This is a genomic window from Ruminococcus sp. RTP21484sp1_RTP21277st1_D2_RTP21277_210401 (assembly GCF_040924225.1).
GTDB lineage: Bacteria > Bacillota > Clostridia > Lachnospirales > Lachnospiraceae > Blautia_A > Blautia_A faecis.
On the sequence record NZ_JBCOMJ010000027.1, the window covers coordinates 1 to 57,671 of the forward strand.

At 40.0% G+C, this 57,671-nt stretch carries 50 protein-coding genes, 2 tRNA genes and 3 pseudogenes (1 of these 55 running past the window's edge); 6 read left to right on the forward strand and 49 right to left on the reverse strand.

Translation table 11 applies throughout. The annotated features are described in order from the left end of the window. Positions 1–244: 244 nt before the first annotated feature. The 5 genes from AB5706_RS16460 to AB5706_RS16480 all read right to left on the reverse strand — a co-directional run bounded on the left by AB5706_RS16460 (position 245) and on the right by AB5706_RS16480 (position 3,324). A tRNA-Ser gene (locus AB5706_RS16460) sits at positions 245–334 on the reverse strand. Positions 335–466: 132 nt separating this feature from the next. Next, positions 467–552 (reverse strand) — tRNA-Ser (locus AB5706_RS16465). 142 nt (positions 553–694) lie between these two features. After that, positions 695–1,390, reverse strand: coding sequence for a 2-C-methyl-D-erythritol 4-phosphate cytidylyltransferase (gene ispD, locus AB5706_RS16470; protein WP_148463465.1), 696 nt, complete (start codon positions 1,388–1,390; stop codon positions 695–697). After that, positions 1,390–2,409, reverse strand: coding sequence for a tRNA (adenosine(37)-N6)-threonylcarbamoyltransferase complex transferase subunit TsaD (gene tsaD, locus AB5706_RS16475; protein ID WP_148463466.1), 1,020 nt, complete (start codon positions 2,407–2,409; stop codon positions 1,390–1,392). Before tsaD ends, ispD begins: the two co-directional genes overlap by 1 nt. A 3-nt stretch (positions 2,410–2,412) precedes the next feature. Next, positions 2,413–3,324 (reverse strand): ribonuclease Z, encoded by a 912-nt coding sequence (locus AB5706_RS16480; RefSeq protein WP_148463467.1) that lies wholly within the window; start codon positions 3,322–3,324, stop codon positions 2,413–2,415. 267 nt (positions 3,325–3,591) lie between these two features. Here AB5706_RS16480 and AB5706_RS16485 point away from each other — a divergent pair, with 267 nt between their 5' ends. After that, positions 3,592–6,180 (forward strand): YfhO family protein, encoded by a 2,589-nt coding sequence (locus tag AB5706_RS16485; RefSeq protein WP_368366199.1) that lies wholly within the window; start codon positions 3,592–3,594, stop codon positions 6,178–6,180. Here AB5706_RS16485 and rimI read toward each other — a convergent pair. From rimI to tsaE, 3 genes are read right to left on the reverse strand one after another with little or no spacing between them, the layout of a single operon-like run. Next, positions 6,091–6,612: a ribosomal protein S18-alanine N-acetyltransferase gene (gene rimI, locus AB5706_RS16490; RefSeq protein ID WP_368361687.1), complete on the reverse strand. Its 522-nt coding sequence runs from the start codon at positions 6,610–6,612 to the stop codon at positions 6,091–6,093. The genes AB5706_RS16485 and rimI overlap by 90 nt on opposite strands. Positions 6,613–6,634: 22 nt before the next feature. Beyond that, on the reverse strand, positions 6,635–7,363 hold the full coding sequence (gene tsaB / locus AB5706_RS16495; protein ID WP_148463470.1) for a tRNA (adenosine(37)-N6)-threonylcarbamoyltransferase complex dimerization subunit type 1 TsaB: 729 nt from the start codon (positions 7,361–7,363) through the stop codon (positions 6,635–6,637). A 35-nt stretch (positions 7,364–7,398) separates the two neighbouring features. Then, entirely contained in the window at positions 7,399–7,851 is a 453-nt protein-coding gene (tsaE, locus tag AB5706_RS16500) for a tRNA (adenosine(37)-N6)-threonylcarbamoyltransferase complex ATPase subunit type 1 TsaE (protein WP_173769961.1), read from the reverse strand. A gap of 97 nt (positions 7,852–7,948) precedes the next feature. Between tsaE and AB5706_RS16505 the strand changes: the two genes are divergently transcribed. Next, positions 7,949–8,467 (forward strand): peptidylprolyl isomerase, encoded by a 519-nt coding sequence (locus AB5706_RS16505; protein WP_118583898.1) that lies wholly within the window; start codon positions 7,949–7,951, stop codon positions 8,465–8,467. 118 nt (positions 8,468–8,585) lie between these two features. Here the strand turns inward: AB5706_RS16505 and AB5706_RS16510 are convergent, their stop codons facing one another. After that, positions 8,586–9,242 carry a YigZ family protein gene (locus AB5706_RS16510; protein ID WP_173769960.1) on the reverse strand — a complete coding sequence of 219 codons (657 nt, stop codon included), beginning with the start codon at positions 9,240–9,242 and terminating at the stop codon, positions 8,586–8,588. A 243-nt stretch (positions 9,243–9,485) separates the two neighbouring features. On the opposite strand from AB5706_RS16510, the gene AB5706_RS16515 reads away from it, so the two are divergent. Beyond that, positions 9,486–12,083, forward strand: a complete 2,598-nt coding sequence (locus AB5706_RS16515) for a transglycosylase domain-containing protein (protein WP_173769959.1) — start codon at positions 9,486–9,488, stop codon at positions 12,081–12,083. A 220-nt stretch (positions 12,084–12,303) separates the two neighbouring features. On the opposite strand, the gene AB5706_RS16520 is transcribed toward AB5706_RS16515, so the two are convergent. The 4 genes from AB5706_RS16520 to ftsH form a co-directional block, all read right to left on the reverse strand. Continuing rightward, the gene (locus tag AB5706_RS16520) at positions 12,304–13,245 is read right to left on the reverse strand and encodes an ROK family glucokinase (protein WP_195589380.1); all 942 of its coding nucleotides are present in this window, start codon (positions 13,243–13,245) and stop codon (positions 12,304–12,306) included. 118 nt (positions 13,246–13,363) lie between these two features. Then, positions 13,364–14,296 (reverse strand): HPr(Ser) kinase/phosphatase, encoded by a 933-nt coding sequence (gene hprK, locus AB5706_RS16525; protein WP_118583906.1) that lies wholly within the window; start codon positions 14,294–14,296, stop codon positions 13,364–13,366. 259 nt (positions 14,297–14,555) lie between these two features. Further along, positions 14,556–16,421, reverse strand: a complete 1,866-nt coding sequence (gene uvrC / locus AB5706_RS16530; RefSeq protein WP_173736087.1) for an excinuclease ABC subunit UvrC — start codon at positions 16,419–16,421, stop codon at positions 14,556–14,558. 147 nt (positions 16,422–16,568) lie between these two features. Beyond that, positions 16,569–18,635: an ATP-dependent zinc metalloprotease FtsH gene (ftsH, locus tag AB5706_RS16535; RefSeq protein WP_173736086.1), complete on the reverse strand. Its 2,067-nt coding sequence runs from the start codon at positions 18,633–18,635 to the stop codon at positions 16,569–16,571. Between the two features lie 415 nt (positions 18,636–19,050). Here ftsH and AB5706_RS16540 point away from each other — a divergent pair, with 415 nt between their 5' ends. After that, positions 19,051–20,535 carry a DUF1846 domain-containing protein gene (locus tag AB5706_RS16540; RefSeq protein WP_173736085.1) on the forward strand — a complete coding sequence of 495 codons (1,485 nt, stop codon included), beginning with the start codon at positions 19,051–19,053 and terminating at the stop codon, positions 20,533–20,535. 214 nt (positions 20,536–20,749) lie between these two features. Here AB5706_RS16540 and AB5706_RS16545 read toward each other — a convergent pair whose 3' ends face one another. The 4 genes from AB5706_RS16545 to AB5706_RS16560 all read right to left on the reverse strand — a co-directional run bounded on the left by AB5706_RS16545 (position 20,750) and on the right by AB5706_RS16560 (position 25,426). After that, positions 20,750–22,327, reverse strand: coding sequence for a hypothetical protein (locus AB5706_RS16545; protein WP_173773450.1), 1,578 nt, complete (start codon positions 22,325–22,327; stop codon positions 20,750–20,752). A 70-nt stretch (positions 22,328–22,397) separates the two neighbouring features. Then, positions 22,398–23,246 carry a shikimate dehydrogenase gene (gene aroE / locus AB5706_RS16550; protein WP_173773451.1) on the reverse strand — a complete coding sequence of 283 codons (849 nt, stop codon included), beginning with the start codon at positions 23,244–23,246 and terminating at the stop codon, positions 22,398–22,400. A gap of 522 nt (positions 23,247–23,768) precedes the next feature. Further along, positions 23,769–25,106 carry an ATP-binding protein gene (locus tag AB5706_RS16555; protein WP_148463479.1) on the reverse strand — a complete coding sequence of 446 codons (1,338 nt, stop codon included), beginning with the start codon at positions 25,104–25,106 and terminating at the stop codon, positions 23,769–23,771. A 224-nt stretch (positions 25,107–25,330) separates the two neighbouring features. Then, positions 25,331–25,426 (reverse strand): DUF6783 domain-containing protein, encoded by a 96-nt coding sequence (locus AB5706_RS16560; protein ID WP_472515490.1) that lies wholly within the window; start codon positions 25,424–25,426, stop codon positions 25,331–25,333. Here AB5706_RS16560 and AB5706_RS23205 point away from each other — a divergent pair. Next, positions 25,391–25,513 (forward strand): annotated as a pseudogene (locus AB5706_RS23205) (hypothetical protein); the annotation flags it as partial. The gene AB5706_RS16560 and the pseudogene AB5706_RS23205 overlap by 36 nt on opposite strands. Positions 25,514–26,125: 612 nt before the next feature. On the opposite strand, the gene AB5706_RS16570 reads toward AB5706_RS23205, so the two are convergent. Then, complete coding sequence (locus AB5706_RS16570; protein WP_173773453.1) at positions 26,126–27,205, reverse strand: glycosyltransferase family 2 protein; 1,080 nt, start codon at positions 27,203–27,205, stop codon at positions 26,126–26,128. A 195-nt stretch (positions 27,206–27,400) separates the two neighbouring features. On the opposite strand from AB5706_RS16570, the gene AB5706_RS16575 reads away from it, so the two are divergent. Continuing rightward, positions 27,401–28,831 carry a hypothetical protein gene (locus tag AB5706_RS16575; RefSeq protein ID WP_173773454.1) on the forward strand — a complete coding sequence of 477 codons (1,431 nt, stop codon included), beginning with the start codon at positions 27,401–27,403 and terminating at the stop codon, positions 28,829–28,831. A gap of 87 nt (positions 28,832–28,918) precedes the next feature. Here AB5706_RS16575 and AB5706_RS16580 read toward each other — a convergent pair whose 3' ends face one another. The 31 genes and pseudogenes from AB5706_RS16580 to AB5706_RS16725 form a co-directional block, all read right to left on the reverse strand. Continuing rightward, entirely contained in the window at positions 28,919–30,508 is a 1,590-nt protein-coding gene (locus AB5706_RS16580) for an AAA family ATPase (protein ID WP_173773455.1), read from the reverse strand. A gap of 157 nt (positions 30,509–30,665) precedes the next feature. After that, positions 30,666–30,734, reverse strand: a pseudogene (locus AB5706_RS23210) (hypothetical protein); the annotation flags it as partial. A 210-nt stretch (positions 30,735–30,944) separates the two neighbouring features. Further along, entirely contained in the window at positions 30,945–32,354 is a 1,410-nt protein-coding gene (locus AB5706_RS16585) for an AbiH family protein (protein WP_173773456.1), read from the reverse strand. A 274-nt stretch (positions 32,355–32,628) separates the two neighbouring features. Further along, positions 32,629–32,799: a hypothetical protein gene (locus AB5706_RS16590; RefSeq protein ID WP_173773457.1), complete on the reverse strand. Its 171-nt coding sequence runs from the start codon at positions 32,797–32,799 to the stop codon at positions 32,629–32,631. Positions 32,800–32,812: 13 nt separating this feature from the next. Continuing rightward, complete coding sequence (gloA2, locus tag AB5706_RS16595) at positions 32,813–33,196, reverse strand: SMU1112c/YaeR family gloxylase I-like metalloprotein (protein ID WP_173773458.1); 384 nt, start codon at positions 33,194–33,196, stop codon at positions 32,813–32,815. 113 nt (positions 33,197–33,309) lie between these two features. Continuing rightward, a complete protein-coding gene (locus AB5706_RS16600; RefSeq protein WP_173773459.1) occupies positions 33,310–33,702 on the reverse strand; it encodes a pyridoxamine 5'-phosphate oxidase family protein in 393 nt (130 codons plus the stop codon). A gap of 36 nt (positions 33,703–33,738) precedes the next feature. Then, the gene (locus AB5706_RS16605; protein ID WP_173773493.1) at positions 33,739–34,068 is read right to left on the reverse strand and encodes a hypothetical protein; all 330 of its coding nucleotides are present in this window, start codon (positions 34,066–34,068) and stop codon (positions 33,739–33,741) included. Between the two features lie 159 nt (positions 34,069–34,227). Then, positions 34,228–35,124 carry a hypothetical protein gene (locus AB5706_RS16610; RefSeq protein WP_173773460.1) on the reverse strand — a complete coding sequence of 299 codons (897 nt, stop codon included), beginning with the start codon at positions 35,122–35,124 and terminating at the stop codon, positions 34,228–34,230. Between the two features lie 357 nt (positions 35,125–35,481). Next, a pseudogene (locus AB5706_RS16615) lies at positions 35,482–35,754 on the reverse strand (transposase domain-containing protein); the annotation flags it as partial. Between the two features lie 344 nt (positions 35,755–36,098). After that, positions 36,099–37,073 carry a hypothetical protein gene (locus AB5706_RS16620; protein ID WP_173773461.1) on the reverse strand — a complete coding sequence of 325 codons (975 nt, stop codon included), beginning with the start codon at positions 37,071–37,073 and terminating at the stop codon, positions 36,099–36,101. Between the two features lie 19 nt (positions 37,074–37,092). Next, positions 37,093–37,239 carry a hypothetical protein gene (locus AB5706_RS16625; protein WP_173773462.1) on the reverse strand — a complete coding sequence of 49 codons (147 nt, stop codon included), beginning with the start codon at positions 37,237–37,239 and terminating at the stop codon, positions 37,093–37,095. 183 nt (positions 37,240–37,422) lie between these two features. Next, entirely contained in the window at positions 37,423–38,262 is an 840-nt protein-coding gene (locus tag AB5706_RS16630) for a TIR domain-containing protein (protein ID WP_173773463.1), read from the reverse strand. Between the two features lie 98 nt (positions 38,263–38,360). After that, positions 38,361–39,176 carry a hypothetical protein gene (locus AB5706_RS16635; RefSeq protein WP_330602888.1) on the reverse strand — a complete coding sequence of 272 codons (816 nt, stop codon included), beginning with the start codon at positions 39,174–39,176 and terminating at the stop codon, positions 38,361–38,363. Between the two features lie 178 nt (positions 39,177–39,354). Then, positions 39,355–40,086: a hypothetical protein gene (locus tag AB5706_RS16640; RefSeq protein WP_173773464.1), complete on the reverse strand. Its 732-nt coding sequence runs from the start codon at positions 40,084–40,086 to the stop codon at positions 39,355–39,357. A 19-nt stretch (positions 40,087–40,105) separates the two neighbouring features. Next, entirely contained in the window at positions 40,106–40,588 is a 483-nt protein-coding gene (locus tag AB5706_RS16645) for a hypothetical protein (RefSeq protein ID WP_173773465.1), read from the reverse strand. 531 nt (positions 40,589–41,119) lie between these two features. Beyond that, complete coding sequence (locus AB5706_RS16650; RefSeq protein WP_302435598.1) at positions 41,120–42,280, reverse strand: transposase; 1,161 nt, start codon at positions 42,278–42,280, stop codon at positions 41,120–41,122. Between the two features lie 42 nt (positions 42,281–42,322). Then, complete coding sequence (locus AB5706_RS16655) at positions 42,323–42,760, reverse strand: transposase family protein (RefSeq protein WP_233456043.1); 438 nt, start codon at positions 42,758–42,760, stop codon at positions 42,323–42,325. A gap of 176 nt (positions 42,761–42,936) precedes the next feature. Then, on the reverse strand, positions 42,937–43,440 hold the full coding sequence (locus AB5706_RS16660; RefSeq protein ID WP_173773466.1) for a DUF4062 domain-containing protein: 504 nt from the start codon (positions 43,438–43,440) through the stop codon (positions 42,937–42,939). Continuing rightward, entirely contained in the window at positions 43,433–44,065 is a 633-nt protein-coding gene (locus AB5706_RS16665) for an HIT family protein (protein WP_173773467.1), read from the reverse strand. The genes AB5706_RS16660 and AB5706_RS16665 overlap by 8 nt, the downstream gene beginning before the upstream one ends. 83 nt (positions 44,066–44,148) lie before the next feature. Beyond that, complete coding sequence (locus tag AB5706_RS16670) at positions 44,149–44,916, reverse strand: hypothetical protein (RefSeq protein WP_173773468.1); 768 nt, start codon at positions 44,914–44,916, stop codon at positions 44,149–44,151. 3 nt (positions 44,917–44,919) lie between these two features. After that, positions 44,920–46,728: a peptidase U32 family protein gene (locus AB5706_RS16675; RefSeq protein WP_173773469.1), complete on the reverse strand. Its 1,809-nt coding sequence runs from the start codon at positions 46,726–46,728 to the stop codon at positions 44,920–44,922. 6 nt (positions 46,729–46,734) lie between these two features. Next, the gene (locus AB5706_RS16680; RefSeq protein ID WP_173773470.1) at positions 46,735–49,257 is read right to left on the reverse strand and encodes a hypothetical protein; all 2,523 of its coding nucleotides are present in this window, start codon (positions 49,255–49,257) and stop codon (positions 46,735–46,737) included. A gap of 433 nt (positions 49,258–49,690) precedes the next feature. Continuing rightward, a complete protein-coding gene (gene tnpB, locus AB5706_RS16685) occupies positions 49,691–49,870 on the reverse strand; it encodes an IS66 family insertion sequence element accessory protein TnpB (protein ID WP_233456044.1) in 180 nt (59 codons plus the stop codon). Further along, a complete protein-coding gene (gene tnpB / locus AB5706_RS16690) occupies positions 49,836–50,021 on the reverse strand; it encodes an IS66 family insertion sequence element accessory protein TnpB (protein ID WP_368366200.1) in 186 nt (61 codons plus the stop codon). The genes tnpB (AB5706_RS16685) and tnpB (AB5706_RS16690) overlap by 35 nt, the downstream gene beginning before the upstream one ends. 428 nt (positions 50,022–50,449) lie before the next feature. After that, positions 50,450–51,505: an acyltransferase family protein gene (locus AB5706_RS16695; protein WP_368366201.1), complete on the reverse strand. Its 1,056-nt coding sequence runs from the start codon at positions 51,503–51,505 to the stop codon at positions 50,450–50,452. Between the two features lie 19 nt (positions 51,506–51,524). Beyond that, positions 51,525–53,066 carry an MATE family efflux transporter gene (locus AB5706_RS16700; protein WP_173773473.1) on the reverse strand — a complete coding sequence of 514 codons (1,542 nt, stop codon included), beginning with the start codon at positions 53,064–53,066 and terminating at the stop codon, positions 51,525–51,527. Then, on the reverse strand, positions 53,056–53,919 hold the full coding sequence (locus AB5706_RS16705; protein WP_173773474.1) for a family 6 glucosyltransferase: 864 nt from the start codon (positions 53,917–53,919) through the stop codon (positions 53,056–53,058). The genes AB5706_RS16700 and AB5706_RS16705 overlap by 11 nt, the downstream gene beginning before the upstream one ends. A gap of 12 nt (positions 53,920–53,931) precedes the next feature. Next, positions 53,932–54,864: an alpha-1,2-fucosyltransferase gene (locus tag AB5706_RS16710; RefSeq protein ID WP_173773475.1), complete on the reverse strand. Its 933-nt coding sequence runs from the start codon at positions 54,862–54,864 to the stop codon at positions 53,932–53,934. Next, a complete protein-coding gene (locus AB5706_RS16715; RefSeq protein ID WP_173773476.1) occupies positions 54,842–55,471 on the reverse strand; it encodes an acyltransferase in 630 nt (209 codons plus the stop codon). The genes AB5706_RS16710 and AB5706_RS16715 overlap by 23 nt, the downstream gene beginning before the upstream one ends. Beyond that, a complete protein-coding gene (locus AB5706_RS16720; RefSeq protein ID WP_173773477.1) occupies positions 55,468–56,307 on the reverse strand; it encodes an NAD-dependent epimerase/dehydratase family protein in 840 nt (279 codons plus the stop codon). Before AB5706_RS16720 ends, AB5706_RS16715 begins: the two co-directional genes overlap by 4 nt. 28 nt (positions 56,308–56,335) lie before the next feature. Further along, positions 56,336–57,671: the 3' portion of a glycosyltransferase gene (locus AB5706_RS16725; RefSeq protein WP_233456045.1), read on the reverse strand. It continues 95 nt past the right edge of the window; 1,336 of the gene's 1,431 nt are visible here — the last part of the coding sequence; its start codon lies off the right edge, out of view; the stop codon is at positions 56,336–56,338.

Consider the following 57,671-nt stretch of genomic DNA (forward strand, 5'->3'; position numbering starts at 1 on the left):
GATAAAGTGTTTGATGTACTCAAGACAACCAACTAGCTTAGTTATCTCTCGTCATTACTGTTATAAAAAGTTCATTCTTTTGAATGATGATTCGTTAAGAATTTTCGAGAATCGTATGTGTTTCACTGTTTAGTTATCAAGGTTGTTTCGCTGTTGCTTTCAAAACAGCTTGTTTATATTATCACATGTTCAAGTGTTTGTCAACAACTTTTTTTTGAATTTCTTTTAATCAAGAAATTCAAAACGGAGAAGGAGGGATTTGAACCCTCGCGCCGCTATTAACGACCTACTCCCTTTCCAGGGGAGCCCCTTCGGCCAGCTTGGGTACTTCTCCAAATTGCCCTACTTACTAAGTAAGTTCTTCATTAAATTGTTTTTGCTCTCTTGCGACAGCTTGTTTAGTATAACTGATGTTCCTTTATTTGTCAAGCACTTTTTAAATTTATTTTTTAAAGTGTTTAACAAGCGGAGAGAGTGGGATTCGAACCCACGCGCCCTTGCGGACAAACGGTTTTCAAGACCGCCTCGTTATGACCACTTCGATATCTCTCCATATATAATAATCAAACCAAAAACGCTTTGCACATCAGGAGTTGTCCTTCACTCAAGAGGTTGTCTCTGTCAGTGCAAAACGTATTCTATCATTAAAACCTTTTTGTGTCAACAAGATTTTTTATTTTTTTCAAAAATTCATTCAATATCTCAAAAAAGCCTCTGCAATCGCCAGATCTTCTGGTGTAGTGATCTTGATATTCTGGTAAGATCCCTCCACAAGAAGGATCTTGGTTCCAGTCTCCTGCTCCACTACCATTGCATCATCTGTTACCCCTGTCATGTCCTTTTTGCGTATGCTTTCATAAGCTCCGCGAATCAGATCATAAGAAAATATCTGAGGAGTCTGAATATTCCATACAATTTTACGATCTGGAGTCTCTTTAACATAGCCTGACGAGTCTGCCAGTTTCACAGTGTCCTTGGAGGGCATGCCCATTACACAGGCATTGTTTCGCTTCACAGCCTCATATCCTCTTTGAACCATCTCTTCTGTAATAAACGGTCTTGCACCGTCGTGAATGTACACGTAATCTGTATCCTGACAGCATAATAATCCTGCATATACAGAATCATAACGCTCTTTTCCTCCTGCAGTCACCTTGCGCACCTTGGAAAAACCATATTTCTTTACAATTTCCTGCTCACAGTAAGAAATCATCTCTTCCCCCGTCACCAGAATAATATCCCGGATCAGCGGACTCTCCTGAAAACAATGCAGAGAATAATACAGAACCGGCTTCCCTCCTATTTCCAGAAACTGCTTCTGTATTTTGCTATGCATTCTTTTGCCCTGGCCCGCTGCCAGAACGATTGCCGTACATCTGCCCTGCTCCATTATCTCTCTCCCAGTTTCAGGTTAGGAACTGCATTTAAGTCCCATCCATGGCGTGTTCCTTTGATATATTCGTAATAAGCTGCCACACCGATCATCGCCGCATTGTCTGTACAAAAAATAGGTGACGGACGATAGAACTTATAGCCCCTCTTTTCACAAGCCTTAGTCATGGCTTCTCTCAAAGCTCCGTTGGACGCAACCCCGCCTGCAATAGCAATCTTATCCATGTGATAATCTTTGGCAGCAAGCATTGTGTGCTCCACAAGTACGTCTACCACGGACTTCTGGAAAGAAGCCGCAAGGTCAGCACGATTGATCTCTTCGCCCTTCATCTGGGCATTGTTAATATAGTTCAATACAGCAGATTTCACGCCACTGAAACTAAAATCATAAGGACAATCTCCTAATTTTCCTTTCGGGAAAACAATGGCGTCCGGATTTCCCTCTCTTGCCAATTTATCTACCTTTGGTCCACCTGGATAACCTAATCCGATTGCACGGGCAACTTTATCAAAAGCTTCTCCCGCTGCATCATCTCTGGTGCGTCCCAGGATTTCAAATTCTCCATAGTCTTTTACGATTACAAGATGTGTGTGTCCGCCGGACACGATCAGACAAAGAAACGGCGGTTCCAGGTCCGGGTGTTCAATATAGTTGGCAGAAACATGTCCTTCTATATGATGCACTCCAACAAGAGGGAGCTTCTTCGCATATGCAATGGCCTTTGCCTCAGCTACGCCCACAAGAAGAGCCCCTACCAGTCCAGGACCGTAAGTAACGCCAATTGCATCCAGATCATCCAGAGTCACATTTGCCTCGGAAAGTGCCTCTTCGATCACCTGATTAATCTTCTCAATATGTTTACGTGAAGCGATTTCCGGCACAACACCTCCATACAGAGTGTGAAGCGCAATCTGGGAAGAAATCACATTTGATAATATAGTCCTGCCGTTTTTTACTACAGAAGCCGCAGTTTCATCACAGGAACTTTCTATTGCAAGAATGAATGTATCTTTCATTTTTTAATCCTCTTCGAAATTCATTTCCATTGTTTTTCCGTCTTTGCCTGGATAAGCTTTTGGGAAAATATCCCGCACCATGTCCATATATTCATCTGGACGGATCAGAGACGGACTGTAATGAGTCAGCCACATTTCTCCTACATCAGCCTGCTTGGCCAGAGTAGCAGCTTCACGGAACGTCATGTGCTTATAGCCTTTTGCCTTCTCCAGCTTGTCATCCTCGCCGTACATCCCTTCGCAGATAAAAAGGTCTGAGCCAGACGCATTTTTCATAATTGACTCGGTGGGTCTGGTATCTGTAGTGTAAGTAACCTTCAGTCCCTTTCGAGCAGGTCCCAGAACCATATCCGGAGTATATGTCACATCATCGGCTTCAATAGTCTGGCCTTTCTGCAGAGGATTCCAGTATTTCAGCGGGATTCCCTGCTCACGGGCACGCTCCGGGGAAAATTTCCCCTGACGGAGTATCTCCAGTGAATATCCATAACAGAGTACATTGTGGTTTACCTTAAAAGCCGTGATCCGATAACCATTGATCTCAAATACCTGTTCAGGTCCGTTAATCTCGATAAATTTCAGTTCAAAGGGAAGCTCCGGTGCGATCACACGAAGTGCGTTTACTACCCGCTCAAGACCTTTCGGACCAATCAAGGTAAGCGGTTCGGTGCGCTCTGCATTCCCCATTGTAAGAAGAAGGCCAGGAAGTCCGCTGATGTGATCTCCGTGATAATGGGTAAAACAGATCACGTCAACAGGCTTAAAGCTCCATCCTTTTTCCTTAATTGCCACCTGAGTTCCTTCGCCGCAGTCAATAAGAAGACTGTGGCCGTTATACCGGGTCATCAGAGCAGTAAGCCATCTTCTTGGAAGTGGCATCATACCTCCGGTTCCCAGCAGACAAACATCTAACATATATTAAAATATCCTCTTTTCTTTATTCTCCAAAACGTGTTTTCCAAATGCCTTCCGAAGCAAACTTATAACAGCATTTTTCAAACATGTTCCAGGAAAGTTTAACACAAGCAGTTTCCTAAAACAAGAGTCAGGTCTTCCCAATATGGAAAATCATTCAGAAATTATTAAGATGAAGCTGCTTGACAAACCGCTTACAATGTGCTTTCATAATTTGAACTTAACATTTGTTGCTGTTTTTAAGCTCAGCAACAGAAAGGAATTATTATGATTTTCTGCAGCAAGCCTCAAAAATTCACCTGGCGAAACGCCATTACTCTGCTGCTTCTTCTGACAGCTGGCAGCATTCTCATCTTACTTCTGATACCTTCCGGTTCCTGGTTTGGCTCCGAGACAGACTGGTATTCCCAGCATGTAACCATTGCTGATTATATGAGAAAAAATTTTTATGCAACAGGAAGCCTGTTTCCGGACTTCACCGGACTTGGAGGCGGAACCAATTTCTTTTCCCTCTCCTACTACGGATTTATGCGCCCGGATGTACTGATTTCCTATCTTTTTCCCCATGTGGAAATGGAATGGTTTATTCAGGGATATGCAATATTTGAAATCCTGCTTGGAGGCGGACTTCTTTATTACTGGCTGCACAGGAAGGGTTTTTCGGATTTTACCAGCTTTGCATGCGGCTTTTTTTATCTTAGTGCAAACTGTTTTTTCCAGGCGCACAGGCAGATCATGTTTGTGAATTATCTGCCATTTCTTTTACTGGCTTTCCTCTGCCTGGACCGGATTTTTGAGCACCAGGAACAGGACGTGTACCACATTCGTCCTCATATCGGACTGATTCTTTCCCTGTTTTTCTGCATTTTGCATAGCTTTTACTTTTTCCCATCCAGCTTCCTGGCATGCATCCTTTATATCGGACATCTGCTGCCGGATCATCTGAAAACTGTACCTGCCAGGATGCAGAAGAAACGGAAATGCAAAATATGGTGGAACTATATTGTGGACGTGTCTTTTGCCGTATCCATGAATCTCTTTCTCCTGCTTCCCACTGGTCTTGCCATCCTTGGAAATAAAAAGGATACCGGTGATTCCACTTCCCTGTTAAAAATCCTGGGAGTGAACCCCACACTGGACAGCATCCTTTACAGCCCTTACGGCTGCGGACTCACTCTTTTTTGTCTGTATGCATTGTTTCTGTGCATACGGGAAAAGAAAACCCGCAAGCTGGCAATTGCTGTTTTTACACTGCTGTTTTTTGACATTTTTTACTGGATTTTAAACGCCACTTTATATGTAAGGCCCAAATGCCTGATCCCATTTCTGCCTTTGATTCTTTACCTGACTGCACAGGCTCTTGAAGGACTCAGACAGAAAAAAATACGGCACAGTCTGCCACTGGCTTTGCTTTGTGCAATTCCGGTTATCGTACAGCTTATTTTCTTTTTACATAATCAGCAGGTCCGGCACCTGGTCACAGCTGATCTTGTGCTGCTTCTTGTCTGTGCTTCCCTTGGCGCTTTTCTGGAAGAAAAAGAGATCATGATACCATTCAGCTGCTGGTGGATAAATCTTGGAGGACTTGTACTTTTGCTTGCGATTCCTTCTATGCTTTATCTGACAAAAGGGCAGGAAGAGCATTACGCCACCGTTGCCGACGAGTCCAGAGACTATTTTTCCAGAGAGGATCTGGAGGCGTGCTGCGAAAATCCGCAGGCACGGTTCGATGTGATCGAACACCCATCCAACAATTCAAACTACGTGACCACCGGGGATCAGAATAAAAGTACCTTGTATTCTTCTATTTCTAACAGCACTTACAATACATTGGTGTACGATATCCTGCAAATGCCCATCAGCATCCGCAACCGTGTTGCCATGACAGCTGATGTAAATCCTTTTCAGGAATATCTGATGGGCGTCCGATATATTCAGACAAAAGCAGATAAAGTTCCCGCGGGCTATAAGACCCTTCTGGAAAAAGACGGGCATATACTGGCAGAAAACAGCAATGTGCTGCCTATTGCTTATGGAAGTACGGCTCTGATGACAGAAAGTGAATATGATAAGCTTTCTTATCCGCAGACACTGGATACCATTACTAATCGCACAATAGTGCCGGATTCTCCTGACAATTCAGAGAATGCCAGTGATCTTTCTGCCGCTTTTTTGCCATACGCTTCTCAAATGAAGGAATATTCCTTGCCAGCCGATTTTCTTGATCACAAGACTTCAAAAAAAAGTGAAACCATCCGCCGGGAACTGCCGGAAACACTGCCGGCATCCACTATTCTGCTGCTCTCTTTTGACGTAAAATACAATGGGGAAAAGGATATGTCCATTACCATAAATGGCATACGAAACCGGCTTTCCGGCTCTGAGGCTCCTTATCCCAACAATAATGATACCTTTTATTATATGATTTCTTCTAATGAGGATATGGATGCTCTGGACATTATGTTTTCCAAAGGAGAATATAAGCTCACAAATATAAAAGCCTACACCCTTCCATTAAGCCTGCTTTTCCATCCGGGGCTGGTAGCTTTTCAGGAAAAAGAAGTTTCCGGGAAAGAGATTCTAAACGGTAGTATTGATATGCCGAAGGATGGATATTTCGTAACATCCTATACATTCTCCAAAGGATACATTGTTTGTGTGGATGGGAAAGAAGTTGCACCGGTACAGGTTAACAAGGCGTTTCTTGGTTTTCCGTTACAAAAAGGGGCGCATGAAATCCAGATTGAATTCCATGCGCCCGGTAAGTCACTTGGGGCTGCACTCAGCCTTGTGGCATTTGTGCTTTTGATTTTCTACAATACAGCGTATGGGCTCAGGCATAAAATCTTGCGATAGACCATGCCTGGTCATAAGCAGAGCATCTTCCACGGGATCCGTATAGTATTTCTTGCGGATCCCGTCTTTTGTAAATCCCATTCTTTCATAAAGACGGATGGCAGTCCCGTTGCCTGTACGAACCTCAAGATGGATCGTGGTAACTCCCTGCTGTTCGGCAAGCCGGATCAGACTGTCCATAAGGAAATGCCCAATCCCCTCTTTCTGCCTGTCCGGGCGCACTGCAACATTGGTAATGTCACCTTCATCCAAAACCATGATCAGGCCACAGTAAGCCAGGATTTCTCCTTTCTCTTCCACTACAAGGAACATGGCATCCTTGCGGGTCAGATAAGTAAAAAATCCCTCTTTCGTCCATGGCGGGGAAAATAATTCGTTTTCAATCTTCATGACCTGATCCAGGTCATCTACCAGCATTTCACGAAGAATCATACTCTGACTTCTCCTTTTCTTCTCAGCTGTTTTTTTCAGAAGCTTTCTCTTCCTGCAGCTTCTGGGCGCGCTCACGCTCTGCCTGGGAAACTCTCAGGTATTCCGGAACATGCTCCATAGCAGTCACTATTTTTCCCTCTTTCACATAAATCTCGCCAAGGGCTGCCACTGCAGCTGCTCTTTGCTTATTCACATGGGCAGGGGCAAAAGAATATGGAACCTTCAGGTTCTCCTGGATCATTTTTCCAAAGACAGGCACGCCATCGCCAAGGAATACTACCTCTTCCCCTCTCGCATTCAATTTCTCAATCATCTCAGCCATTGGAACTGCCATCTGAGCTTCTACCGTTACCAGCTTATGCTCCTGAAAGCGGTAAATTCCTGTATAAACCTGACTTCTTCTTGCATCCATAATCGGACAGATCAATGCTCTGGAATCATACAAATTATATGCCAGTGCATCCACAGTGGGAATTTCCACCAGAGGCTTTTTCAACGCAAGACCAAGTCCCTTGGCTGTAGCAGAACCGATACGAAGTCCTGTAAAAGAGCCTGGTCCGGCTGCCACTGCAATGGCATCAATGGTATCCAGATCCAGCTCTGTCATCTTCACCAGCTCGTCCAGCATAGGAAGAAGTGTCTGGGAATGTGTCTTTTTATAATTAACTGTATATTCTGCAATCAGGTTCTCGTCCTCCACTATTGCAACAGAAGCGACGATTCCTGAGCTGTCAAGACCTAAAATCTTCATTTTTTCTCCTTACTCTCCCCACTTTTGGAGATTTTCTAATTTTTCTGCCACTTAATCTGCTCTGGTAATCCGGTTACTGTGATCTTACGATAATCAAACCCTTTTTCCAGATTTTTCTCAATGGTAATCTCAATGATCTGCTCTGGCAGGATTTCTTCAATCAGATTGGCCCACTCGATGAGGCAAATTCCATTTCCGTAGAAATAGTCATCATAGCCGATCTCTTCCATCTCCTCAATGTCCCCGATCCGGTACACATCAAAGTGATAAAATGGCATACGACCGCTTTCATATTCCTGAATAATGGTAAAAGTCGGACTGTTTACAGGCTCTGTGATTCCCAGTCCTTCTGCCACTCCCTGGGTAAAAACGGTCTTACCTACCCCAAGATCTCCTACCAGTGTGTATACCTGCCCGGGAAGAGCATTTTCCCCGATCCATTTGCCGAAAGCGAAGGTCTCTTCTGGGCTGAATGTTTCTTTTATCATAACTTTACAACTCCTTTTTACTTGCAGAATTGCTCTTTGCATATTATAATAGAACGAATAACGAAATACAATACTTTTTGAAAAAGGAGATCAAACTATGGCAAATCCAGTTGTTACCATTACTATGGATAACGGAGATGTGATCAAAGCAGAGTTATATCCGGAGATTGCACCAAATACTGTAAATAACTTTATCAGCCTTGTTAAAAAGGGATTTTATGACGGACTTATTTTCCACCGTGTTATCAACGGCTTCATGATCCAGGGCGGCTGCCCGGACGGAACCGGAATGGGCGGTCCTGGATACAGCATCAAGGGTGAATTTGCTCAGAACGGTGTGAAGAACGAGTTAAGACATACCGAGGGCGTTCTTTCCATGGCAAGAGCCATGCATCCGGATTCAGCAGGAAGCCAGTTCTTCATCATGCACAAAAATGCTCCACACCTTGATGGTGCTTACGCTGCTTTTGGTAAAGTGACCGAGGGCATGGATGTGGTAAACCAGATTGCTGAGACTGACACTGACTACAGCGACAGACCACTTGATGAGCAGAAGATCAAATCCATGACAGTTGACACCTTCGGCGTAGATTATCCAGAGCCAGAGAAGTGCTGATCATTCATGCTCTGCAGGCAGACTGATCCAGAGCATGTTTAAAAAGCTTTCAAAAGAACTTTATCCCCTGCATCTGTGGAATATTTATTTTCACAGATGCAGGGGTTTCTGTTCCCTTTTAATGGTCAAACACCTTTATTTCGCCTTCCACATCTGCGAAATAAAGCTCCTTCTCTTTCTCCATCTTTATACGTCCGCTGGTTGCTTCTGTGATCACCTTCTGGATTCTTCCAACCTGGTCATTTGGCACAAGAAGATGCATGATCACCTTGTCTGTGTACTCCGTGTCAAGGACCGGAAGCTGATTCTCTGCTGCAATATACTGCAGCTTGCCGATAGCTGTGTAATCTGCAGTCAGTGCCAGTGAAATCCCATGGTGCTTCTCTATCACCGTACTCTCCCCCAGACCAGCCTGCACTGCTCCGGAATAGGCACGCACAAGTCCGCCGGTACCAAGGAGCACGCCGCCAAAATATCGGGTCACAACTACCGCCACATTATAAATATCTTCCCCCAGGATCACATCCAGCATAGGCCGTCCTGCAGTTCCTGACGGCTCCCCGTCATCGCTGCACCTTGTAAACTCCCGATGTTCTCCAATAGAATAAGCATAGCAATTATGTCTGGCATCCCAGTATTTCTTCTTCATTTCCTCTATGAAAGCAAGAGCGTCCTCCTCTTTTTCCACCAGGCGCACCGTCGCAATAAACCGGGATTTCTTCTCCGTAATCTCCCCCTCGCCTCCTGCATAGATGGTCTTATATTTTTCCAGCATACGGAAACCTCCAAAAACTCATAATAAAATAAAGATAACAGCTTGTTCTTCCTCATTTGCTATAGTGTAACATGAATTGGCTTTTCTTTCCAGTCTTGTAAAAGGATGCTGTTCACCTTACTATTCACTGGTACCGTTCTGCGATGTTTTTTTGTGAACAAAGTTCACAGAAATATTCGATTTTAGGGTTTATTTACGAACCTGGATTTGATATAATAGAACGGATTATAAAGGAGGTTTATCATGAACTACGGAAAAAAATCGGCCTCTAAGAAACGGAATTCTCTTATTTCCCGCTCGTCCATGATGGGAAAAAGGGCACATGTTTCGTTTATCAGAGTCCTTTTCATCGGCCTGATCGCCCTGTGCGTTGCAGTGTCCAGTCTTGGAATCGGTTCCATTCGTGGGATACTTGCAAATACGCCGGACGTAAATGAAGTGGATATCATGCCTCTTGGTTATGCCACTTTCCTCTATGACTGCAATGGCAATCAGATCCGTAAACTGGCAGCACCTAATGCCAACCGACTTCCGGTTTCCATTGACCAGATTCCGGAGGATCTGCAGCATGCAGTAGTGGCTATTGAGGATGAGCGTTTTTATGAGCATAATGGAATTGATGTAAGAGGTATTCTTCGTGCTGGTGTGAAAGCACTTACTACCGGAAGCTTTTCCGAGGGTGCAAGTACCATTACCCAGCAGCTTCTGAAGAACAACGTTTTCACCAACTGGACCAACGAGTCTACACAGGTGGAGCGATTTACACGTAAGCTTCAGGAGCAGTTCCTTGCCGTTGAGATTGAGAAAAAGATCGGCGACAAGAACGTGATCCTTGAGAATTACCTAAATACCATCAACCTTGGTGCAGGTGCATACGGTGTACAGGCTGCTGCCCGTCAGTACTTTAATAAAGATGTGTGGGATCTGAATCTTTCCGAGTGCGCAACTCTGGCAGGTATCACCCAGGCTCCTACCAAATACAACCCTATCGAGAATCCCAAGGAAAATGCAAAGAGACGTAAAGAGGTTCTTGACCATATGCTGGATCAGGGTTACATCACTCAGGAGCAGTATGACGATGCTATTAATGATGATGTTTACACCCGCATTCAGGAAGCACAGGTTTCTAATACACAGTCTTCAAGCAAGACATACTCTTACTTTGAGGACGAGCTTACCAAGCAGGTTATCAATGATCTGATGAATATCAAGGGATACACCAAGACACAGGCACAGAACCTTCTGTACAGTGGTGGTCTGAAGATCATGACTACCCAGGATCCGGGCATTCAGAACATTGTGGATGAGGAATATTCCGATCCATCCAACTATCCGGATTACGTACAGTACGCACTTGATTATGCCCTTACCGTGAAACAGCCGGATGGCCAGGAAGTAAACTACAGCAAGGAAATGATGAAGCTTTACTTCCAGAATGAGGATCCGTCTTTTGATCTTTTGTTTGATTCCCAGGACGAGGGACAGACTTATGTAGACCGTTATAAAGCGAATATTCTTGCAGACGGAAGCACGGTTGTTGCAGAGCGTGTAAGCTTTGCCCCCCAGCCTCAGTCAGCAATGACGATCATTGACCAGCATACCGGATATGTGAAGGCGATCATTGGCGGACGTGGAACCAAGACTGCCAGCCTTACCCTGAACCGCGCTACAGACAGTACCCGCCAGCCAGGTTCTACATTTAAGATCGTATCCACCTATGCTGCGGCCCTTAATGAGAAAGGCATGACACTGGCTACCACTTACGAAGACCAGCCAATCACCTATGACAACGGCGCACCGGTCAATAATGCAAGCGGCAGCTTTAATGGCACCACTACGATCCGTACAGCAATCCGTAATTCTGTCAATACCGTTGCCGTTCAGTGTTTTGAGGATGTAACCCCTGAGCTTGGCTTGAAATACCTGGACAACTTTGGATTTACCACACTGGCACATGGTACAGAAGCGGATACCGATGCCAATGGCAATGTTTATACAGATGCCAACCTGCCTACAGCGCTTGGCGGTCTGACCTACGGTGTTAAGAATGTAGAGCTTTGTGCCGCATACGCAGCCATTGCGAACGGCGGTAATTATATCAAACCGGTTTACTACACCAAGATTCTTGATCACAACGGAAACGTACTGATTGAGAACAACTCTGTAGGACGCTCCGTCATTAAGGAAACAACAGCTTATCTTCTTACAAGCGCCCTTGAGGATGTAGTTCAGAATGGTACCGGTACAGCCTGCCAGCTTGATAATATGGCAGTTGCAGGTAAGACAGGTACTACAGACGCATACAATGATCTCTGGTTCGTAGGATATACACCATATTACACATGTGCAGTATGGTCCGGTTACGACGGCAACCAGAAGATACCGGAAGGTGATGCACGTAATTTCCACAAGACATTATGGCGTAAGGTCATGAACCGGATCCATCAGGGAATGGAATACAAAGATTTCGAAGTTCCGGATGGTATTGAACAGATCAGTATCTGTGCTGATACAGGACTTCTTCCGAGAGTTGGCTGCCCGGTTACAGAGGAGTACTTTGATGTAGGAACCATGCCTACAGAGTACTGTGACCAGCATTTTTACGAATATGACGAGAGTCAGGATGAAGATATGGAAATCTACGATGCAAATGCCACTCCGACTCCAGATCCGGAAAATCCGGACGGCACAGACAATGCAGATGGCAGTGGCGGTGACGGCACTGGCGGCGATGGTACTGGCGGTGATGGTACTGGTGGTGACGGTACCGATGGCGGTGATATCCAGTATCCAGATGAAAGCGGCGGAGATTCTGGTAATGATGATATTTATTATTACTAAAAAGTTTTCAGCTGACAGTCAGTTATAAACAATTAAAACTGCGGTTTTCGTTTCCAGAAAGCTGCAGTTTTTTTCTGCCAAAATAATAGCTGTTCAGTGCGGAAGCGATGAACTATATATACAAAGAAACGCCTTGCACAGAGTCTGCTGGATTCAGCAATCTTCTGCACAGGGCGTTTCCTGTTTTTATGTATTATGAAATTCTCTGGATGATCTGAAATCAGTCTTTGATCACCATACGGGCTGCGCCATAGATACCGGCATCATTTCCAAGGCTTGCAAGAATGATCGGAGTACTCTTACAGGATGGGAATGCATATTTCTGATAATACTTCTGGATACAGTCTGTAAGAGGTTTGCCTGCTTTGGATACACCGCCGCCAATTACAATTGCCTCCGGGTCTGTTACACATGCAAACACGGCAAGTGTGCTTCCCAGAATATCGCCAACCTTCTCCATAGTCTTAACAGCCAGAGCATCGCCCTCCTTGTAGAAGTCAAGAACATTCTTGGCAGAAAGCTTCTCTACATGACGCATCTTGCTGTCCTCCTTGCTCTCCTCCAGAATGTCATTTGCCACACGTACAATTCCGGTTGCAGATGCATACTGCTCCAGACATCCGTGATTACCGCAGTTACATGGGCGAACTTCATTGTGATTGACACATGCATGTCCAATCTCTCCACCGGCACCGTGATAACCTGCGATGATCTTGCTGTCGATGATGATACCGCCGCCAACACCGGTTCCAAGTGTAACCAGGATCACGTTCTTGGAACCCTCTGCAGCACCCTTCCATGCCTCACCAAGAGCTGCGATATTGGCATCATTGGCTGCCTTTGCCGGAAGACCTGTAAGTGCGCTTAATTCGCTTGCTACGGCCTTAAAGCCCCAGTGCAGGTTAACTGCCATAGGAACTTCACCATTCTCATTAACAGGTCCTGGAATGCCGATTCCAACACCGTCTACATTATCCTTTGTGATTCCTCTCTCATCCAGCTTCGTCTTGATTGCATCTGCAACATCCGGCAGGATTGAAGAACCGTTATTCTCCAGTCTTGTTGGAATCTCCCACTGCTCAACCAGAGTTCCATTCGTAAGAAACAGACCGCATTTTACAGAAGTTCCTCCTACGTCAATACCAAAACAATACATACCCATTGTAATTTTCCATCCTTTCTGATCTATGAATTACTATTCTATGCATTACAGTTCTATGCATTACTGTGCCTTAAAGCCTGTTTAAAAAATTATTTCAGCAATCTGCACACTTTGATTTTTATTCTTCTCTTTTTTTGGCAATATTCGCCTGAACACGCTTGTACAGCTCCTCAGCTGCATTGTAGCCCATCTTCTTCTGTCTGTGGTTAACGGCTGCAGACTCAACGATAACAGCCAGATTACGTCCTGGACGAATCGGAAGGGAATGGCATACGATCTTGTTTCCAAGATACTCCGTATACTCCTCATGAAGTCCCAGACGGTCGTACTCCTTGTCACGGTCCCACTCTTCCAGCTTAATAACAAGATCGACAGACTGGGTATCCTTAACACTCTCAACACCAAACAGGGTCTTCACATCAATAATACCAATACCACGAAGCTCAATAAAGTGACGTGTGATATCCGGTGCGGAACCAACTAAAGTAACATCACTCACCTTGCGAAGCTCAACAACGTCATCACTGACAAGACGGTGACCACGCTTGATCAGCTCAAGGGCTGCCTCGCTCTTACCAATACCGCTCTCGCCTGTGATCAGGACACCCTCGCCATAAACATCCACAAGCACACCGTGAATGGAAATACAGGGAGCCAGCTGGACGCCAAGCCAACGGATGATCTCTGCCATCAGACTGGACGTAGTTCTCTCTGTCACAAATGTAGGTACATTATATTTATATGCAAGATCGATCATATCCTGTGACGGTCTTGTCATAGTGCTGAAGATGACACATGGGATCTTGCTGGAGATAAAACGCTCGTACTTGAATGTGCGCTCCTCATCGCTTAACTGCATCAGATAAGTATACTCTACATATCCGATGATCTGAACACGCTCGTTTGCAAAATGCTCCAGATATCCTGTAAGCTGCAAAGCCGGACGATTTATTTCTGCTGTCTTCACATAAATCTCTGTAAGGTCAATATCAGGCGTCAGGTTGGTCAGATTCAGTTCCTGCGCCAGCTTGGTAAGCTGTACACCCTTCATGCTTTTATCTCCTTTTTCTCTAATGAAGTCCTTCCCGCATAAGCAGTTCCCTGCAGTTACAAGATTCCTCATAATAGGTGAAAACTGTTATGCAGTCTGTGCCGGTTTCTTTGCACTGCACATAGAAATTATATACATTGCCAAAAATCCACACTTATCTGTATTATACACAATTTTTTCTGTAACTTCAATGTCGAATCTTGTTAAAACTGTTACTGTTCGCTCTATTCACAGTAACACGCTTCGCGATGCACAGAAATCATGCATTCGTCTGATTTGGCGCTCTATGAAAAAACTGATAAACAGCCTCCGCGCTCTGTACATTCATAGACTCTGTCTGACTTAATTCTTCCACAGAAGCATCCCTGATATTCTCAACAGACCGGAATCTTCTCATAAGAGCCTTTCGCCTGGTCTCGCCAATTCCCGGAATATCATCCAGAACGGAATGTACCTGTTCTTTGCTTCTAAGGGAGCGGTGATACTCAATGGCAAAACGGTGAGCCTCATCCTGGATCCTGGTTACCAGATGGAAACCCTCACCAGAAGTATCAATGGGAATTTCAACATTATTGAAATACACCCCTCTGGTTCGGTGGTTATCATCCTTTACCATACCACATACCGGAATATCAATTCCAAGCTCTCCAAGAACCTTCCGTGCAATGTTTACCTGGCCACGTCCGCCATCCATAAGGATCAGATCCGGAAGAATGGAAAAGCTGTCGTATTCACCCTTGGATTCATGGGTAAAGCGCCTTGTAAGCACCTCTTCCATGCTGGCATAATCATTTGGTCCCTGCACCCATTTGATCTTGAATTTGCGGTAATCGCTGCGCTTCGGCTTGCCCTTTTCGTAAACTACCATGGAGCCAACGGACTCAAATCCACTGATATTGGAAATATCGTAAGCCTCCATACGCACAATATCCTTAAGCCCCAGCCAGTCCTCAATCTCCTTCACAGCCCCGATCGTACGCCCTTCTTCGCGCTTGATCCGTTCTCTGTCTTTGGAAAGAACCATCCAGGCGTTTTCCTTGGCAAGCTCCACCAGTTTCTCCTTTGTTCCCTTTTTCGGTACACGGATGTGAACCCGCTGTTTACGCCTTGCAGACAACCAGTCTTCAATAATTTCCCCATCTTCTATCTCTGTCTGCATCATGATTTCCGCCGGAATAAAAGGCGTTCCTGCATAAAACTGCTTCAGAAAGCTTGACAAAACCTGTGCTTTGGTATCGCCTCTTGCCACACGGAGAAAAAAGTGATCTCTGCCGATCAGCCTGCCGCCACGCATAAAAAACACCTGCACAACTGCATCTTGCTCCCGGAGATCTTCACTTTCATCCATGGCAACTGCAATAATATCCCTGTCCTCTTCCCCATAGGTAGTAATCTTCTGTCGTTCTCCGATCCGTCTGATACTGTTAATTAAATCACGATATCCTGCAGCATCCTCAAAACGCATATCCTCTGAAGCTGCCATCATTTTCTCCGTCAGCTGATCGATGGTCTCCTGGAAATTTCCATTGAGAAAATGAAGTACCTGTCCAATGTTCTGCTTATACGCTTCCTCACTTACATTTCCCTGGCATGGAGCCGTGCACTGCTTCATATGATAATACAGACATGGACGGTCTTTGCCGCAGTCACGGGGCAGATTACGGTTGCAGGAGCGTACCATATAAATCTTGCGGACCAGCTCGATCACATCTTTTACAGCTGTGGAGCTGGTATAGGGTCCGAAATATTTCGCCTTGTCCTTTTTCATGGTGCGGGAAAAAAGGACTCTGGGATAGGGCTCGTTTACAGTTACTTTAATGAATGGATATGTCTTATCATCCTTCAACATGGTGTTGTATTTCGGGCGATGCTCCTTGATCAGGTTGCACTCCAGTACCAGCGCCTCCAATTCAGAATCGGTGACAATATACTCAAATCTGGTAATGTGAGTGACCATCTGCTCAATCTTTGCGCCTTTATTGCGGCTGCTCTGGAAATACTGGCGGACACGGTTCTTCAGACTGACAGCCTTTCCCACATAAATGATCTCATCGTTTTCCCCATGCATAATGTAAACGCCAGGCTTACCGGGCAGCTTTTTTAACTCTTCTTCAATCAGGAACATAAAAACTCTCCTTTGTTGAAAAGAACCGGGAAAACATGTCTCCCGGTTCTGATGTTTTATCCTATATTATCTGTATCGTCCAATTGCAGGAACGGCAATAGCAGATTCCTCTTAGATTAATTCCTCTTAGATTAATTTTCCTTAAATTCAGTGGTCTTCTGAGTCCCCGGAACTTTCAGCCGGCATTTCAGCTGGAGCCTGAACTGTGGATTCCGCTGTCTCTGTGTCCACATTTGCCTCATCCGTCTTATCCTCTGCTTTCACAGCCTCATCCAGCGCCTTCAGTCCTTCTGCATCCAACACATCTGAAACTTCCATTCCCTTCTCCACTGCGCGGAAAATGATCATAAATTCCTTACCGGTAATGGTCTCCTTGCGGATCAGATAAGCAGCGATCTTGTCCAAAGCCTTTCTGTGGCTGCTGATCAGGCGCTTCGCCTCCTCATAAGAAACACGAAGCAGCTCCATAACCTCATGGTCGACTTCTGTAGCTGTATTGTCACCGCAATTAAGCACTGCACGACCATTCAGATACTGATTTTCCTGAGTTGCAAGACCCATCAGACCAAACTTCTTGGACATACCATACTGGGTGATCATAGCACGGGCGACCTTGGTGGCCTGCTCAATATCATTGGAAGCACCAGTTGTCACGCTGTCAAAAACGATCTCTTCAGCAGCACGTCCGCCAAGATATCCGACCAGCATAGCTTCCAGTTCTTTCTGGGTATTCAGATATTTCTCTTCTTCCGGAACCTGCATAACGTAACCAAGTGCGCCCATAGTACGAGGCACAATGGTGATCTTCTGTACCGGCTCGGAGTCCTTCTGAAGGGCACTTACCAGTGCATGTCCTACCTCATGATAGGATACGATACGGCGCTCCTGGGCACTTAAAATACGGTCTTTCTTCTCTTTTCCAACAAGAACCACCTCAACAGACTCCAGAAGATCCTTCTGGGAAACTGCGTGACGGCCATTCTTAACAGCCAGGATGGCGGCCTCATTGACCATATTTGCAAGATCAGAACCAACGGCACCGGACGTGGCAAGGGCAATTGCCTCGAAATCAACGGTATCGTCAAGCCTTACATTCTTCGCATGAACCTTCAGGATATCAATACGTCCTTTCAGATCCGGACGGTCAACGATAACACGGCGGTCAAAACGTCCCGGACGAAGAAGTGCCGGATCCAGTACCTCCGGACGGTTGGTAGCTGCCAGGATCAGAAGTCCCTTGGAAGTATCAAAACCATCCATCTCAGCAAGCAGCTGGTTCAAAGTCTGCTCACGCTCGTCATTACCTCCGCCGTAATGGGAATCACGGCTCTTTCCAATGGCATCAATCTCATCAATAAATACGATACACGGCGCATTCTTCTTGGCTTCCTCAAAAAGATCACGGACACGGGAAGCACCTACACCAACGAACATCTCCACAAATTCTGATCCGGAAAGGGAAAAGAACGGTACATGTGCCTCCCCTGCAACAGCCTTGGCAAGAAGGGTTTTACCTGTACCCGGAGGTCCTACAAGCAGGGCGCCCTTCGGCAGTTTAGCACCAATTTCCACGTATTTGCCTGGATTGTGAAGAAATTCCACAACCTCCTGCAAGGATTCCTTGGCCTCATCCTGTCCGGCAACATCCTTAAATGTGATTCCGGTCTCTTTCTGTACATACGCCTTGGCGCGGCTTTTCCCAACGCCCATCATACCACCGCCGCCTTTGTTCATGCGGCGCATAAAGAACATAAGAAGCACAAACAGAAGCACAGACGGTAAAAGTACGCTAAGCATCATTGCCATAAATTCTCCGAAAGCATCCGGCGGCTCAGATTTAAAAATAATACCGGTTCCTTCCAGACGTTTGGTAAGGGCAGTCTCATCTTCTGTCAGATTGGTGTAATAACTGATTTCCTGATAAGGATTCACCTGCTTCTTCGGCACGATAGTCAGGTTATCAGACTGAAGTGTAACGGATTTCACTTCATCATTATTCACCATATCAATAAACTTATCATACGTAATCTCACTGGAATTATCCTGCAGCATATTGGTAAACAGGCTGAAACACACCAGAGTAACCAAAAGACATATCAGAAAAGCCAGAATGGACTGATGATTTTTCTTATTGCGGTTGGGATCCTGATCTCTTCTTGGATCCCCTTTATCAGGGCGGCGTCCGCCTTGATTGTTATCCAGATTATTATCCATTTCATTCCTCCTTACTATCTTTTCTATTATAAAGATAAAACGCAGATAAATCAACCTGGATATTGTGAAAACCCTCTGAATTTTTGAGAAAAAAAGGTCAAAAAAATTCACATCAGAAAAAAAATAGATACTTTTTTTACGGCGTAAACTGTAGTATACTAGAGCGTGTTTGAAAAAAGCTTTCTGCAGGATGTGCGTACAATTTGCAGGAATGATTTTTCTAATACAGTCCAGGAACATATTTTTTAAGGCAGGTGCAGAACGCATCTGCTGTATCCTTTTTACCTGTAACTTTACAGTAAGAAACAACATAATGGATGAGGAACTAAAAGATTACTATGTGCCGCAAATATTCCGCAAGGTGTTTTGTGAACATAGTAAAGAACAGCCCAGAGAAAGAGGGAGGAAAGACAGAATGAAAAAAATTGGGTTCGATAATGACAAATATCTGAAAATGCAGTCCGAGCACATTCGTGAACGAATCAGCAAATTTGACAACAAACTTTATCTGGAATTTGGAGGCAAGTTATTTGATGACTACCACGCTTCCCGTGTTCTTCCAGGATTTGAGCCGGACAGCAAGCTGCGCATGCTGATGCAGCTTTCCGACCAGGCAGAGATCGTAATCGTAATCGGTGCACCTGATATTGAAAAGAATAAGGTCCGCGGTGACCTTGGCATCACATATGATGAGGACGTGCTCCGTCTGATGAACGAATTTACAAGCAGAGGACTTTATGTAGGAAGCGTCTGCATCACACGTTACTCCGGACAGAACAGTGCTGATGCGTTCAAGAAGCGTCTGGAGAAGCTTGGAATCAAGGTTTATGTCCTTTATAATATCCCAGGTTATCCAAGCAATACTTCCCTGATCGTAAGTGACGAGGGATACGGCAAGAATGACTATATCGAAACCACCCGCCCGCTGGTTGTTATCACAGCGCCTGGACCTGGAAGCGGAAAAATGGCTACCTGTCTTTCCCAGCTTTATCATGAATACAAGAGAGGAATCAGCGCAGGCTATGCCAAGTTCGAGACTTTCCCAATCTGGAATATCCCGCTGAAGCACCCGGTAAACCTGGCTTATGAGGCAGCTACCGCTGATCTGAATGATGTCAACATGATCGACCCATTCCATCTGGAAGCTTATGGTAAGACCACTGTCAACTATAACCGTGACGTAGAGATTTTCCCTGTTGTACAGGCTATGTTTGAGAAAATCATGGGTGAGTGCCCATACAAATCTCCTACAGATATGGGCGTTAATATGGCAGGAAACTGTATTGTGGATGATGAGGTTTGCCAGGAGGCTTCCCGTCAGGAGATCATCCGCAGATATTATAAAAGTATGGATGCGCTTATGTCCGGTACTGGCACAGAGGAGGAGGTTTACAAGATCGAGCTTCTTCTGAAGCAGGCACATGCCACACTGGAGGACCGCAAGGTTGTTCCTGCTGCCCTGGAAAGAGAGAAAGAAACTGGTGCTCCGGCTGCTGCCATGGAGCTGGAGGACGGAAGGATCATCACAGGTAAGACCTCTGATCTGCTTGGTGCTTCCTCCGCCCTTCTTCTGAATGTGTTGAAGGAGCTTGCCGGAATTGATCACCAGAAGCATGTGATCTCCCCGGATGCTATTCACCCTATTCAGGAGCTGAAGACAGATTATCTTGGAAGTAAGAATCCTCGTCTTCATATGGATGAGACCATGATTGCCCTTTCCATCAGTGCTGCTACGAATCCAGAAGCACGTCTTGCCCTGGAGCAGTTTCCGAAGCTGAAAGGCTGCCAGGCACATACTTCTGTTATGCTGTCTTCTGTGGATGTCCTCTCCTTCCGTAAACTGGGCGTGGAGCTGACCTGTGAGCCGAAATTTGAGCAGGGGAAGAAACTGCAGGGATAAGCAGGCATAGATTTTGTTTTGTTGCTACGTAATTAAAAACTCTGGCAAATGATTGTTAGATAATTATCATTTGTCAGAGCTTTTTCTTTTGTATATGTGCCCAGATAACGGCTTAACCGCAAAATCTGCCATTAAGCCGCATGAGGTTTTGAATTTACGGAAAAAATTTCACACCGTCGCTACCTTGAAAAACAGCATTCTTTCATTCATGCATTTATAGCTCCGCTTCGGTGTCACATTCCCCGCTCATCTTCTTCGCAGTCTCTTTAGGCACTTCGATCAGTCCAAATTTCCAGAACAATGGGTAAATATAAGAAATCCCTCTAATATCCCCTAATGCCTTGGGGCGTTTCACGATGCCGGATATCTGCCGGCAATTTTGGAATGCCATTTTTATGCTGCTCCAGGACAGGGTTTTGCTGTTTTCCCGGCGGTCGATGAGAAGCTCTTTGTTGTAGGTTCCGTCTTTGCCGATTTTCAGCTTGTACTGATATGGGAGACCAGAGGCTGTGCGAAATGGGTAGTTTTGGAAGGCTGCAATTGCTGACCAAAGAGTCTCTTCCACACAGTTCTGTCTAAGAGCATCAAGAACTTTCTGCTGCTCATCTGTCAGTTCCAGCTTGTCATATGCTTTTATTTTTCTATCTGTAAATCCAGTTTCGGCTTTGTACTCATCATTTTGTTCCTTTACTTTATCCCAATTGCTGTTCTCCTTCTCCAAAATTACTTTCAACAGTCTTATAATTCCCTTAATTTCCTGCACACTCTGAACACTCAATACATGGAAATCTATTTTCTTTTCCCTGGAACTATATTTCTCTTCCAGAAGCTTTGCCTTTTCCTCATCATAATCCTTGTATCTGGCTTTCCCGGACATGTAAGCATAAGAATTGGCAGTTCCCGGATATTCAATATTTTCCTGCAGATAAAATGGAGATGGATTCTCTTCCAGATCATGCTTCAGGCAATTCAGTTTCTCTAAAAACTTCCCGGTAACTTCCGGGTAATGCTCTTTTATATACACAAGATTCTTATGCAGACATACTGCACTTTTTTCCATCATCTGCCGTTCTTTTGGATTCTTCAGACAGTCATATTCATAATCCTGAACTTCATGTCCTTCCATGGAACGGATCAACTCACTATACCAGTACATATGCTGCGCAGAATTGTCCGGAAACATAAAGTAAGTGGAAAATTCATGGTCGATCATCGGAGCCAGCCTCAGAATTTCTCCTTTTTTATTACAAACGAACGCAATATTCTCATAGTGATAATTCTGATCGCCTTTCAGCATGGAAACCAGGATCTGCATGGCAAGCTGCTCTGCCATGTCTTCGTGATTCTGGAAATAGGAAGCCTCCAGAATATCCGTATAATCATAAAACATCATACAGTAATTCTCATACTGGTCTATATCCACCTTTTCATCCGGATACTTCCGAAAGAATTCCAGAAGATTCAAAAGCTGTTCATCTTCATTATAAATCCTTGGAACCACAGTCCCATAATCATAGTATTTCTGTGTCTCTTCTTCATAACCATGGCAAAAAGCCAGCTGATATAAAGGCGCCGATACAAAATATTCATTTATCACATTCGACCAGAACACTTCCGCATAAGCAAACAGAGGCGTAGAAAATGGCTTGGATTTACTCAACGGCTTAAAAATCCGATTTCCACTGTAAACCGGAAAATGTTTCTCTCCCTTTACTACGCCGACTGCTTCCGCGGTCAGATTGCCTATTCTGTCTGCATAATTGAAGTGGACAGTTTCATAATTTATTTTCAAAAGTCTCACATCCTTTTTGTTTAAAAAGATTCAATCTGACAACTTTCTTTTCAGAAAAAGCCTGTCTTCCTTACTCAAACTCCTTCTTCAGCGCATCCTCCATCACATCTACCGGCGCTTCCACGCCTGTCCAGAGGGTGAAATTCAGTGCGGCCTGCTGTACCAGCATTCCAAGACCGGTGATAGTTTTTGCACCATTTTCTGCTGCGGACTTTAGGAAAATTGTTTCCGCAGGATTAAATATGACATCGCATACACACATTTCCGGTGTGATGGCAGTATAATCAATGTCTGGCTTGTCTGTCACATTTGGAGAAAAACCGATTGAAGTGGCATTGATTAAAATATCTGTATCAGATGGAATTGCCATATTGTTTTTCCAGTTAAGATACTTTGCACTGCTATCTGTTTTCATCTGAATAAGAGATGCCAGTTCCTCACCTTTTTCAATGCTTCGATTGATAATATTGATATGGGCAACCCCATTTAATGCACATTCAACAGCTATCGCCCTGGCTGCTCCGCCAGCGCCAAGAATAGTCACATTTTTCTTATCCAGAGTCTCACCAGAATTCTTCAACGCGGTTACAAACCCTTTTCCATCCGTATTCTCACCGAATAGTTTTCCCTCTTTCTGGATAACCGTATTCACTGCTCCGATAATTTCTGCTGCCGGACTCAGTTCATCCAGATAAGGGAGAACCTTGATCTTGTGAGGCATGGTAAGATTGATTCCCTTCATGCCAAAGATTTTCACACTGTCCATTGCCTTTCCAAGATCCTCTGGAAGCACTTTAATGGTCAGATAACGATAATTCAAATTTTTCGCTGCAAACGCAGCCTCCTCAACTACACCAGTAGGATTATCATCCACTGGATCACCAAAAACGCCGGTTAATTCTGCACGATAGTTTTTCATATTTGAATGCCCCTTTCTCTTTTTCAAAATCATCCTTAAAATCGAATCCAAACTCACTTTCACAATGCATCCGAATAAATACCGCTCACTCCCATAGCCCTGTATTTCTCCCATTGTCCCCGGTAATTCACAGTATGGGTATATACTTTGATCTTGTATTTCTTAAAATATTTCACTACATTGGAAGTTACCCGTCCTTTTGGAATTGTTACTACGTTGCCGGATAATGGGATCCTTGGTATACCAATGGCTCTGGGCGTGTGCCGGCTGGGCGGGAATTATGAGAACGGCTATTAATAAAACAATTGTGTATAAAAGTTTTTTCATGTATTTATTTTCCCTAAAAACACATTGTAACTGAAAAGTACGATTAACCAGATTCACAACTTTTCCCCCTTCGCACATGCTCCTATATAAAAATAGATTTCACAGTATTACTATTTCCTGTTTTTACAATGATACCATGAAAGCTTTAGAGTCTCAATAATTTTGTGGGCAGCAATATTGCCAGCGTCTCAAGGGTTATGGTTCACTCCCCAATGCCAATCCGATCAGTCTATCCGCCTGATCTGCCATGAATAACGGAATATTCAACACATCATTGTCCAGTTTCAGATTATCCAGTGAGAAACGGATGCGTAGCTTGACCTTATCAGGGAACAGTTCCTTGAACTTCTTCATACTCTTGCTGGTTGTGTTTGCTTCGGATTTGACCTCCACGGGAAAGATGTCGTTCTCCCGCTGAATGAGGAAATCCACTTCGTAAGGTGGGTTGTTCTGGCTCCAATAACGAGGCATGACTTCAAACTGAGTAATTAAAGTCTGCAACACAAAGTTTTCGGTTAATGCGCCTTTGAATTCAGTAAAAAGACGGTTGCCTTCGCCAAAAGCAGTGGGGGCCAACTGTGCCAGACGGCGAAGCAATCCCACATCCACCAGATAAATTTTGAAAGCCGACAAGTCATCGTAAGCTGCAATCGGCAGGCCAGGAGCTGAGCTGCGATAAATTTTATGCACTAAACGGGCATCCACCAGCCATTGTAAGGCATTCTCGTACTCACGGGCTCGTGCACCTTCCTTGACCACTTTATAGATAAACTTCTTGTTCTCTCTTGCCAGTTGAGACGGAATGGATTTCCAGATCATTGAGATTTTCGGGAACTCGCTGAGATTAGGATGTTTGGCAAAATCACGCTCATAGGCTCCGAGGATTCCGGATAATGCTTCCTGCATAGCAGAAACATCCCGTGCCTCCGTCCACATCAATACCGACTCCGGCATACCACCGGTGACATAGTACATTTTCAGCTTCTCATACAGCGGATTAAAGAAGGCGTCAGGGATGGGTTCAAGGGTGTCCACCTGTTCCAGATACTGTGCCAGGTTTTCATCACCATTGGCAAGCAGGAATTCATTAAAGGTCATCGGGTCAATCTGCATAAAGTTGACCTTACCGACCGGAAAAGAAGAGGGTTTCGCCAGAGCAATACCTAACAGAGAACCGGCGCAGGCAACGTGATACTGCGGTGCGTTCTCGCAAAAATACTTCATAGAGTTAATGACCTTAGGGCAGTCCTGCACCTCATCAAAGATGATAAGGGTTTTTTCAGGCACAATTTTTTGACCGCTTGCCAGCATAAGGTTTTGTAGAATCCGGTCCACATCCTTGGTTGTTTCAAAAAATTGCTTATATTCTTCATTTTCGTCGAAGTTAAAGTAAGCTGTATTTTCATAATAACGTCTGCCGAACTCTTTCAGAATCCAAGTCTTTCCTACCTGACGTACGCCCTTCAATATTAAAGGCTTGCGGTAGGGAGAATTCTTCCAAGCCAGCAACTTTTTTAAGATAAATCGTTCCATAGAATCACCTGTCACATTTTTATTGGAGTTTTATGCTTGATAATCACATTTTTATTAGAGTTTTGTGCTTAATAATCACACTTTTATTATATGCGAAATTCATGAAATTACAACCGAAAACACAAAATTATTTAATTTTAATGCTTAGCAATCACACTTTTATATGAGAAAGGACTGGAAATGGATTGCTCCATTTCCAGCCCTTGCCCTCATTGCGGTATATTTCACCCGAATTCGGTTGCCGTAGCCGCTACTGCGCCCTCATCTGGACGAAATCTCCCACAAATTGTGACGCACATCTTGCAGAAAGCCTTTTTCAAACATGCGCTAGAATTGCAGAATTCCGGCAGCGCGAAGATTTGCCAGAAGTGTATTTAGCTGTGTCACAGCATCCTCTGTACCAGTAGCATCTGCCACTGCCGCTGCCGGAGTTGGCGCTGGGCCAGTAGGACCAATCGGGCCGTCTGCTCCGACAGGACCGGTTGGGCCTGTCGCTCCGGCTGGACCGGTTGGGCCTGTTGCTCCGGCTGGACCGGTTGGGCCTGTTGCTCCGGCTGGACCGGTTGGACCTGCTTCTCCAGCGGGACCGGCTGGACCTGTCGCTCCGGCGGGACCGGTTGGGCCTGTCGCTCCAGCGGGGCCGGCTTCTCCGGCGGGACCCATAACTCCTGGCATGCCAGGCTCTCCTTGCGGACCCATAGGACCTGCAGGGCCTACTGCTCCCTGGCATCCTCTTGGTCCCATAGGACCAGTCACACCGGGACACCCTCTTGGGCCAACAGGTCCCATGGGACCTGTTGCACCACGAGGCCCTGTGGCTCCCTGTCCCGGACAACCGCAATCGCAGCCACAGCGATTATTGTTTCCAAAACAGGATGTACAGGTAATATCACCGGAAGCTTCCTTTTCAGAAGAATTTTTCTGATTATGACGATCAAAAAACATACACATTCTCCCATAACAGCTTAGATATTCACTATCAATATATGAAATACTAACAATACAGGTGAATTTCCCCTTCACTCCATCCCCCAAACATCCCTGAAATACTTCTCGTTCCCAATAACCGCCTGATGCAGCGGCTTCAATACTCTTGCCTTTTTATGAAATTCAAACGCCTCCCTGTGTCTTCCTGCTTTATCCAGACATACACACATCTGTATCGCCGGTATAAAATCATGACTGTCTGCAATATAAAAACCGCCGTTTTTCTTTTTCCGTGGCGCAAGAAGAGCCTGCTGGTACCAGTATGCTGCCGTCACGTACTCCCTTTTTTCCATAAACAATCTTCCTATCTCACAACAGATCTCCGCTCTCGGAACATCCATCGTAAAGCTGTAAAAAAGTATATCAAAAGCAGCCGCATTCTCTCCCATTGCCTGATAACAGCAGGAAAGAACCAGACAGCTGTTCAGTTTATTCTCTATCCAGCCATCTGGTTCTTCCAGAAATTTTTTTAAAATTAAAATTGCATACTCATATTGCTTATGATAAAAAAGCTCCCGCCCATAATAAAAGAAATGTCTCGGTTCCATTTTTTCACCGGAATCAATCATCTGCTCATATATATGCAGATTGCGAAAAGACTCTCCAGCCTTTATTTTCCGATGCTCAATCACCACATCCGAATATAAAATATTCCCCGCAGTAACAACCGTTTCGTGGACGCGCCCCTGCCATCTGAAATTCCGGGAAGTCTTCATAATACGCTCTCTGTAATAAGAAAACGTGACATGCTCCCATTCATCAAATCCCACTGCATAATCCATCATAACCACATCCGTATCTGAATCCATGCTCTCTTTCAGCCTGAGCAGCTTCTCCTGATTTTCCGGCGTAATGACGTCATCTGCATCCAGCCACATCCAATAATCCGTATCTGCTTTTTCCGTAATAAAATTGCGGGCAGCAGAGAAATCATCTTTCCACAAAAAATCATAAACCTCATCGGTAAACTCCCTGGCAATCTCCTTCGTTTTATCCACCGATCCGGTATCGCAAATATAGATTTTGTCCACAAGCTTGCTCATCGGCGTGAGGATTCTGCGAAGTACCGCCTCCTCATTTTTTACGATCATACACAGGCCAATTGATATCATGCCAAATATCCTTTTTTCAATAGCCTATGCAGGACAAATTACTTTTATTCCCATTTGCCGCTTCCGGATATCCGCATTTTTTCCAGCAATAACGCTTTCCTTACGGATTACCTGTCATTTGTGTCAGTGACAAAGTCTCCAAAATCTGGGAAAATAAAAATACAAAACATTCCACATAGAAAAGAGGTGCTGAATATGAGAAAAAAATTATGGAAAATACTACCTCTTGTGACCGGACTTGTGCTTCTGACTGCCAGTAGCGCTCTCATCGTTCATGGAGAAAGTGACAACACCATTGACGTAACCCTGTTCAAGCTTAACCTTCCGGATGACTGGAGCTATGATCCGAATGATATCAGCGATTACGAATACACCTGCTCTGTCAGCGTATTCGAAGGTGCAGACAAGGATAGCTCACAAAATGATTTCACCATTAAAGCAAATGAAGAATCAAGCTACTCTTTCCGCAAATATCTGCAGACCTCCGATATCGATCTTCATGACTATGCAGACGGCACTATTGAAAAAACAACCATTGGTGATGTGGATTATATACGAACCACAGACAATTTTGACAGAATTTACTACATTTATCGTCACGAGCCATCCGGTGTGACCTACAAAGTTATCATTTCCGGAGAAGAAAATGATTCTGTCAGAAATGTTTTTAACAATCTGGAACTGAAATTAGAGGACACTGGCAATGTGGAATCACCTTACCCCTGGGATGGAACTCCATTCACACCGGCTCCGCAGAGTATAGCTGTTGGAGATTATACCGTCACTCCGGAGTATATTCCATTTAGTGTTTCCCAGAACGGATTTGAGATCATGCGTCACCAGTTTGCAATATCCGGAGACCGGATGTATCATCAGCTGAATAATACTCTGGAAACTTATGAATATACTGGAAGCACCCTGAATCTTCTTTCTTCTGATACAATGGACGAGCAGGGAATGGATCTTTTTACAGACACGGACGGAAAACTTTATATTTCCCGTAACGGTGGAAAAGGAATCGTTATGAAAGACGGGCAGACCATATTGGAAACCGGCACAAGCGGTTACCTGTCTGTACACCCATCCGGTGCCTGGGGCATTACCAGCTACCTTGGCTATGACACGGAAAAAGTAACCTTCCAGGACGGAAGCGTGCTTACAGAGCCCTGGATCTTAACCTCTATGAATGATGACGAGGCACGAACCGGTATTTTTAAATTTGTCAGCCTGGTTGAGATCAGCAATGATCATATTATGGTATACGGACGTCTTGCAGGAGATGACACCCCATCGAAAATAGCAGTTTATGATCTGGATGGCAACCAGCAGCTGCTTCTTGGCGGTGACCAGCACGAGGATCCTGCTTATTTCGGAAGTCTCACGGGAATAGCTGAGACAGCAAATGGCTATATTGCAGCAGATGGAAATATGCGAGAATTCTACTTCTGGTCAAAGGACGGAACTCTCCTTGCCGAAGTAGACTGCTACGATATGTTTGGAACCAGATACCCCTGGATTGAAGATATGAAAGTTGCAGAGGATGGTTCTGTGATGGTTCTTATGACACAGGACCGTGACGACGACTCTGCAAGCGAATTAATGGTATTCCGACTTACAGGTTTCTGATACATTCCCCTCACGAAAGGGCAGGTTGTGGAGAACATCCACACCTGCCCTTTTAAATTTGTTTCATTCGGCACTGTTCTGGCAAAATCAATCTTTTTCGTACTTCTCAATCAAGCACTGGTGTTCCTTACTTTTCTTATCATAATTGATTCCAACAAGAAGAATATCGCCTGTGTAATTCAGTATCGAAGAAGGATACTTTTTTGTCTTAATTTGTGTTAATGCGGTCTGCGCATTCTGGTTCCACTTCAATTCCACAAGCAATGCCGGATAATCATTTTTGTACTCTGGCTTTGGAATAAATACAAAGTCAGCAAATCCCCGTCCTGTAGGAAATTCACGGATTGGCTTAAAATAGTATTGCATTGCGCTTAAGTAGGCAATTGTAAGCACACTACTCAAGGAATTTTCATTATTATACTGAATTACTGACACATGCTCGTTATGGATTTTTTCAATCTCTTCTGCAACCGCCACGCCATCCATATCCAATGTAGCATCCAGCAGATTTTCCGAATTCAGCTGCAATATCAGCATTTCATTCCACTTTTTACTCTCAACAGCAGTCGTCAGCTCCTGCCGTATCTCCTCATTTGGTACAAAAGCAGTCTTCCTGTTCTCATTATAACCAAGGTATCCTAAATGGATCATATAAGTCAATACATCATCTTTACTTTTAATATCTTCCGTATCATTTTGAAAAGCTGCCACATTCACCTTGACTTCGGCTCCGGAAAGCATCTCAATAACAGCTGTTTTCAGCCCATCATAGTTCATGTTAATCAAAGGCACAATCACATCATAGGATGCTGTTTCTGACCAGTAACTCCTGAATTCCCCCCTTAGCATTACGCTGACAACGGCTCTGGGATTATAAACCTGGTAATCCTTCAGAAGATAGCCATCGTACCATCGCTTCACTTCAGCAAAGTCCTGCTGATATTTTTCTGACAGCTTTTTCACTTCAGCTTCTGTAAAACCAATATACGGAGCCAGATTGCTTGCGCTCAGCATTGTAAACTCATCAAAATTATTTAATGCCGACTGAGTTTTTTCCTTTTTAATTGGAAGAATGCCAGTAAGATATGCAAGTTGAATATATTTTGTTGGTTCTGTTCCTTTGAACATCGCCCTGAGAAAATTAATATACTCTTCCTGTACCCTTTTATTAACGTCCTTGTCACGAATAAGGACATCCCATTCATCAATGATGACAATAAATTTTTTTCCAGTTGCACCATTAATACGAGACAACACTTCTGGCAAAGATTCCGTCTTCTCTTTCAATACACCTGGATAGTATTCCGCAAGCTCTGCAATCGTCTTTTCCGAAATATAAGAAACCACCCTTTCAGGTCCACCAGCTGGCTCTATACACCATTGGATATCAAGATGTATTACATCATACTGATTCAAGTGCTTCTTAAAATCTGCACTTTTACCAATTTCCAATCCGGCAAACATTTCTTCTGAATTACAGCCTCTGCTGTAATAAGCTGTAAGCATATTCGCTGTAATAGATTTCCCAAACCTTCTGGGACGGCTATTGCAAATATAGGCCTGCAATGTATTCAAAACTTTATTCGTATACTTAATAAGTCCGCTTTTATCAACATATATCTCGGAATTCAATGCTACCTGAAAAGCCAAATTATCTGGATTCACTAATATTCCCATCACACACACTCCCTATACAAAAAAGCTTCCACAGTATCACTATTTTCTACCAATAATGATATCATGAAAACTTTTTGGTCTCAATAATTTTATGTGTGTTTATGAATTCTTACATTGGTATTATTCGCACAAGCTGTGGTGCAAGCTTTACCTATATTTATCTCATCTTTTGAACCAGTTTTTCAAATTCCGTTTCATTCTCTATAAACGTATATGTAGCATACTCCCCATATCACATCACTGTACCCCCTTCAAGATTTTGCTAATTTATTCCGCACGGTATTTCACATGATTCCAATCCATGCCAAACCCTGGTCTATGGATGAGGGTCTCTTACAAGGGTCTAAAACTCTTGCTCTGCATCCGTCATCCACTGCTTTTCCAGTTGACATATCAGCGATTCGTAACTATGGTAAGCGTACCAGACCCCAATAAGTCACTTTTTGAATGTTTCAATACACTGTGCTATATCCGGATGCAGTGTATAATTCTCACATCCATAACTTTGCATTACCGTATCAATCCGTTTGCGATCTTCTTCACTATAATATGAAATATGCCATTCTGTGCCGGAATTATCATAGGGTATCTTAGGGTCATGTTCCAAAAATGCCTCCACTGGCGTGAGCATTCCCAAATGCATCCTTTTATTCAACATACGCAAATATTCCCGCCGTATCTTTTGATTGCGTTCCTCCTGTTCTTCCCGAAAACGCCGCCTTACACCAGCTGCTTCCAACCGTAGCTGTACATCTCTTTCCACATGCTGATAAGGATCCTCCACATACGGTTTTATCATCTCATCCAAACGTTCATACTCTGGAAAACTGATCGGCTTCTTTTGCATCACACGTTCCCTGTGGCTGACAGCATACTGCATATTGATATGCATAATACCATCATAGTCCAGACTATCCAGATATGCCTTTTCCTCTTGTTCCAAATACGTTTCCGGGTCCTCTGAAATCCCCTGTGTTTCGTATATCAAATGCTTTATATAACCCAGGTCAGCATCTCCAAAGCCCAACCCCAGTACAAAAATTTTTTTGATATTCTCAATTCGAACACCATGCAACCCGCAAAATATTTGCAGTTTCATATAGTTATCCTCTATATGTTTATCTGTATTATACAGAAATTCTTCTATATAATACAGCCCTTCCATTCGCGGTTTGTTTTTGAACATTCTCAACGATTCGTATGGATACTCCGGATGTGTCGCATGCCCTACAATAATAGACTCTTTCTCATTTGCCATGCCATGAATATGAAATTCATTCACCGCCTTCACACCAAACCGTTTTAACAATGTATCTGTATAATTGAAATTAACAAACAATACATTATCACCAAATGCATACTTCGAAATTTCTTCACTAATGTGAATCGTTCCTACCCAGTCCCGGAACATTTCCTTCAATATTTTCTGTGCATTTTCTGCACATCTTTTAATATTTTTTACTCCGTCTCTTCCAAAAAAATAATTGATCTGCTGATCGTCTATTTTATCCATAGACGTCTCAAAATTCCACCAGAATGTATGATCCAATTTCTGTGGTTTAAACGGATCTCCGTAAAACAGTTCTACATCTGAATAAGTAATTGTATTGCCTTCTGAATCAATTGCAATGGTTCCATCATCATTGTATTTTGTATATTTTTTTAAATGAAAACGCTCCAACACCTCCTCCAAATGCGCCTCATAATATCTTTCAAATGATCTGTAGCTTGTATCTAAATTCTGCCAAATATCAAATCCATTTCCAATCAATATCAAAGTATCAACTGGTGTTCTTTGTTCTGCCGGCACATATTTTGATTCAAATAAATTTTTATCAAATAACATTCTACTATTTTTCCTCAGCCCAAAAATTTGTTTAAGAGAACTTTTTTCGAAAGTTCACAATGTGGTTATTCTCTAAACTCTTTAATCCCGTTAAACAGATCAGGATTTTTTTCTAATAAAAATTGTTTCAACGGATATATATTAACCATTTAACCATACTCTCCATCAACTTCCATATCTACCACATAAAACCATTCCATTATCCTTTTGTTCTTCGCTCGTAAATTTCATCCACTCATGGATAACATTTTTTATAACCGCTCCATTTACATCCTTACGGATACAGTTGTCCTGTATCAATGCTGTTCTGTATCATCTCACCAGATGGGTGGATTCCCTTCTTCCAATGTGGAAATGACAGATCATTCTGCTCCTGGTCAATCAAGTTCCAGTACAGGGATCTGATTTTGTAAAAATCCTCTTTTTCTGCCTTACGGAATATCATTTTGTCCACCTCTTTACTCATGGAGTTCCAGCGGCAGTCCATCCGGGTCGTGGAAGAATGTCATCTTCTTACCGGTATAATCATCCACACGGATTGACTCACATTCAATCCCAACTTCTGCCAGCTCCCTCACCGTCTGCTCTACGCTGTCTACGCAGAACGCAAGATGACGCAGCCCACAGGCTTCTGGACGGTTCACACGCTTCGGTGGATTTTCTTCAGCGAAAATCTCCAGCTCTGTGTGTTCATTGACACAAAGATCCAGCTTCCAGTCCTTACGCTCTGGGCGATAGTTTTCTCTTATAACAGAGAACCCCAGTTTGTTTACATAAAAATCCTTAGCGGCTTCATAGTCAGATACGATGATTGCAATATGATGTATTTTTGATAAATTCACTGTTGTCACGCTCCATTTCTTTTATTTTCGTTATAAACTATATGTCGGTATTCAAAATATGCCGTGTGTGTTTCGGACTCAGCTCGGAGCCCGAAACACACACGGCAACATTATCAAAACTTGATTACTTTCGGCTCATGGGTAAACGAACTGATGGTAGCCACACCATTCTTGAAGTAGAACACCTCAGTATTGCCATCATCTGCAGCATACATTTTCTTCAAACTCGGATAGGCATCCAGCATAGATTCTCTCGCTTCTACACGATCATCTTCTACCAACTCGCCCGCAACGCGAATCCACTCGCCGCCTTTGAATGCACACAACTCTGCTTTCGGGTTTGCGTGCAGCTGCTTGGAAACATCCTTCTTCTTACCAGTCTGGATGTACAGCTTGCCTTCAAAAATATGCGCTGTGCCAAACGGGCGCACTCTCGGCTGGTCGCCCTCGACCGTTGCCAGGTAATATGTTTCAGCTTCTTTTAAGAATTTCTCTACTTCTTCCATTTTTGTCGTTCTCCTTTTCTTAGTTTTTGATATGTTTTATTTCAGTTTTTTCAAAATTTCTTCTGCGCTCATCCCACTGGCCAGCAGCTTCTTAACCACACTCTCTGCTTCCGCTTTCTTCGCCTCTTCGGCGGCTTTCTGCTCAGCAGCAGATTTCTTCGCCTCCAGCTTAACAACTTCCTTTTCTGCTTTCTTCAGAGCCACCTTTTTCTCCTTCAGATCAGCTTTCAAGGTGTCAATATTGGCAATAATTGCTGCAATTTCGGTGGTTAAAGAGGTGATAGTATACTGCTTTTCTGCAATCTGAGATGCGTAATCGTTAGAAATTTTCGTTTTATTCTTGCTTCCTTTTGTCCTAGGTGTCATGCAAGCAGAACCCGCAGAAAATCGGGATTTTTTCAATTTTTTATTCTCTTAATTTTGTTTAGGTGGAACTTTTTCTGGAAGTTCACATCAATATTTTTTTATTCCTCATCAGCCCTAAAATTTGTTTAGGGGAGATTTTTTCAGAAGTTCACAATATAATTATTGATATTGAACATTTATGTACCAATAAACCTTTTCTCCCTTTCCAATTTCCGGCTCGTCATATTCTTCAATGACCTCATCAATGGTAAGCAACCCGTAATGCATTGCTGTTTCAACCTGTGCCCATAGTTCATTGAATTTTCCTTCCCATTTTCCGGGACTACAACATTCAATAATTTCTTTTGCAACAGAAAAGGCAGAATCATCTCCACTTGATAATTGAACATCATCTGAAATATCAGCAATATTTCTCAATACATTTGACGACAATAATGCATCTTTGTAAGAGAACGATGTTAACGTGGGTTTTGTAAATTCAAAATCTTTATATTCTTCTAACGGTTCGCCCCAGAATGGTAGCAAACTATACTCTTGCAGTATTCTATAAAACACAATCATAAAATTGTATAACTGTGTAAACTCGGTTTCCGTCAAGAATGTCCACTTATCTATAAAGAAATGCGTCTCATTGTTGCGTAAGTCCCTTAATACCCTCAATGCATCACTTACAACGGCTTGATCTTGTGGATGTTCTGCATAGTATGTATTGAACAAAGTTTTTGTCTTTCTTATGATAAAATTATAATCTTCAGAATGACATATTTCCAAATCCACCGATGACAAACTCGAAAAGAACAAATTTAAATCTGTCGCAGCTTTATACTTAGTCCATAACGCGCTATCTGGATCTTTTCGTGCTGAAATTTTTTTACACACACTATGATCTCCAATATCAAGCATAAGTTGTTTTATAAATAACTCTGTTGCATTGTGGAGTGACGCCACAAAGTTCTTTCTGTACTTTAAAGTAGCCATTCCCTTCATGATGTCGTTTGCGTATAAAATTGCAGAATTCCATGATTCAAGTGCATTGTCAATCAAAATCTGCTTCATTTCACGTTTCTCCTCTCATTTTGATAAACATTTATTTAGGTTATAGTTTATCACTTCTTATCTGACCATAAAATTGTTACCTACCGCTCACTCCGAAAAGGGATGTGATTATTCGAGCAGCGTAGGGAACTCCTGTTCCTAGTATATCATAAATCTGCAAATATGTGAACTTTCAGAAATTTTCCGCCTAAAACTCGCACCACAATCACGGCTGTGGTGCATTCCCTGTCTATTCCTTTGTTTCTTCCACATTCAGGAATTTCAGTATCTCCTCATAAGACCGTCCACTCTTTACAATTGCTGACAGGATTTCATCCGTAAGCGCTTAATTTTTAGGTATGATAGAAAAATCCCCGACTACTTTTCAGTAGCCGGAGCACCTTGACAATTTACATATGATTGATTTGATTCGTTTGCACGACGTTCGATCTCAGCTTTGACTGTTTCGTTCCATGGCGCCAGAAGTTCTAATTCATCATCACTCATCCTATCATCAGACAGTTTTTCCAGCAGATAGGTAAGATAGTGATAGACGTTTACTCCATTAGCTTTTGCCATTTCTACCATTGTGTACACAATAGCGCTGGCCTAGGCTCCGTTTGGTGTGTCACAGAACAGCCAGTTTTTACGATTATGTGCTTAAAAGCATAACCGTAATTATGTGCCGAACTTAGTTATGTGCTCTTAACATATTTCAAGAAAAATGTCATAGTTACCTTACACGGGTCTGCCCCCAATGCTCATTTTGAGGCGCTTACCGACGTTGTAACGTCGCCCCATTATAAAAAAGGTAATCAAGCTTTGAAATGTCTCTCGGATCCTAGACAAATCTTTAAAGAAAATCCCAGAAACAGAACAAATCCTCAATAACTTTGATTGTAGGCATTATAGCAGAGATACTGCTATTTTGCACTACGCCATGTTATGAGGCACTTACACTCTTTCTTCGCTTTATCCCATTTACCAAATAGTTTTTACTTAAATACTTCACATGTAGCAATATCCCATAATAGCTGAAACATAATAGCGACAAGACCAATATTTAAATAATCAAATGATTCCCCAAGACCATGCATAATACAATTTCGGATATTAAGGCTTCCAAAAATATTCTCCATAATTTCCATGTACTCTGGTAAAATTTCCTCTTTTGCAAAATCAGTTTTAATCAATGATCCCAATGTTCTGGTCAGTTTTCTTTTATTTTTTCGTCCTACACCAGTCAGGATCATCTCATTTTCTGCTGATTTTTCTAATGCTTCAGTTCTTACGAAAAGGTCATACATTTTTCCCATTACATAACTTTCCTTTGCATTAAACTGGAAGCTGGATTTATAATTAAGAAACGCTTCAATATACTCTTTTTCACAAGCATCAAAAACTATTTTAGTATCACTTTTTTCTTGTATTCTACATAAACCTTTGTCTAACAGCTTATTTTGCAAACTTATCACTAGTCCTCTCTCAATCAAAGACGGTAGAACAAAGCTTGCTGTCACTGCATGAGGCTTTTTATTAACAATAGCATCTATATAGTCTTCCATTGCTCTTCGGTAAATTTCATTATAATCTATCGCTAAGTTTTCCAATTGAATTTCAGGAAGTGTTCCATTTCTCTCATAAATTAATGTATGATACTTCTTATAAACGCTTCCCAAATATTTAGCTGTATCTTGCAATAAAATTTTTCTTTTTATAAAATTGCTTTTCTCTTCTTCATTATCAAAATGTCCAACGGGTTCCGGGAATTCAGCATTACTCACATCAAAGGCATAAATATCACAAAAATCTTTTAGAACAGATAACTTTGCTTTATGAAGTTCATCCACACTTTTAGCATGAGTCAAACGATTCAGCATTTCTTCCGCATACGCTACAAGCTGATCCGGATTATCAAGATAAATTGACAAATCTGAACGTCTTTTAAAAATTTTATGATATAACTTCATAAGAACATCTTCCTCTCATTTATCCCCGCCCCCAATGCTGCATTCCCTGAAAATAGATCATCAGCCGGTTGTCTGGCGTATTTGTTCTGTTCTGTGAATAAGAAATGTTCGCAGAATGAAGAACTTCGCCAAATGTTGTAACAGTCTCCTGATTTGCTCTTGCCATAGCAGTTTCTCCTAATATATGATGATTTACAATATATCAGGAATATCGAGGCAAGTCACTACGCCATGTTTTGAGGCGCTTACACTTTATTTTTAATGCCGAATTATTTATAGGATTCAAAGTACTCTTTCTCACAATCTCTATAAATAATTCGGCCTCTTGTCATTACAAATAATTCAAAAACTACATAAATAGATTAAAATTGATTTTATATCCAGCACTTTTCATTTCTTTCGCCAACGCTATTTTCCAACCATCATTTTTATCCAATGGAACATAAACAATACCCGAAATATCATTTGGTACTTCAATATTATCTCTCACTAATGCGCATACATTCTTTCTGCCCAATTTAGCAATTAAATATCCATGCTCAAAAACAACGTTTTGGCGTGCCCTGTCCATTTTTTCCTTTTCTCTTTCCTTCGCATAACCAATATCACAAGGTGTATATAAAACAATACCAAATCCTACGTCAGAATATTTTTCAATTTTTTCTATAATAGTCAATCCATCATTAGCCTGCTCATGTAAAATTATTGGTTCAAGATTTAATTTTTCTATAAATCGAGCAACTTCAAGCTTGGCCTCTACATCATGTCCATGAACAATAAAAACTTTCCGCTTATCAAAATGATCTCTCTGTTTTATTTCTTTTATTTCTGAATTTGTACATAAGCTCTTTGCTTCTGTAAATAATTTTACAGTTACATCAGTTGTATATTTATCATACTCTAATATATCTTCGGGACTCACATACATCAAAAGCCCCTCAGGCATTTGAGAATTTTCTAAATCAGCTAATTCTCTTACAGACCTTTCTGTAGTAACAATTTTTAAACGAATAACCTTTTCTTTTTTTATGCTATACCCATCAATAATAAATTCTTCTTCACTCATATATGGAACTAAAATGTCTTTTATAATTTCATCTTTATTGGTTTTGTCAATTTCATAAATTTTTTTCTCTCGTTTGGATTTTCCTAATCCATCAACTGTTTCAACTAAAATTTGATAATACATGTAGTTCCCCCTTATCTCTTTTCTGCAGCATTTTGCAAAAGAAGTTCTTTTAATCATTAAATAACTCGGCAAATATTTCTTATATCAACTAAGGGAATCTATTTTTTTACCTGCAAATCCTCAAAAAGATCTTTTAGATATACTTTCTTTTCCAGCATTTCTCTAAAACTTCCTTTCACAGCCTCAACATCTTCCTTATAAGTCATCCCATACCAACTATCATTGGTTCTCAGAACTTTCACACTGATCTTCCCCTGCCCCAGCAGTTCCCCAATAAAAGACGGGATCAGATACTCTGCCTTCATTGGATTCTCTGGTACCTCCTTCTCAAAGAATTCCTCAAATCCCTTTTCCAGAGTCTCCACAAAATCAGGTGTCAATCCCCACATATTCATGGAAACCAAAGATTCTATATCTAACTTCACGCCATCTGTTTCTGCCCCATCCGCAGTTTTCATAATGTTATGAGTTTCCACAACCTCAGTAAGATTGTTTTCCTCATCCATTTTACAAATTCCACGAGTCACACCGCCATTGTCGGAAAGAGTGTTCTTCAGAACAAAACCAGCCATACAGGAAGTTCCACCATTCACCAGATATTCGTGAACTTTTTTGAAACCTTCTTTGCCGTAATAGTCATCTGCATTAATGACGACAAATGGTGTATCCAAAAGTTCCTTCGCAGCTAATACCGCCTGTCCAGTTCCCCAGGGCTTGGTACGACCTTCCGGAAAATCTCCCGGAATATTATGTATGTCCTGGAAAGCATAGGAAACGCTCACACTATGTTCTGCACAGATTGAGGCAATTCTGTCACCTATGATTTTCTTAAATTCCCCTTCGATATCCTTGCGGATAATAAATACTACTTTGTTAAAACCAGCTTCGATTGCATCATGGATAGAATAGTCCATAATGATCTGTCCCTGTGAATCAACTGGTTCTAATTATTTGATTCCTCCGCCGAAACGGGAACCGATGCCGGCGACCATAATTAAAAGTGTTGTTTGCATGATATGTTCCTTTTCCCTTTAGATTCACTTTTTAGTATTCTGGATCTAATTGACAATATCTTTACCTTAATTGTTTTTATTACTCAATTTTTACCATATCATCAATTTCCGGGATTAATTTTACAGTTAATTTCTTAAAAGCTCTATATGCTTTTAAGTTTTTATTCCACAAGTTGTAATAATTATCATTGACATCAATATCTCTTATTAATTCAAAGTTGTCCGCAATGATAGCATTACAATTGTCCAAAATTGAAAAAACGTTTATTAATCTCGTTACCGATATATTTCTTTCCTCATATAGTTTATTTTTATTGCCTGAAAATACTTTTTCAATCACATTAGAAATCCTAGACAAATTATAAATAGCTTTATTTATATAAAAACAAGTTTCTAAAAAATAAAACTTTTCAACCTCCGATACATCGTTATGTAAAATTCCTCTAATTTTTTGAGTATATGATTCTGCCATAAGAACATAGTAGCAAATATCATTGTCAAATAAATTAATCATATCATCAGTGTTTGGAATATCTTTTCCAGTTCTATGATTTGCTTTATACCTTTTGATGTATTTATAAGCCAGCCAGACCAACGGAATAACAGCAATTATACATGTAAACGTATTTATCCAGACTATATAACACTGAGGAATAAGAGTATTATCTGCACCAATAGATATTACGCTTAATGCAATTTCAATAGTAGCCGTTAATCGAAGTTGATGATCATCACGCGTATTTTTTACAATTTCCTCAATATTTTTCTTCTGTGAAAACGCCTGCCAATCTATTGCATCATATTGTTTCATTCCAATCACCTTTACTTTTCTAGCTCAATACAACCCTATCCCATTTTTCATACTCATACAAAAATCTTTTTATGTAAAATCTATCACGCTCATATTTATCATCATTTATGGAAAAATATAACGCAGCGATTTGATCAGGACACAAAATTTCTGATAACAATTCACCGTTATCCTCTTTCATTAATTCTAAAATTAACAACTCGGCTTGGCAACAAAACTCACTTTTAAGCAAAAGCTTCATTATTTGACGATAGCTTCTATCGAATGACCGCTTTTTAAAGTTCCATTCTTTACTTTTACTGTTTCTTATATTTTTCGGATAAACCATTTTGTTGATAGAAGTTCTTGAAGCCCCCCTCACTTTTTTTGCAATAATTCTTTTTCCCTCTTTATAGGGATTTCTACCACTTCTTCCAAAATGCTCTCCGATAAATTTTATGCATTCACGCATTGCATAATTGTACTTTTCTGATGGATATGATATTTTCACATATGCAGACATGTGACTTCCTCCCCTTTGTAAATTTCTATCAATGCAATATATTCTTTTCGCCACTCAAACTACGTTTCTATTGAATGGTGCATCTGTTTGTGCCTAACGCCCAGTTTCTTTTCTCCAGAAAGTCTTCCACCAAACTCAAAAGTTTATTCTAGGAAAGAATGAATTTCTTCTCCTTTACAATCTCGTAGAATCCAGTCATTTCACATGGTCCCGTTTCTTCGCGGAGCTCAGCATCTTATCTGCGGAACAATTTCACTGGTTGATGCAAGGGGTTGCCATTGATTTTGTCATCCACATATTCCAGCTGGCACTTCTGTCTAATACTGATATTTTTGTGCTGAAAACAAACAGGAAACTTTTTCCTGCTCGCCTCCATGAACTGATTCATGACAGTAAGGTCATACATGTCGATGAGTCACTAGTAAAAGTTATGCTTTTTGTTTTATTTATATTTTATCACCCCATCTAATACAACTATCATTGCATTCGTGATTATTCCGGTGCTCTCTGGTTCTTCCGCAATTATCCGTATCATTCAACTTTTGCATACATTAACTTTGCTGCTAAAAGTGCTTTGTTGCATCTCCCATACATAGTGCGTTTTACCATTCGCATTTTTAATTTACTATTTGTCCCCTCGACAAAACCATTTGAAAGTTCACTGGCAACAGAATTTTCCACAGCTTCTATATCCTTTTCTAATCCATTTGCAAACCGAGATATCTCTTTTAAATCAGAGTTTTTGTACCGTTCTATAAACAAATACAATAAAGGCATACTTTTCTTTTCATATACTTCACGGAATTCTCGAACACAACGCATCAATTCTCTGAGTTTAGGATATTTCTGTAAAATATATGCCTTATGATTTGCACTAAGTTCCACTCCCATCCAAAAATAACGGAATATGCCGTTTCGTGAAAGGTGGTCATATTTTTGTAATGCCTTTTTGTTTTGAATTGCTTCAGGTGAAGAACTTTTGTAAATTGCAACATCAATTTGGAATCGTTCTATGATCTTATTCATATAGTCATATGCTGCAGATTGGCCGCCTTTATATCCTTTTTCAATAACATTGCGATATACATCTTTTCGACTGATGCCAGAAGTTAAAGTTTTGATTACATAATCATAAAACTCATCCATTCTGCTACGAAAATCTTTTTTACAAAGTGCTTCATATTCTCCATTGAGATATTTTGTCACGGTGTTTTTGCTGCAATGTAACACTTTAGAAATTTGGCGTTTACTGTATCCGGCAGAATTATATTCCCTTATCTCAGTGTACAGTTGTACCCTTTTTTGATTATATTCGCTAAGGTTATCCACACTGCATGGCATTTTTTTACTATCGCTTTCAACTAATGATTCTGCAATGCTGTTAGAATCAGATGGGATTCTGATATCAACGGGCAATACAGAATTTGTAGTATTTTTTATGGTCTCTAATAAATTTTGATGAAGATGAAATCTGTCAGCAATCTGCATAGCATCAGGCAATATTTCCTTTATGGCTGCTGAATAAGCACTTGCCCGGTCTCGAGTTACCGTTTTTACATGTTTATTTTTACTTAACCATTCTTTTAATGTTTTACCATCACGTCCATCGAAAATTGTCACTGGTTTATGCGTTGTCTCATCTACAATAATTGTCCCATAAGTATGCCGTTTCTTAAATGCAAAATCATCCACTCCAATGATGCTTCCACATGGAACCTCCGGTTGTTCTACATATCATTTGGTTAACAATCGGATAATGCTGTCACCACTGATTTTCATATTTATAGAACGACAGATACGAGCACTACCTTCACAGCTTGTTTCCAATGCCAAAGTGCATATAAAATCTTCACAACGCTCTGTCATACAGCTGTAATAATTCAAAAATCCATTCACATTCTCAGCAAAAGTTGTAACATTACAGGAAGAATTGTCGCACTGATATTCGTAAGCATTTGCAATTAAATACGTTGTTCTACCCAAAATCGGAAGATCTTGAAGTTTTCTTTTATAAGTACCATATTTATGTTCTGAAACCATTCCACACTTAGGGCATATACAATTTTTCGAATGCAAAGAAACATGGATATAAATTTCTTTTTCGTTTTGAGTTACTTCTTTGATGCCTATTTCTTCCGGGTAAAATTTTTGTAAATCAAGGGTATCTTTCATTTGTTTCAATTCCTTCCATAATAACAAAATTCCTAAAACAATTCTATCATTTTAGCACTTTTGTTTCAATTACATTTACGGATAATTGAGGAAGAACCCTCTTGAAACGGAATATGCAACTATCTTTATGAACAACAAATGAATGGAAAATCTTTCTTGCAAAATAAACAACCATTTTATTTTGCAAAATAATGTGTCAATCCATCCAGAATATCTGATTCTAATTTAATTTCATCCTTGACAGTAACGTAAATTCCCTGACCGCAATATTTTTTCTTGAAATTAATTATTTTTTTGTATTCCTTGCTGTTCAGTGTTGATGGAGAAATCGGCTTATCCAAAAAATACACAAAAACCTGCTTTCCATTGGATATCATAGTTTCAATCTCCTCTTCGGTACCCGAAGCATAGTGCTCTGTTGGCTCACCAAATTTCGTCCAAAAGACAGCAACGGCCAGGTCTGACGTTTCAACAATCTGTTTATTCAAAAGCTCCTGAGCTTTTCCACCAGATTGTGCAAAAGAATCATCCTTCCAATATCTCGTACGTAATACAATATCTTTGTATTCTCCAATAGTACTATTAAAGCGAGAAATTGCACTCTTTATACTATCCACGTACTCTCCCACATCAGATGGGCAAGAAATCAAAACATCATATCTATTTATTGTTTTAGGCATTATTTTCACACTCCCTTCTACTATTTTTACTTAACAGTGCTGCCATTTCCATTGTTTCTCTAAATAATTTTTTCGAATGCTCTGATTTACATGCAAGCTTCCAATTATATTCTCCTGGATAATAATCGGAAATTAACAACCTGAAAAATTGTGTTGGTAGCCAGTCTGCATTACGTATCCACATGTCGTCTTTATTGTATCCATACGCTATATATGGTTTTTTTTCTTTTGCAAATTCATGAACCACTTCATAATTCATTTTAAATTTCGGAGTATCCAGAAGTTTGTGCTTGTCTATATATGCATCGACGTCAATATCTTTATCTAATGGAATTGCATGCAAATGTGCATGATCAATACAGCCACCTGCAGTATGGCTTATCACTGCACCATGCTCAAAAAACAAAATCTTTTCCTGACAATAAACCTTTTCTACTAAAATTTCTTTCGCCTTTTGGAGCGACAGAAATATTTCCTCACTTCCATTGCCAAAACTATTTATATGCATCTTGGAAACTATGAGAAAATGTCCTTTTAAAACTGGCGAAACATCTGGAGTTATAAATACATTTTCATCTTCATAAACTCCCCAGTCAGTTCCACTCAAACCAATTTTTTTATTCATAAGAAATTTTCCGTCACCACAAAAAAAACAATCACAACACATGTTTTCTGCCCTCCAAAATGTACTTCATTTTAATTTTTTCTTTACACCAGTACTTGCTCATGAGAAATTTTATTTATAACATTCATATCATTATCGCTGTCCCAATCGATAATTGTAAATTTCCCTTCCTTTGTATATGAAAATTCAATACATAATGACAAGCAGCCACATTCATTTACAAACTCTCCCAAATTAATAATCCTACTCTGATAATTGCTTAATATATTTAATAACATATCTATCATTTCCTTGATCTCCGTTTTGGACTTATCTGCCTGAATCATATCAATAACTCTAAAGTTCTTTCCCCATCCAGCAATTTCCACTGCTGCAAACGCACAATCCAAATTCGGATATCGTTCTATCATTCTGGCAGAATCTCCCCACACAATTTCCATTCTTCTTACTACTATTCTCGGAAATAATTCATCCAAAGAAAACTGCATTCTTCCATATACTTTTTCTCTATCCAATACATTTTTGCAATACCAGATTTCTATAACTTGCTTTTCTTTTATATTTTTCAATTTATCTCTGCATAAGGCAATATCTTCACGACTCCTAATCATAAAATTAGGAAGTTTATAAACAGATTTTCTGTATACAAGTTTAATAATATATACAACCATCTCAGCAGAAGTACTTAATTCTTTCTCTATTTTTTTTAGGCATTCCTCATAGTCAGATATATGATATCGATGTATTGTTGCATTTAGCTCCTCATCATCACGTAAATTCCAAATAGTGAGTATCTTATGTTTTATCCATTTTGGCGGTATAAAATTGTCCCTCTGGCTTAATGTGCCCATTTATTATTCCCCTTTTAAAATTTCATTTACATACTCTCTTCCTGTATAAAACCAACCTGATTTAATATCCTCTATAATTGAATTCATCTGTAAAACCGATTCATTCATAAAGTCAAATCGCAAAGAATCTCCTACCACACGAGTCGTATCCGCAGAAAACGTCTTTTTACTGTACAATACAGTTTCGGTTTGAAATTTATTAATTTTAACATAAAATTCGGCTTCTCCATTTAATTCCAGATTTCCATATTTCTCATCCTTACATCTTCCACAATTATCACATTCATTGCTATGTGAAAGCAGGCAATATTTCATATGCATTAACTCTGAATGCCCAAAGACAATCTGCTGCATAGGGAGACTTGTATGTTCTTTTAGCTCAGCACATCCATCAAACGGCAATTCTAATGAATAAGTTCCCATTCTAACTCCCATTTTCATTAAGCTGTCAGCAGTAAAATGATTATATATATGCAGATCATTCCCAGATATATACTCCAAACATTTTCCCACATATCTTCCTATCAGCATAAGATCGCTTACATTTGACAGAACAATGCCTTTTATGGCATAATTCTTCACAATAGCATCCACTTTATCATATACCGTTTCGCAATTTCTTTCGTAAATCATTGGTGGCATATAAATACAGACACGATACTTCCTGCACAATTCATGAAGCATGCTTTTTAATTCATCCAACAAAAAGCTTTCATATTTTATGTATACCCAGTCAATATCCTTCCGCAGCAAAGAATACTCTTTATCAGGCGAAATGTTTTGCAAGAAAACAGCTATTTTTTTATTTTGTGGTGATCCAATAACTTTTTTACTGTCACTTTTTTCAGCTTTTTCTGGCAAAACATCAACATTTGTATCCATGATTAGATTCCTATCTGCTTCTGGCAACAAATTTCCACTTGTCAATCCCCTTGGACTTACAGCCCATAAGCGGCTATTGTAAATTTTTTTCTTATTTTCACTTTCTCTTTTTTCAAAAATATCATCGATGGCATGTCGGTAAACATTTACTATTTCACCAATATAATTACTATTTCGGAGTCTTCCTTGAATCTTAAGACAATCAATTTCTCCTTCCATGAGATGCTTCAATCCATATAGCCCTTCTAAATCACGTGGTCTTAACAGGCTTCCTCTTTCTAAGACTTTCTTCCCTGCTTTAAGTTCATATCCTTTCCAACAGGTCATCAAACACCGTCCTCTGTTTGCAGATGAGCCAAAGCAATAAGACGAGGAAAAACATTGTCCCGAATAGGCAATACATAGTCCGCCATGAATAAACACTTCAATTTCCATTTGGCTCATGTCATTACTTTCAAGACATATTTGCTTAATTGCATTAGCCTCCTGGTAGTTTAATTCGCGCGCCAGAACCACTCTTTGAAATCCCATATCATGTAATACCTTAACACCATAATGATTTGATACAGACATTTGTGTACTGGCATGCAGACCAGCATAGGAAATATTTTTTCGAATCTCCGACGCTAATCCAATATCCTGAACCAAGATTCCATCAACATGATCTTTTACCGCCTGTGTTGCCATTTGCAGCGCTAAATGCATTTCATCTTCTCTAATCAACGTATTTAATGTAAGATATACTTTCACATTATTTTCGTGTGCATATTTAATATTCTCACGAAATTCTGATTCATTAAAATTTTTACCAAACATGCGGGCATTAAACTGTTGATAGCCCATATAAACACTATCCGCTCCATTTTCAATAACCGCCTGCTGACACTCTCTATCCTTAACTGGTGCTAAAAGTTCCACTTTCTTTATCATCTTAATTCACTCCCTGTCCTGTAGCCAGTTTCTGCCTTTTTTGATACTACCAGCCAGATCGTTTTTAATCATCTGATATGGAATCTTATCCATTATTTTTTCACTACGTACTATATTTTTCTCTAATTTATCCTTTTCTCCTAGTTCGATATATGCATTGCATATACGCGATAAAGTATCTCCTTGTCCTTGAATGTAATGTGCACATTCATAAAATTCCAGTGCTTCTTCATACTTTTTTACAGCCTTACAAATATTGCCTGATTTCTCCATAATAACACCTTGTCTTTTCAAAGTGTGGGCGATTCCCCGATAGTCACCTAATTCACTGTACATAGAATTAGCATCTTCCAAATATTTTTTAGCTTTCTCATATGATTTATATTCTTCGGTTAATATAATTGCCTGATCTTTTTTCGCTTCGGCAATTCCCCGAGTATACTGCTCATCCTTTGATAATTTTTCAGACTTTTCGAGCCAGCCTAAAGCTTTCTCTGCATCATGAAAACTCCAAAATTTATTTTTACCTATCACATTCATAACCTGCGCGAGCCATACATTTTCCCTACACTTTTCAAAACAAACAAGTGCCTCTTTATAATAGCCTTCTGCTATGTTTGGCTCTTCTTTTCTACCAAGTCTGCAAATATCACCTTTGCATTTAATTATCATTCCTTTTGTGACTAATGAAAATTTATCAAGAGGCAGGTTTTTAAGAAATTCAAATGCGCTGTCTGAAAGTGATTCGTAATAATCTTGCATAGCATTAATGCATTTCTCTGCGGCTTCGATCTGCCCATCCTGAATAAGAAACTCCGTGATCATCATAAAGCTACGCATGCATTCAAACACAACACCTCTGATGGAGTTGCTTAATCTAGCATCGTGTGTATGTTCACAAGAATCGGCTTGCATTGCAACGTATCCGATTAATTTAGCCCACAATGCATAACATTCCCTTTTTTCCTTTTTTCCAGCCAGACGCTCCCATTGTGCCTTCACCGGCATCAACATATGTAAACTCTTTCCATTTACAGAAAATTGAACAAGGCTTCTGCTAGAAAGCGCTCTTAGAGCGTCATCCCATGAAATTTCCGGAGATATATGTTTTAAAGCATTAATAAAGTAAGTGGAAAAATTCGCACTTAATCCTGCAATCAATCCCCATAGCGTTACTGCACCTGGCGTCATTACAATTGCATCATATGACATTTTTAATGCAATTTTCATTGATTGATGTCTCTTGGATTCCGTTTGATCACAGACTTCACTCCATTTATTTTTAATCCGTTCTAATGTATCATTTGGATCCTCTATTAAAGAAGCCGTCAATACCATTGTCAACGGATGATTTTCCATTTTCTTAAGAAGAGTTTCAAATGCAGATATTTCGACTTTAGACATCTGATTTATATACTTTCCCCTTCTTTCTAATAATTCTGTAAACAAATATTTTCCATCTTCTGGATTCAAAATATCCACAGAAAAATCATACCAGCCTGTTGGGGCTTTCATCTGACTTGAAACCAAAACCTTATACCCATTACACACAAGTGTATTAACAAATTCACAAACACATCGAAACTCTTCACTGCCTATAGTTTTAACTTGAAAATCTTCCCAGTTGTCGAAAAAGAATGCATCATAATGTTTCTTTGTGCTATGTATCTGCTCCAGAAGATTATCCAAACCCATAAATGCTTCTTTGATTCGTAATGCAGCACACATAGCATGTATGAAATCAGCTTTCGACATACAGTTTTCTAAATTTACAAATGGCATTGAAAATTTGTAAGCACCTTTATTATGCAATTGATAATAATAGCTGCAAAGCGTAGTCTTTCCCACACCAGCTACGCCTCTTATAACAACAGGCCGATTATTCTCCAAAAGCTTTTCAAGCTTTTTTATCTTATTTTCGCGTCCAACACAACCATATGGAAGAAAATACAATCCTTTCTGTGAAAATAAAAGCTCATCATTTATACTATCACAAGTAGGAATACTCTTCTGATTCTTATCAAAGTTTGAAAAAAACAACTGCAGGTCAGTTAAAACCCGATCTTCCAAGTCATGTTCGTCCCTTACTTTAAAAGAAATCCCGATATTTTCACGATAGCGATTCTGAAGTGACTTTATGCTTTCCAAATCCCTAAAATTTACCTCTGACATAGATACTTCTCTCTCAAGAAAATATGTAAAAATCTGCTTATCTAATTTCAAGGCCAGTTCAATTACCTCAGTCGTACTCAAATATGGTACCGCTGCTAAAGAATCATCTGACTTCCAGAAAATAGCTGTAACCAAATCAATTTTCTCTGAGATCTGATTTCGAATCAACGTATCGCTTTTCCCACCTGACTCAGCATAAATTAATCCTTTAAGTTCCTGTCCTATAATAATAATTCTTTTTTCTTTTCCCACTCCCGTATTAAAACGTTCAATTGCACGCTTTATACATACAAAATATTTTTCTGTGTCAGCAGGGCCTACGATTAGTAAATCATACGTTTTGGCATCTTGGGGCATAGTTCATCTCCTAGCTTTTTGTGTATTGTGCTTTATTAAATGTAAGTGCCTCATAACATAGTGTAATGCAAAATAGCAACATCTCTGCTATAATGCCTACATCATTGTTTGAGACACTTTTTCTTTTTCGCTTCATTCTGCACTGTTCTGGCAGCTTCTTTGACCAGGGAAGAGGCTGATCAATGACGGATGAATCTTCCAGATGATGATTATTGGGCATTTCTGCGAGCAGGTGTTTCAGATACTCATAGACATCCAGATCATCTCAGCATCAGTAATTCTTCATGCTCTGTCTTACCATTTTTCTCATGTTTTGATGAGAACATTATACCATTTTTTATGGCTTTTTTCTATCATTTCAAGGCACTTTTTTCGCTGAAAAAGTGCCGATTTATAGGCTTTTCCGGCACTTTTCAAGGCATTATCACGGCTGTCAGAAGCAGCTGTTTTCATAATTGATTTTTACCTGGTGATAGGCTTTTTTCTGTTCAATTTCCAGTCCCTGAAGGAGCCACTCAACCTGCTGAAAAGAGATTTCTTTCACTTCATCCGGTGTCCTTGACCACTGAAATTTCATATCATCCAGTAACTTTTGGTTGCAGGATAAAGCCATTCTGATCATACCTCAGAACTTTTATGGAATCTCTTTTTCTGTTGCAAAAAATAAACACATAGTCACCATTGTACGGATCCAGTTTAAAACTTAACGTAACGACTGCAACCAGCCCCGGGATATAAAGTTTCATCCCCTGAAAATAAATCATCAGCCGATTGTCTGGCGTATTCGTCCTGTTCCGTGAATAAGAAATGTTCGCAGAGAATGAAGAACTTCACCAAATGTTGTAACAGTTTCCTGATTTGCTCTAGCCATAGAAGTTTCTCCTAATATATGATGATTTACAATATATCAGGAATATCGAGACAAGTCACTACGCCATGTTTTGATGCACTTACAATTTTGTTTAGATGGAACTTTGTCTGGAAGTTACACCCTCTTTAGCAGTAATTTTTGATATGATACTTTTCATCCCATCACCACTTTACAATTCTTCTTATAGCAGGCATCCCATACTTAATAATATTCCGCATGTCATCTACTTTCAGTTTGGCTATGTAATTTCTATCTTCAATCTGCTGCCTGTTCACATGCAATAGTCACCTCGTTACGATTTATAATTTACTCTGCGCTTGTTCATCTATTTTTAATGTTCTTTACAAAACTTCTTTTATTATGCGTTGCTCCACTTCTGCCACCTGTCAGCATTTCACTTACTTTTACAGGGCATTGTTCAATGATTTTGTTTATAAGTATCGCCGTTCCTAATACAATAAAAAGAAAAATCAAAAGGCATCCTATGAAATAAGTTCTATTAATAATAGCGTTACTCAATCCTATATTGTTCATAAATGCAAGCAATACAATTACGATACCTTCATGTAAAACATATATCAGGAATGTCGAGTGGCACAAGATAGGCGCCAGTTTGAAATTTATATTTGGAAAACCGAACCATACACATACAGTACAAATATACAATAGAAGCACCGTTACAAAGCAGTCCTCCAAATATATTGCTAATCCCCACGAAACAATAGCAACAATCATAATGGCTATATATGGCAATTTCAATATTTTTTTTGTTTTTGCATTTTTTCCGCAATAAGCCCCAAACAAAAATGCTGGAATCATTCTAATTGTGCGCTCAAACCAATAATCATACACAAAAGAAACACTGCCAGAGATATAAAATTGATGAAACAATGAGGCACAGATAGAAATTAGTAGAACCCAAAACAATAATCCTTTCGAATTGCTATTCCTTATACAATCAATATGGTATGAAAGTCCAAAGAAAATATACAACACAAAGATATACCATAGCGGTCCATCAAACGGTTCTAATGTGTATCCCAGCACAACTGTAGATAAATTTGGAATTCCATTTTGAAGTATATACAACAGAATATATAGTGTATTCCATACAACGAATGGAAGGCACAGTGTTTTTATACGTTTTTTCATTTTAAACACAAAACAGTGCTCTGATGAAAAAAAGAAATATGCCGATGTCGCAAAGAAATAGTTTAATGCAATTGGGCCTAAAGTTTCAATAAACTTTCTATCGTACCCCCCCATACCAGCCATAACCAGCAAATGAGGAGCAGTATGATAAACGATTATACATATAGTCATCCAGAAAGTAAAAAAAGTAAATTTTTCAGATTTAATTTTTGACATTTTCCCCATTGTATTACCTCTATTTGTTTTACTCGTTGCTTAGTTTATCTTTAATAATTTTAACAAATTCACGTTTTTCATTCTTATCAAATGTAATAAAAAAGAGAGTAAAATATCCAAGAGCTGCCACAATCATAATACTTATAAAAAAATGCTTCCAATTATTTAACACTAAAAAAAACTTTATTGCGCCAAAAAGGGTACTTGTCACTGCGAGAGAAATCCATGATTTTAGTTCGCTCTTCCAAAATAGCCAAATCGGTTTCTTCAAAAGTTTAGCTGCACAACCGGGCACTATCACACCATGGGTAAATCCTAACACTATTGTACTTGTTCCAGCAATTGCATAAACGCCTAACTCTGTAAATTTCAAAAGTATTAAAGTAACACTCATACTAATCAAACTTGCCATAAACAGAATAACAGAGTACACCTTAACACGATCAATTGCGATAAATACAGAATGAATGCTGTACATATACGTACTAATAATAATATCAAGTAACACGAGTATCATTAGCACATATATCTCAGTATACTGGCTTTCCGTATACTCTGTTGCTCTTAACCATAATTTTAAAAAATCTTTTCCATACGCAATAATTCCTGCATACGGTACTGTAAAAAAAATAGTGAGGATTTTGAGTTGTTCAGTTGCCTCATCAATCAGGCTATTATTTCCATCTGTTGCGAAAACCTTCGTTAATGCTGAAGAGAAGATATTTGAGAATACTCCCAGAGCATTACTTAATGCTAGCGGTATTTGTTTGGCAAGTGACAAACGTCCCATCATTACGCTACTTATAAACCAATTGCTAAATAACAAGTCAAGTCCATTCAGCAAAAGATTACTAATATTTGAAATTAAAACCCAAAAGCCTGATTTTAGAAGTGTCATCAACTTTTCAAAATTAAACAATCTTTTCTCAATACCGAAGTCTTTAAACAATTTCTTGGTCACAAAATAATTTCCAACAAATGTCACTATTCCCGCTATAAGCGTTGCCATACTCAAATAATATACCTTCGGGGGTAAAATAGAAAAAAGAGCAAATACCAAAACACTTTTAACTATATTTGAAACTATCTGAACCAAAGAACTGTACTGCATCTGGTTTGTTGAAAAAGCAGCCGCAGTATACACTGTTCCAATTAGTGACGCTCCCATATTAAGAAAGCTCAACAGAAATGTTAGCTTTACTTGTAAAACAAGTTCTGGTGATATACTTATTATCAGTTCTATTTTCCCGATAAACAGAATTGATAACACCACTATTATCCCGTATAAAAAACAATTAGCAATAAAAACCGAGCAAAAATACGATTTAGCTTCCTCGATACGATTTGAATTGTAGGAAACCGAAATATAGCGGCAAGCCATAGAATTAATAGCAATAGCAACTAAACTAGCATAAGACACAAAATTATTTGCAAGATTTATAAAACCATATGCTTCTTCTCCAAGTTTTCCCACCACAAAAGGAGATAGCCAGAAACTAATAAACATTTGGACTCCTAATGTAATAAGGGCGGCAAATATATTAACTAGCGTTGCTTTTTTATTCTGCATCTTTAACTTCCCCAAGTTTACTACACTTTATGCAATCGATAAAATAGAGAACATGTTCCTTAAGTATCAGTTCTCGTTTGATTTTTCCCACAAAAGTTCTCAACGATGATGACTGTTTCTTATACTGACCCTTAAAAGTATTTACATCAAACTTTGCCTCCTTATTGACTGCTGAAATTTTTTTCGCATAGGTCACATTCATACCGCAAGGATAGCAATATTGCGGTGGTAAAATTCGAATATTTTTCTTGCCGATAATGTATCTATTGAGTTGTGATTCATCATGCCACTTTGCTATGATATTTCTTTTGAGATCCTCTTCTATATTTTTCTTTAATGTTTTTGACATCTTAATAAAAGCATTACTCGTTCCGCAAAACATTGCTCCAATAACATAATATGATCCACAGTTCCACGGAATGTACGCTGTTGATTTCTTATTTCGATCATAAGGAAAATCTATCTTTTTTTTACCAGCATATCCAGGATGAATAGTAACCGCTAATGTCTCGTTTAATTTTTCTCTTGGTAAAAATTCTTCAGGTGTAATTACGGCATCACACACCATATTAGAATTGGAAAACATCAAGTAATCGCACTTTTTCAATTCCTCTTCCACTTTTAAGAAAGTGGAAAAACGAAGCAATGTAATCAATGGCCACGGCTGTGGCTCTATTTTGATTTTTTTGACATCGGGATCGTCTTGTCCATAAATTTCTTCTGCATCTGAAAACACAAAATAGCGTTTTTCAAAGTCAACTAAGAATTTTTCCTGAAAAGACTTATAAAAATCTTTCCAAAAAAGTACATAAGGTCCAGTACATATATATAAAATTCCTATACTCTTTTTCATGCTCATCTTCCTTTAAACCTCAATTAAATGCCAATTATTTTCATACAAATCAATTGGCATATCTACTGCCATCCATTTCGAAGGTGCAACTACAATTTTATTCGGATTCTGTGACATGTACTGTGCCCACCATCCAAATGTTGTATTACCAATAATAAAGTGTTTGCATTCACTCATAACAGCAAGGGAAACATAAACCGGAACATTCTTGTCCTGAACAACATAATCATACTTAGTTGCATCAATTAAGTTCCTTAGCACGTATTCAACATTATCTGAGCAAATAAAAAACAATGGATTTTCTACCGTTCTCGTTATATATTCTATTGCACTCTCCCAGTACTCCATAGAGCAAACATCATACATCGAACTTCCGACGTTATGCTCTACTTTCACACTGATGCATACACTATTACGATTTTGTATTTTTTCCAATCCAGGATAAGTGAAAAATTCAGAAAATTGCCGACCGCTGAAGAGTTTCAACAAATCGTCCTTTATATCGTCAAAATACAACTGTGATTGAAAATAACCTTCAAGGTATATCGGTGCATTACAATTCAATTTCGGTTCAATATACCCATTCTCACAAAAAAACATTCCATTATCATTGAAGAGTTTATTTAGTCTTTTCTCTGTTTCAAACTTATTAATATAATTCTTGTTTCTCGTAAAAAATCGATAAATTTTTCTAAGTAGATATTGTTTTGTAAAATTCTTCTTTCCCAGCAGAATACTCTCATGAATATATTTAACATTTGGAAGATCATAATTCTCCAACGAATTAACCCAACCACATCTTAAAATATCAGAATCATCCATTACTATTGTAATCTTCCTCGGCAAAGATAACTGAATTTTTCTCGCAAGTGCATACTGAAATAACTGATTTCCTATTCTTCCCTGCAGAGGTAGATAAATATTACCTTTTTTCATCTTCACCATAATATCGTTCCCACCTTTTTGTATAAAAATTATATTGTTTTATTATTCGTGCCGGATTACCAACTGCAATTGAATAACTCGGAATAGATTTTGTAACAATTGAGCCTGCACCAATAATACACTTTTCACCAATTGTGACGCCAGATAATATACTCACTTTTTCTCCTATCCAACATCCATTTCCAATTTTAACATCCTGTGCGCTTAATTTTTGGTCCATATATGGTGTAGTTGATTCCGGATTAATACCATGATTCTCATTCGTCACAAGAACGTTCGATGCAAAAAGCACATTATCGCCTATCTCAATATTTGCTTCGACTGATGCTAATGCGGAAAAGCAAAAACCAATATAACAATTATTTCCAATTGTTATATTGGCTTTGCTGCCACTTCCATAAACAGCCAGCCTTACATTACTTAAAATAGTTGTATTATCACCTATCTTTATATTGCTACATCCAGACAGTTGAAGAAATGGTTTTGTAATCGTTGAATTTTTTCCAAAATCACAAAATTCCGACTTTTTCTTCACTCCTATTTCTTTTCTCAATATAACAACGCATTTAAAATAATGCCATATCCGTTGCAAGGTTTTGTATATCACTTATTCGCCTTCCTATTCATTATGCTTTTTATCTTTGAGTCATCGCCCCATACCGCTTTACTGTCATATGGACGATCTGGAAATTTTCCATAATCAAGCTTAATTTTGAAACCGTTTTCGCGAATGAAACGTTCAACCCTATCAGAAAGTTTTTCAGGTCTTCCGTGACAAATGTTTATAATCCCATTAATTTCATTTTGTTCAACTGTTGCAGCAACTTGTCGCGCAAATTCATCATAATCAATAAAGTCCCATTGATTCTGGCCCGTTGTAAATGGGAATAGTGCTTTTCCATCTTTTTCTGCCGCTGCAATTTTAGAGAATATTGAGCATCCACAATCTGTATTGCCTACAATGTAATATCCTCGTAGCCATTGAAATATAACATTTTTATTCTTACAGACTAACTTCGTCAAATTTCTTAGCGCATCCTTTGATATACCATATAAACTTTCCGGATGCGTTGGAGTGTCTTCTTTTATACTCCCCTCAAAAAATCCCACCTCATGCATAGAGCCAATGACTGCAATTTGCTTTACACCAGACTCCGTCATCTTTTTTATAAACTCAAAGTGTTTTGGCAAATCTTCTATATGCGAAGGGTCATTGTGAACAAATCCATTTCTCCATGCCATATGTAAAAGGAGTTCTGGTTTGCCTAATTCTTCAAAAGGATTATCATACAAAAAAATATCTCCTACCTTAACCGTAGCACGGCAATCAATGAGATTGGATGCAGAATGACACGCTGCAATAACGTCATTACCATCATCACAAAGTTGCTTAACTACTCCTGTACCCAAATAACCACTTGCACCCGTAACTGCAATTTTCATAAGCAATTCTCCTATACTGAATTTCAATTTACATGTGCTCTCTTATTAATAATGTCATTTTTTCTACTATATCTTTCCAAAGAAATTGATTTCCTGTAATTTTTACAATTCCTTTTATTTTTTTAATTCCTGTTTCATTTTTTATTATTTGTTTTGAATTTTTGTAGTGTGAAAACTGCTCAAGCTGCCTATGGAATATTTCAGAATCAAGAAACTCTGTAATAGACTCTTCCGTAAGCGAATCAATCCGTTTCATATTTTTAGAAAGGTAATCTCTTAAGAGAAATTGTTCCACCTCATGTGATTTTGATACGCCACTCTGACGTATTCTATAACTCAGTTCCACTTTCGGGATATTCCCAGCTTTATATCCATAAGCTATTGCTCGAAGGATAAAATCATAATCTTCACACCGAGGAACATTCCGATAGCCTTTTAGTGTTTGATAGACTTTTGACTTCGCCAACCACGTAGGGTGTGCTAGACAACTTCCCCAGCGTATAAACAGCTTGACATGAGAAGCTGTAATTGGAAATCTCATTTTATCTTTTTGAACATCACCGCTTTCATCTATTGTTTCAATGAATGATCCTACAATATCTAAATTATTTTGCTGCATATATTGAAGTTCATCCTTCAAACGATTTTTCCTACTAATATCGTCAGCATCCATTCGTGCAATAAACTTTCCTGTTGCTTTACTAATTGCTCTATTTAAACTTTGAACCAAGCCTATATTTTCCTTGTTCTCTATAAATTTTATTCTTTGATCATTTGCCGCTTGGACTGCCATCTTTATATTTTTGTTTTCCGGATTATCGCTAACAATTATGAACTCAATATTCTGGTACGTTTGATTTATAATGGAATCAATACTTTTATTCAATTCATCGAATGACTCATTATAAGCACTCATAATCACTGAAATTTTAGGTGTCTTGTCCATTTCTGTTCTCCGCTTACCTTTTTCAACCTCTTTGCCAGGAATTCCGACAATAGTAGCATTTTCTGTTAGGCAACTTTTTACAACAACTGCACCTGCACCAATTTTAACTCCATTGGCGATTTGAATAGCACCTAGTATTTTTGCGCCTGTTCCAATATCAACGTTATCACCAATAATAGGACATCCTTCGGTTTTGCCATTATTTCCGATGCAGTTATCCCCATGCAACATACAATTTTTCCCAATTTTAGATTCCGCATTTACAATAATATTACCGTAATGCCAAATATGTAATCCTTCGCCAAAAACCCCCGCTGGTATATAAATTCCTAATTTTGCGCCCAATTTATTCTTGCTCAATCGGCAAATGAATCTTGAAAAAATATTACTTGCCTTTTCTTCTGTACGCAGTTTTTTT

What these genes read in the sequence shown, in the direction of transcription:
- tsaB (WP_148463470.1), bottom strand. Translation starts at nt 7,363, where the DNA reads ATGAAGATTTTAGGTCTTGACAGCTCAGGAATCGTCGCTTCTGTTGCA.
- AB5706_RS16580 (WP_173773455.1), bottom strand. Translation starts at nt 30,508, where the DNA reads ATGGGAATATTAGTGAATCCAGATAATTTGGCTTTTCAGGTAGCATTG.
- AB5706_RS16575 (WP_173773454.1), top strand. Translation starts at nt 27,401, where the DNA reads ATGAGAAAAAAATTATGGAAAATACTACCTCTTGTGACCGGACTTGTG.
- AB5706_RS16505 (WP_118583898.1), top strand. Translation starts at nt 7,949, where the DNA reads ATGGCAAATCCAGTTGTTACCATTACTATGGATAACGGAGATGTGATC.
- hprK (WP_118583906.1), bottom strand. Translation starts at nt 14,296, where the DNA reads ATGAAGGGTGTACAGCTTACCAAGCTGGCGCAGGAACTGAATCTGACC.
- AB5706_RS16585 (WP_173773456.1), bottom strand. Translation starts at nt 32,354, where the DNA reads ATGTTATTTGATAAAAATTTATTTGAATCAAAATATGTGCCGGCAGAA.
- ftsH (WP_173736086.1), bottom strand. Translation starts at nt 18,635, where the DNA reads ATGGATAATAATCTGGATAACAATCAAGGCGGACGCCGCCCTGATAAA.
- AB5706_RS16665 (WP_173773467.1), bottom strand. Translation starts at nt 44,065, where the DNA reads ATGAATAAAAAAATTGGTTTGAGTGGAACTGACTGGGGAGTTTATGAA.
- AB5706_RS16605 (WP_173773493.1), bottom strand. Translation starts at nt 34,068, where the DNA reads ATGACACCTAGGACAAAAGGAAGCAAGAATAAAACGAAAATTTCTAAC.
- AB5706_RS16700 (WP_173773473.1), bottom strand. Translation starts at nt 53,066, where the DNA reads ATGCAGAATAAAAAAGCAACGCTAGTTAATATATTTGCCGCCCTTATT.
- ispD (WP_148463465.1), bottom strand. Translation starts at nt 1,390, where the DNA reads ATGGAGCAGGGCAGATGTACGGCAATCGTTCTGGCAGCGGGCCAGGGC.
- AB5706_RS16555 (WP_148463479.1), bottom strand. Translation starts at nt 25,106, where the DNA reads ATGGAACGATTTATCTTAAAAAAGTTGCTGGCTTGGAAGAATTCTCCC.
- AB5706_RS16600 (WP_173773459.1), bottom strand. Translation starts at nt 33,702, where the DNA reads ATGGAAGAAGTAGAGAAATTCTTAAAAGAAGCTGAAACATATTACCTG.
- AB5706_RS16645 (WP_173773465.1), bottom strand. Translation starts at nt 40,588, where the DNA reads ATGTCTGCATATGTGAAAATATCATATCCATCAGAAAAGTACAATTAT.
- AB5706_RS16520 (WP_195589380.1), bottom strand. Translation starts at nt 13,245, where the DNA reads ATGGGTATGTATTGTTTTGGTATTGACGTAGGAGGAACTTCTGTAAAA.
- AB5706_RS16655 (WP_233456043.1), bottom strand. Translation starts at nt 42,760, where the DNA reads ATGAAAGATACCCTTGATTTACAAAAATTTTACCCGGAAGAAATAGGC.
- AB5706_RS16675 (WP_173773469.1), bottom strand. Translation starts at nt 46,728, where the DNA reads ATGATAAAGAAAGTGGAACTTTTAGCACCAGTTAAGGATAGAGAGTGT.
- AB5706_RS16625 (WP_173773462.1), bottom strand. Translation starts at nt 37,239, where the DNA reads ATGGCAAGAGCAAATCAGGAGACTGTTACAACATTTGGCGAAGTTCTT.
- tsaE (WP_173769961.1), bottom strand. Translation starts at nt 7,851, where the DNA reads ATGATAAAAGAAACATTCAGCCCAGAAGAGACCTTCGCTTTCGGCAAA.
- aroE (WP_173773451.1), bottom strand. Translation starts at nt 23,246, where the DNA reads ATGAAAAACTATCGTGCAGAATTAACCGGCGTTTTTGGTGATCCAGTG.
- AB5706_RS16480 (WP_148463467.1), bottom strand. Translation starts at nt 3,324, where the DNA reads ATGTTAGATGTTTGTCTGCTGGGAACCGGAGGTATGATGCCACTTCCA.
- AB5706_RS16485 (WP_368366199.1), top strand. Translation starts at nt 3,592, where the DNA reads ATGATTTTCTGCAGCAAGCCTCAAAAATTCACCTGGCGAAACGCCATT.
- tsaD (WP_148463466.1), bottom strand. Translation starts at nt 2,409, where the DNA reads ATGAAAGATACATTCATTCTTGCAATAGAAAGTTCCTGTGATGAAACT.
- AB5706_RS16680 (WP_173773470.1), bottom strand. Translation starts at nt 49,257, where the DNA reads ATGCCCCAAGATGCCAAAACGTATGATTTACTAATCGTAGGCCCTGCT.
- AB5706_RS16635 (WP_330602888.1), bottom strand. Translation starts at nt 39,176, where the DNA reads ATGGACTATTCTATCCATGATGCAATCGAAGCTGGTTTTAACAAAGTA.
- AB5706_RS16610 (WP_173773460.1), bottom strand. Translation starts at nt 35,124, where the DNA reads ATGAAGCAGATTTTGATTGACAATGCACTTGAATCATGGAATTCTGCA.
- uvrC (WP_173736087.1), bottom strand. Translation starts at nt 16,421, where the DNA reads ATGTTCCTGATTGAAGAAGAGTTAAAAAAGCTGCCCGGTAAGCCTGGC.
- AB5706_RS16660 (WP_173773466.1), bottom strand. Translation starts at nt 43,440, where the DNA reads ATGCCTAAAACAATAAATAGATATGATGTTTTGATTTCTTGCCCATCT.
- AB5706_RS16640 (WP_173773464.1), bottom strand. Translation starts at nt 40,086, where the DNA reads ATGAAACAATATGATGCAATAGATTGGCAGGCGTTTTCACAGAAGAAA.
- AB5706_RS16720 (WP_173773477.1), bottom strand. Translation starts at nt 56,307, where the DNA reads ATGAAAATTGCAGTTACGGGTGCAAGTGGTTATTTGGGTACAGGAGTA.
- AB5706_RS16630 (WP_173773463.1), bottom strand. Translation starts at nt 38,262, where the DNA reads ATGTATTATCAAATTTTAGTTGAAACAGTTGATGGATTAGGAAAATCC.
- AB5706_RS16515 (WP_173769959.1), top strand. Translation starts at nt 9,486, where the DNA reads ATGAACTACGGAAAAAAATCGGCCTCTAAGAAACGGAATTCTCTTATT.
- AB5706_RS16620 (WP_173773461.1), bottom strand. Translation starts at nt 37,073, where the DNA reads ATGAAGTTATATCATAAAATTTTTAAAAGACGTTCAGATTTGTCAATT.
- AB5706_RS16705 (WP_173773474.1), bottom strand. Translation starts at nt 53,919, where the DNA reads ATGAAAAAGAGTATAGGAATTTTATATATATGTACTGGACCTTATGTA.
- AB5706_RS16510 (WP_173769960.1), bottom strand. Translation starts at nt 9,242, where the DNA reads ATGCTGGAAAAATATAAGACCATCTATGCAGGAGGCGAGGGGGAGATT.
- AB5706_RS16540 (WP_173736085.1), top strand. Translation starts at nt 19,051, where the DNA reads ATGAAAAAAATTGGGTTCGATAATGACAAATATCTGAAAATGCAGTCC.
- AB5706_RS16590 (WP_173773457.1), bottom strand. Translation starts at nt 32,799, where the DNA reads ATGATATTCCGTAAGGCAGAAAAAGAGGATTTTTACAAAATCAGATCC.
- rimI (WP_368361687.1), bottom strand. Translation starts at nt 6,612, where the DNA reads ATGATTCTTCGTGAAATGCTGGTAGATGACCTGGATCAGGTCATGAAG.
- tnpB (WP_233456044.1), bottom strand. Translation starts at nt 49,870, where the DNA reads ATGGCTTTATCCTGCAACCAAAAGTTACTGGATGATATGAAATTTCAG.
- tnpB (WP_368366200.1), bottom strand. Translation starts at nt 50,021, where the DNA reads ATGATTTATTTTCAGGGGATGAAACTTTATATCCCGGGGCTGGTTGCA.
- AB5706_RS16570 (WP_173773453.1), bottom strand. Translation starts at nt 27,205, where the DNA reads ATGATATCAATTGGCCTGTGTATGATCGTAAAAAATGAGGAGGCGGTA.
- AB5706_RS16695 (WP_368366201.1), bottom strand. Translation starts at nt 51,505, where the DNA reads ATGGGGAAAATGTCAAAAATTAAATCTGAAAAATTTACTTTTTTTACT.
- AB5706_RS16670 (WP_173773468.1), bottom strand. Translation starts at nt 44,916, where the DNA reads ATGGGCACATTAAGCCAGAGGGACAATTTTATACCGCCAAAATGGATA.
- AB5706_RS16710 (WP_173773475.1), bottom strand. Translation starts at nt 54,864, where the DNA reads ATGGTGAAGATGAAAAAAGGTAATATTTATCTACCTCTGCAGGGAAGA.